The sequence below is a fragment of the Actinoalloteichus sp. AHMU CJ021 genome, from assembly GCF_002895405.1.
Taxonomy (GTDB): Bacteria; Actinomycetota; Actinomycetes; order Mycobacteriales; family Pseudonocardiaceae; genus Actinoalloteichus_B; species Actinoalloteichus_B caeruleus.
Genome location: NZ_CP025990.1, coordinates 6564798 through 6622468 on the forward strand (window position 1 = coordinate 6564798; position 57671 = coordinate 6622468).

Below are 57671 nucleotides of genomic sequence, written 5' to 3' on the forward strand. Positions count from 1 at the left end.
GGCCGCACCTCGGCCTCGGTGGCCCGTACCGACACCATCGCGCCGCCCTCGGGCAGGGCGTCCATCAGCCGTGCCCTGGTCGCGACGAGCGCGGCTGCGTCGCTGAGGGACAGCACCCCGGCGACGTGGACGGCGGCCAACTCCCCGACGGAATGCCCGAGGAGGACGTCCGGGCGGACGCCCCAGGAGTGGAGGAGGCGGAACAGCGCCACCTCGACGGCGAAGAGGGCGGGCTGGGTGTGACGCGTCCGGTCCAGGCCCTCCCCGGTGAGGACGATGTCGGCGAGCGGCCGGTCGAGGTGCCGGTCGAGGTGGGCGCACACCTCGTCGAAGGCGTCGGCGAACACCGGGTAGGTGTCGTACAGCTCCCGGCCCATCGCTGGGCGCTGTGCTCCCTGGCCGGCGAAGAGGAAGGCCGTTCCCCCGGTCGTCGGGGTCCCGAGGACCACGTCGGCGGGTTGGGCGCCGTCGGCGAGCGCGGCGAGCGCCGCGACCTGCCCACCGTGGTCCTCGGAGAGGACCACCGCACGGTGCTCGAGGTGGGTTCGGGTGGTGGCCAGGGAGTAGGCGATGTCCAGTCCTGACCCCTCGCTGACGTGGGCGGCGAGACGACCCGCCTGGGCGCGCAGCGCGTTCGCGGTGCGACCGGACACCAGCCACGGGGTCAGGGCAGGTGGCCGCACGTCGCCGGACGGTGCCCGGTGTGAGGCGGGGGCCTGTTCGAGCACCGTGTGCACGTTCGTACCGCTCACGCCGAACGAGGACACCGCGGCACGCCGGGGCTCGTCGGTGTCCGGCCAGTCGACCTGGTCGGTGAGCAGGGACACCGCTCCGCTCGACCAGTCCACCCGGGTGGACGGCTGGTCGACGTGGAGGGTGCGGGGCAGGACACCGTGCCGCATCGCCAGCACCATCTTGATGACACCGGCGACCCCGGCCGCCGCCTGGGTGTGGCCGAGGTTCGACTTGACCGAGCCCAGCCGCAGGGGCCGGTCCGCGGGCCGGTCCCGGCCATAGGTCGCGAGCAGTGCCTGCGCTTCGATCGGGTCGCCGAGGGTGGTTCCGGTTCCGTGGCCCTCGACGACGTCCACCTGGGACGCCTCGAGCTGGGCGGCTGCCAGGGCCTGCCGGATCACCCTGCTCTGGGAGGGGCCGTTCGGCGCGCTCAGCCCGTTCGACGCGCCGTCGGAGTTGATGGCGGACCCCCGGACCACGGCGAGGACCTCATGGTGGTGGGCGCGGGCGGTGGACAGGCGTTCCACGACGAGCACGCCGACCCCCTCCGACCACCCGGTGCCGTCCGCGCTGTCCGCGAATGCCTTGCAGCGGCCGTCGGCGGCGAGGCCCCGTTGCCGGCTGAACTCGACGAACGTCCCGGGTGTCGCCATGACCGCGACGCCGCCGACCAGTGCCCGCTCGCACTCACCCCCTCGGAGGGCCTGCGCGGCGAGGTGCAGGGCGGCCAGGGAGGACGAGCAGGCGGTGTCGACGGTCAACGCCGGGCCTTCCAGGCCGAGCGTGTAAGCGACACGGCCGGAGAGGACCGCTGTCGCGGTCCCGGTCATGAGGTAGCCGGCGACCTCGTCCGGCAGGTCGGCGACGCCGTTGCCATAGCCCTGGGGGGAGGCCCCGACGAACACGCCGGTTCGGCTGCCCCGCAGGCTCCCCGGGGGGATGCCGGCCCGTTCGAGGGCCTCCCAGGAGAGTTCGAGGAGCAGTCGCTGTTGCGGGTCCATGGCGACGGCCTCGCGCGGGGAGATCCCGAAGAAGGCGGCGTCGAAGCGGGTGGCGTCGTCGAGGAAACCGCCCCGCGTGCTGTACGAGGTGCCGGGGACGTCGGGGTCGGGTCCGAACAGGCCGTCGACATCCCACCCTCGGTCGGTCGGGAACTCCCCGATCGCGTCTCCCCCGCTGGTCAGCATCTCCCACAGCTGTTCGGGGGACCGCACGCCTCCGGGGAAGCGGCAGCTCATGCCGACGATCACCACGGGGTCGTCGGTCCCGCCGACCACGCCGGCCGGAACCTCGGCGGCACCGTCGGTGTCCGCGCCGAAGGTCTCCGCGAGGAGGTGGCGGGCCACGGCCGCCGGCGTGGGGTGGTCGAAGACGAGGGTCGTGGGCAGGCGGAGACCGGTGGCGGCGCTGACCCGGTCGCGCAGGTCGACGGCGGTGATCGAGTCCAGACCCAGGTCGCGGAACGCGCGGTCGGCGGGCAGTTCGTCCGCATCGGTGTAACCGAGGGCCCGACCGGCCTCCGCTCGAACCAGGTCGAGCACGGCGACCGCGCGTTCCCGCGCCGGCAGGCCTTCCAGTTCCGTCCGCAGCCGTGACGTGCCGCTCGTGTCGATCTCGCCGACGTCGAGGACGTGGCGGACCTCGGGGAGATCCCCGATCAGCGGGCTCGGCCGGGCGACGGTGAAGGCGGGGGCGAACCGCTCCCAGTCGACGTCCACCACGGTCACGGTGGTCTCCCGGTGCGCGACGACCTGCCGGAGTGCCTGGACGGCCAGGTCGGGGGACATCGGGGACAGGCCTCGCCTGCCCAGGGCCGCGCCGACCTCCCCGTCGCTCATCCCGCCGCCGTCCCACACACCCCACGCGACCGAGGTGGCGGGGAGCCCCGCGGATCGCCGCCGGGCCGCGAGCGCGTCCAGATAGGCACCCCCGGCGGCGTAGGCCCCCTGCCCGCCACTTCCCCAGACGGCGGAGATCGACGAGAAGAGGATGAAGGCGTCGAGGTCGTCGTCGGCGAAGGCGGCGTCCAGGTTCGCGGCACCGAGGACCTTCCCGGTGACGATCCGGGCGAACTCGTCCGGGCCGGTGTCATCGATCGTGGTCAGCTGACGGACACCGGCCGTGTGGAGGACGGCGGTGATCGTCTCGCCGGCCCCGCGCAGAGCGGAGAGCAGGTCGGTGAGCGCGGCCCGATCGGCGACGTCGCAGGTGGCGATGGTGGTGCGGGCGCCCAGCGCGGCGAGTTCCTCGACCAGGTCCGCCGCTCCGGGTGCGTCAGCGCCGCGCCGGCTGGTGAGGACGAGGTGGTCGGCGCCCTCCCGGGCGAGCCAGCGGGCGAGGTGGCCGCCGATGGCGCCGGTGGCGCCTGTGATCAGCACGGTGCCGCGTGGTGCCCAGGGCTCCCCCGGGCCGTCCAGCCTGGCGGCGCGTCCCAGCCTGCGCGCGAACACCCCCGAGGTCCGCACGGCCACCTGGTCCTCCGCGCCACCGAGGACCCCGCAGACGCGGGTGAGGGCGCGTTCGTCGCAGGTCCGGGGCAGGTCGATCAGGCCGCCCCAGGTCCTGGCCAGTTCGACACCGGCGACGCGACCGTATCCCCAGGTCATCGCTTGAGCTGGGACGGGTGCTTCGTCCGACCGTCCCACGGACACGGCCGCCCGGGTGAGGCACCAGACGGGCGCGGTCCTGCCGACCGCCTTCACCAGCGCGTCGGTGGCGGCGAGTCCGGCGGGCACGGGCACGGCGTCGTCGGCCGTGAGAGCGAGGAAGGAGAGGATTCCGTCGGGCCGTGGAGCGTCACCGAGCTGGGCCGCGAGGAGGGCGGAGTCGGTCCCGGTGACCACGAGTGGCACGACGGTGGCGCCACGCCGGGTGAGGGCGCCTGCCAGTGCTTCGGCCGTCTGGTCCCCGGACTGTTCCGGGCCGGTGACGATCCACCACGTTCCGGTCAACACCGGATCGGTGTCGACGGCGATGGGCCGCCAGACCTCCCGGTAGCGCCACGACCCGATGGTGTCGTCCACCCGGCGACGACGGCGCCACGAGGACAGGGCGGGCAGCGCGGCCTCGATCGGTGTGGTGTCCTCGACGGCGAGCAGGTCGGCGAGCGCGCTCCGGTCCTCGCGTTCGACGGCGTCCCAGAACCGGGCGTCAACGGGATCGCTGTCCGGAGTGCTGGCGGAGTCCGATGTGGTGGGCCAGAAGCGCCGGTGTTGGAAGGCGTAGGTGGGCAGCGGGACCCGACGTGCCCCGCAGCCCCCGTAGTAGGCGGCCCAGTCCACGGGCATGCCCGTCACCCACAACGACGCCAACGCCCCCACCACCGTCTCCGGCTCGGGGCGGTCCCGGCGCAACACCGGAACGAACACACCCTCGGGGGCACAGTCCTGCCCCATCGCCGAGAGCACCCCGTCCGGACCCAACTCCAGGAACCGGGACACCCCCAACTCCCGAGTCCGCTCCACGGCGGCACCGAACCGGACGGTCTCCCGGACCTGCCGCACCCAGTACTCCGGGTCACACCACCCAGTCCCGGCCAGTGCACCGGTCACCGTGGACACCACCGGCACCACCGGCTCCCGGAACACCACCGAGGCGAGCACCGCCCGGTACTCCGCCAGCATCGGGTCCATCAACTCGGAGTGGAAGGCATGGCTGACCCGCAACCACCGCACCCGGCGGTCACCCAACCGGTCCACCACCCCGGCCACCGCCGAGCGCTCACCGGAGAGCACCACCGCCGCCGGGCCGTTCACCGCCGCCAGCGACACCCCCGCCCCCACCAACGGGATGACCTCGTCCTCGGTGGCCTCCACCGCCACCATCGCCCCGCCCTCGGGTAGGGCCTGCATCAACCGGCCCCGTGCCGCCACCACCCGAGCGGCATCGGGCAGGTCCCACACCCCGGCCACGTGCGCCGCGGCCAGCTCCCCGATGGAATGACCCAGCAGGGAGTCCGGGACCACCCCCCAGGACTCGATCAACCGGAACAGGGCCACCTGCAGGGCGAACAACCCCGCCTGGGCGTACACCGTCTGATCCAGGACCCCAGCATCACCGTCGTCGTGGAAGACGGTGTTACGGATCGGGCGGTCGAGGTGCCGGTCGAGTTCGGCGCACACCGCGTCGAAGGCCTCGGCGAACACCGGGAACGCCTCGGTCAGTTCCCGGCCCATTCCGGGGCGTTGCGAGCCCTGACCGGTGAACAACACCGCAGTCAACCCGGCGGACGCGCTGCCCCGCACCGCACCCGACCCCAGGCCGGTGAGCTGCTCCCGGTCGAACACCACCGCACGATGCTCGAAGGACGTCCTGGTGGTGAGCGCGGCGCCGATGTCCACCGGCCGGGCGTCGGTGTCGGCGACGAACTCGAGGAGGCGTTCCTCCTGGGCCCGCAACGCCGCCGCGCTCCGCCCGGAGAGAACCCATGGCGACACCGGCGGGATGCCACCCGTGCCGCCAGGGAGCTCCTCGTCCGGTGCCTGCTCGAGGATCACATGGGCGTTGGTGCCGCTCATGCCGAACGAGGACACGCCAACGCGACGCGGTCTGCCCGTCACCGGCCACGTGGTCTCCTCGCCCAGCAGCGTGACGGCGCCCGCGCTCCAGTCGACGTGGGGGGTCGGGGTGTCGAGGTGCAGCGTTCTCGGCAGCATGCCGTGGTGCATCGCCTGCACCATCTTGATGACCCCGGCCATCCCCGCGGCGGCCTGGGTGTGCCCGATGTTGGACTTCACCGAACCCAGCAGCAGCGGCCGCTCCCGGTCCTGCCCGTAGGTGGCGAGCAGCGCCTGCGCCTCGATGGGATCGCCGAGGACCGTGCCGGTGCCGTGCGCCTCCACCGCGTCCACCTCGGACGGCGCGAGGCGGGCGTCGGCGAGAGCCCGCAGGATCACCCGTTGTTGCGCCGGGCCGTTGGGCGCGGTGAGCCCGTTGGACGCGCCGTCGGAGTTCACCGCCGACCCCCGGAGGACGGCGAGCACCGGATGGCCGTTCCGCCGCGCGTCCGCGAGCCGCTCGAGGAGGACGAACGCAGCGCCCTCGCCCCAGGAGGTGCCGTCGGCGGCCGCGGAGAACGGTTTGCAGCGTCCGTCGGCGGCGAGACCACCCTGGTCGTCGAATCCGAGGAACGCGGTGGGCGTGGACATCACACTCGCCCCGCCCGCGAGCGCGAGCCCGCACTCCTCCTTCCGGAGCGCGGCGGCGGCGAGGTGGAGCGCGACGAGGGAGGTGGAGCACGCGGTGTCGACGGAGACGGCGGCGCCTTCCAGCCCGAGGGAGTAGGCGATGCGGCCGGAGACGATGCTGGCGGCGTTGCCCGTCAGCGTGTGCCCCTCCGAGCCCTCCGGGGCCTGCCGGAGCACGCCAACGTAGTCCTGGCTGGCGGTGCCGGTGAACACGCCCGTGTTGGTGCCACGCAGCGACTCCGGGTCGATGCCGGCGCGCTCCAGGGTCTCCCAGGCAACCTCGAGCAGCAGCCGCTGCTGCGGGTCCATCGCGACGGCCTCACGCGGGGAGATCCCGAAGAAGGCGGCATCGAAATCGGCGACGTCGGTGAGGAAGCCCCCTTCACCGGAAGTGCTGAGTCCCGGTGGAACCGTCCACCCTCGGTCCTGGGGGAAGGGGGTGATCGCATCGGTCCCGGCGACCACCAGCCGCCACAGGTCCTCTGGCGTGCGGACGCCGCCAGGGAACCGGCAGGCCATCGCGACGATCGCGATCGGCTCGCGGTCACCGGCCTCCAGCTCCCGCACGCGTTGCCGGGTCTGGTGCAGTTCCGCGGAAACCCACTTCAGGTAGTCCCGCAGAGTTTCTTCGTTCGCCATTCAACCCCACCCGAGTCAGCCAGGACAGCACCTTCATCGCGGTTTCCCACGAGAGGCGGGATTGCCGGACACACCCGCCGGACAATGAATCCGGGAAACGCGACGACAAAATGCTCGTCGCGGTACCGGAACGTCCGGACCGAACCCCTATCGCGACCCTCTCCGAAGCTATTTGATGCCCCTGTGGGGCAACACCCCTAATGTCCGGCCCCCTCCCCCAGTCGGGCAGGGGGCCGGACCGGGGCTCAGGTGGCGCGGCCCAGCTCGTCGTTGATGAAGGACAGGATCTCGTCGTCGGACGCATCCTCCAGCTGGTCCACCACTCCGGGGCCGGTGACCTGCGGTGTCTCACCGGTCCACTTGGCGAGGAACGCCTGGAGCCGGACCGCGACCTTCGCCCGGGTGAGCTCGTCGGGTGCGGTGCCGGCCAGGCCGGCCTCCAGCTTGTCCAACTCGGCGAGCAGGCCGGCGGTGTCGTCGCCACCAGCCACCAGGTCGGTCTGCCGGAGGTACTCGACGACGGCCTCGGGGGTGGGGTAGTCGAACACCAACGTCGCCGGCAGGGACAACCCCGTGACCGCCGTCAACCGACCCCGCAACTCCACGCCAGGTGCAGGGCCACCAACGACGAGGAACACGCCGTGTCCACCGTCAACGTCGGACCCTCGAACCCGAACGTGTAAGCAACCCGCCCGGACAACACACTGCCGGCGTTCCCCATGCCGAGGAAGGCCTCAACGCCATCGGGGACCGTGCTCGACTCGGACACGTAGTCGTGGTACATGAGACCGGCGAAGACACCGGTCCTGCTGCCCTTGAGACCGGTGGGGTCGACACCAGCCCGTTCGAAGGCCTCCCACGAGGCCTCCAGCAGCAGCCGCTGCTGCGGGTCCATCGCCAAGGCCTCACGCGGCGAGATCCCGAAGAACGCCGGATCGAACTCGGCGGCGTCCGCGAGGAACCCGCCGAACCCGTCGACATCCCACCCCCTGTCCTGGGGGAAGGGGCCGATGGCGTCACCGCCAGCCGCGACCAGGTCCCACAGTTCGTCCGGGTTCGACACGCCCCCCGGGTAACGGCAGGACATCCCCACGATCGCGATCGGCTCGTCGGTCCCGACCCCCGTGGCCACCACGGTCTCCACCGCAGCCCGAGTCCCGACCAACTCACCCACCACGAACTCGGCCAACACCGCCGGGGTCGGGTAGTCGAACACCAGGGTCGCCGGCAACCGCAACCCCGTCACCGCGTTCAACCGGTTCCGCAGCTCCACCGCCGTCAACGAGTCGAAACCCAGATCGCTGAACGCGTGGTGCGGCTGGACGGCGTCGTTCGTGGCGTGTCCGAGCACCGCGACAACGTGCGTGCGGACGAGGTTCAACACGGTCGCGACCCGCTCGTCCGAGCCCAGCGACATGAGCTCGGCGACCAGTCCGGCGTCACCCGGTGCGGCTCTCCGGGTGGGTGTCCTCACGAGACCCCGCAACATGGGCGGCACACCCCGCGTCCGCAACCGGGGCAGGTCCAACACCACCGGCACCACCACAGACCGGTCCACACCCCAGGCCGCGTCGAACAACGCCAACCCCTGCTCCACCGTCAACGCCGGGAACCCCGCCCCGGCCATCCGCTGGGCATCCCCAGCCATCCCACCCTCAGCCCACAACCCCCACGCCAACGACTGACCCGCCAACCCCAGGCCACGCCGGTACTGGGCCAGACCATCCAGCCCTGCCGGCCACGCCACACACCCACGCCAGCAACCATTCCTCGCGTTCCACCACCGACAACCCCGACAACCGCCCGAGGAAGGACTCCTCGTCGGGCTGCCCCGGAGCCGGGGCGGCATCGGATTCCATCGCCTGCCTCGCCTCAGGAATCCGCTCGAACAGCCTGCTGTCCCGCACCGAGGTGAACGAGGCGCAGAACGCCTCCCACAGCACGTCGGCGATCACGACGGTCGTCTCGTCGTGGTCCAGCACCCGCCGCAGCGCCGTGATCGCCACCTCGGGGGCGATGGGCGAGAGGCCGCGCTTGCCCAGCCGCTCCTTGGCCGCGCCGTCCGAGGCCATGCCCACGCTGGCCCACGGACCCCAGGCGACGGCGGTCGCGGGCAGCCCGTGCGCCCGGCGCCACTCCGCCAGGGCGTCGAGGAACGCGTTGCCCGCGGCGTAGTTGCCCTGGCCAGCGCTGCCCACTGTCCCGGTGTCCGAGGAGAACAGGACGAAGGCCGAGAGGTCCAGTTCCCTGGTGAGCTCGTGCAGTGCGAGCGCCGCCCCCAGCTTCGGGCGGAGCACCGCCCCGAACCGCTCCGGCGTCAGCGAATCGAGGACGCCGTCATCCAGCACGCCGGCGACGTGCATGACCGCCGTGAGCGGGTACTCCTCGGGCACGGTGTCGAGCAGCTCGGCCAGTGCGTCCCGGTCGGCCACGTCGCAGGCCGCCACGGTCACCCGCGCGCCGAGTTCGACCAGCTCGTCACGCAGGGTGGCCGCGCCCCGCGCCGCGAGGCCGCGCCTGCTGGTGAGGACCAGGTGCTCGGCTCCGGCGTGGGCGAGCCAACGCGCGACCTCCGAGCCGAGCGCGCCCGTTCCGCCGGTGACCAGGATGGTTCCTCGTGGTCGCCACGACCGGACCGGCCTGCCTTTCGGGGCGGCCCGGGTCAGCCTGCGGGCGAGGACACCGGAGCCACGCACCGCGACCTGGTCCTCACCGGTCCGCCCGGCCAGGACACCGCACAGGCGGGCGAGTGCCAGGTCGTCGACGGTCTCCGGCAGGTCGACGAGTCCCCCCCAGGTCCGGGGATGCTCCAGCGCGGCCACCCTGCCGACACCCCACACCAGTGCCTGGACGGGCTTGCGCAGCAGGTCCGACCTGGTCGTCGAGACCGCACCCTGGCTGGCGCACCACAGTGGTGCCTGGATGCCGGCGTCCCCGAGCGCCTGGATCAGCAGGACCGTCAACTCGACCCCCACGGGCACTCCCGCTGCCCCGCCACGCTCGTCGAGGGCCACTGTCGAGAGGACGCCCCGGATCTCGTCGTCCGCGGCGAGCACACGCAGCAGCGCGGTGAGTTCCCCTCGGGTCGAGGCGCTCGCGACGCCGATCGTCTCCACTCGCGCGCCGTGCTCCCTGAGGCCGTCGACACAGGCCCTGACGGTCTCGTCGTCCGCCTGACCGTCGGACGACACCACCAGCCACGTCCCGGACACCGCCTCGTCCGGGTCCGCCGGCAACGGCTTCCACGTGACGTCGTAGCACAGGTCGTCGATGGCGGCGTCGGACCGCACACGCTGCCGCCAGGCCGAGAGCATCTCGACCGCAGCGCTCAGCGACGCCTGCCCCTCCGCACCGTCGACCTGGAGGGTGGCGGCGAGTTCGTCGATGTCCTCGCGTTCGATCGCCGCCCAGAACCGCGCTTCCTCCGTGGTCGCGCCGGAGGGAGCGCGCGTGGTCGGGTCAACCCAGTAGTCGCGGTGTTGGAAGGCGTAGGTCGGCAGCGGGACCGTGCCACAACTCCCATGCACCCCAGCCAGGGCCCGGCGGCGGCGCGCGTCCACCTCGCGGTGGGCCCGCTCCTCATCCCGTGGTCGGAGGTTGCCGGCGGCGGGCGACGCGTGGGCGAACCGGCCTGGACCGGGTCTGCGCCGGGGTGGAGGGGCGTGACCCGCGGTGATGCTCAGCGGTCCCCACCGAGGATGCCTACCCGACCACCCGGCTCCGCCTGGAGGAGCACCGAGACCTGGTCCCCGGGCGTGACGACTCCCACCTCTCCCCGTGCCTAGCGTCCCGTCGGGTCGGCGTCCGGTGCCGACCAGGAGGAGGGGCGATGACGGTGGCGACGACGCGGGACGTGGTGGCGGGGCGGGGATCGCCTCGATCTTCTGCCGGCTGCACGCCGGCAACGCCCGGCGCATGGACATCGGCGTCAACAACCGGTCGGTCCATTTCGTCGGCACGGGGTCGTCGGCGGACTTCTCCGCCGCCTCCTTGAGGAAGAAGACGATGTCCCGGGCCTGGATCTGCTGGTTGAAGTCGGACAACGCGGCGAGGAACCAGGCCTGCGAGCCCGCCTCCCTGCTCCGCGCGGAACCCAGCCGCTCCCCCCACAACGAGAGGAGGTGCTCGGAGAGGACGTCGTGACCAGCCGACTGCACGAGGTCCTCGCTCGCCATCGGCAACGCGCGGGAGTGATGGCAGACCCACGCCACCAGCCGCAGCGCCTCCACCTGGTCCCAGCGCAGCTCGAACTGCTGGTAACGCGCGAGGAACTGCGCCGTGTTCTGGGTGATGGCGTACCGCACGAGGCGGTGCCACGGGGACCGTGCCGCGCGGGCGTGCGGTCGGCGACGAACGGCACCGGTTCGCCGGGCGGTCCTCCTCGCCGACGACGGGGACATGGCCGCACCGGCCACTCTGGACGGCCGAGCCCGGGCTGGCTCGGAGCGCGGTCCAGGCTCGTGCGAGATTGGCGCCCCGGGAACGGGGATCGGGGCGAGGGCGCGACGAGGACCGCGCGCCACCTCGTACCTCCCCAGGACCCGCTCCCCGCAGCCCCGACCGACCAGGGAGAACCCATGACCACGACCGGCCCGTCCGCCGAACGCCCCTCCACCCGGCCCGCCCCGCCCATCGTCGAACAGGGCACCCACGACGAACTCCTCGCGGCGGGCGGCGCCTACGCCCGCCTCTACGCCGCGCAGTTCGAGCAGCCCGTCGTCGAGACCGGCTGAACCGGAGGCCCCGGCGTTCCGGGCCTGGTGCGCCGCACCAGGCCCGGAACGGTTTCCGCCCTCGAAACCGCCTGGACACCTCGGGCGCATCGCTCTTTCCGGCGGCGTTCGCGCCATCTCCTTGACCCCCCACCGCCGGTTTCGGTGGGATCGTCCGGTGCGAACACAGGTTGTGTACAAGATCACCTACCCCAACGGCAAGATCTACGTGGGTTCCGACGTGACCGGCACGGTGACCTACTTCGGAAGCGTCAACGACGAACTCGTGGCCGCCGACCACACACCGGAGCAGTTGCGCGATTTCACCGTGCGCAAGCAGGTCCTGTGGGAGTCGCCGACGGCGGAACCTACCGAGGTCCGGGCGCGGGAACGCCAGTACATCGAAACGCTCCAGTCGAACAACCCCGACATCGGCTACAACCGCACCCCGAAGTTCCGGGGATGAGGGCGGACCAAAGGCCGCCGGCGCCCGCCCCGAACCGCTGACGACGGGGCGCCGGCGCCCCGTCGACCCGCTCCCGACCGGCACCGCACCGGGAAACCCGGGCTTCCCGGTGCCCGCCACACCAGGAACGAACGGGGATGTCGGAGTCGCCCCGCGATTCCGGCGGAACGCCGGCCTCCGACCCCGCACGGCTGGGTCGGCAGGGCCGGCAGGGTGGTGCCGCCAGCACCACCAACCCGGTGGAAAGCGATCAGGACGTCTACTCCCGCACGCAGACCTGCGGGCCGAGCGATCGGAACCCCTCGTCACAGGGCGAGGAGTCGCCCCACACCGCCACGGTCAGCGGGATGATGAGCACCAGCAGGACGAGCGCCGGAACGCACCACAGCCACGTCCAACGGCGGAGGCAGGACCGCCGCTGGCAGTTGGGCGGCTCGAACAGGGTCATGCTGCCGCACGGGCAGATGACCCTCCTGCTCAACACCGGCACGAGGTGGGGGGAGCCTGGTCGGGAGAAATGCGGAGAGTTGCCACACCCGGACATGGGGGCTGGTGCCATGCGGCCATGCCAGGACTGTAGGAGTGCCAGCTCGAATCACGCTCACGCAGCACAGAGTTCACCCTTTGGGGCTAGCAGCAGTCGGTGAACGTGCCCACCCGAACGGCGGCTGGTCGACGACGGGGACCGATGCGTGAACTCGGCAGCCCCCCGGAAGCAACCAACATCACGAGCAGTCCCGCATGCGCGGGGAGACCGGCTGTCCGCACCGGCCGCCCCTGTGGACGAGGGAACCGCCCCGAGTGCGCGGGGAGGACGTCGAGGTGGTGGACCCGAACCAGCTTGGGCTCGGAACAGCCCCGCGTGCGCGGGGAGGACAGCGATTCGTTCAGCCGGATTTCCGACAGGAGCGGAACAGCCCCGCGTGCGCGGGGAGGACTCCGTACTGAGCGCCTTGACGGCGCGGATCTCAGGAACAGCCCCGCGTGCGCGGGGAGGACGATTCGGGCTGGGACAGCCTGGCTCCGGGGAACGGAACAGCCCCGCGTGCGCGGGGAGGACCGGCAGCTTCGACAGGACGTTGTTCCGGACCCAGGAACAGCCCCGCGTGCGCGGGGAGGACTCCCCTCCCGCTCCACCGGAGTTGCGCAGTGCCGGAACAGCCCCGCGTGCGCGGGGAGGACACTTCCTGACCTGCGGCGTTAGGAGCGCCCACACCGATTCTCATTCACTTTGTTCCGTCACCATACGGGATGCTCCGGTTCCCTGAGCGCCGCCGAACCGTCTCGACGAACCGGAAGCGCCTCGCAGGAGCACTCGTCATTGTCCGCATTGCCCCCTCCTCTCCCCTGCCTCCAACCCCGGGCGGACCCGTCTGCCGAAGACGGAGCACTGACGCCCATCCACCACCATGACCTTGACCTCAAGCAATGTGGAACTCCTAGCGTTGTGGCATGACTACTGGTTCGCCACTGGAAGGCCTGTCGGAGAAGGCCGAGGACCGAGTTCTCTGGCTCGGCACCGTGACCCCCAGCAACCGGCCAGCACTCCGCCCCGTCTGGTTCGTCTACCTGGAGGAGAAACTCGTCGTCTTCAGTGAGCCGCACGCCGCCAAGGTGCGCCACCTGTTCGCGAATCCGGAGGTCGTGATGACCTTCCACTCGGACCCCAGCGCCGGGCACATCCGTGTCGTCTCCGGCCGGGCCGAGGTGAGCCTCGACGGCCCGCCTCCGTCCTCGATCCCGGAATTCCTGGACAAGTACGAACACCTCTACCCCGCCACGGGCTACACCCGTCACACCTTCGACGCGGCGCTCAGCGCCCGCATCACCATCACGCCCACCCACTCCTGGGGTTGGTAGGTCAGACCGTGCGACCGGCGGGGTCGCCCAGGCAGGAACCGATCACTCGCTAGGCGCGTTGGTCGCGGCTGGGAGCTGGTGGCTGTTGGCGACACCGCCGCGACGGCCTCAGGCGACGTCGAACTCGTTGCCCTCGGGGTCCCGCATGGCGGCGGTGTAGAGCCCCATGTGCGGCCCATCCTTGATCCGCAGCAGCGTGGCACCAGCTGTGACCAGCCGTTCGACAGCAGCCTTGACCCGCTGCGCGCGGACTTCCAGTGGGACGTCACGGCCACCACTGACCTTCAGGTCGAGATGCCACCGGTTCTTGCCAACCTTCGGTTCGGGAACCTGCTGGAACCACACCCTCGGTCCGCGTCCAGTTGGGTCGACGATCGACTCCGGGCCATCCCCGGCGCCTGCCGGTAGCTCTGACTCGGGCACCCCCGTCGCCGCCCAGTACGCGCGCCAGGTGGCGTGCCCGGCAGGAGGGGGCTCGGGGACGTAGCCCAGGGCCTCGGCCCAGAACGTCACCATTCTCGGCGGATCGGAGCAGTCGATCGTCAGCTGCACCGTCATCTCCATGCGCGGAGCATCCCAGACCAGGCTGACAGGACACCGACTTCGCTGAGAGGTCCCAGGGGCGGCCAGGTCCCGGCGAAGGACGTCCGCTGCGATCGCGGCGCGCCCACGTCGTGCGTCGGCCCGCGATGTCGCCGCACGATCATCGCGCCCACATCCGACCCACGGCCGAGGTCTGGACCACCGCTGGAGGAGGCCGGACCTCCCGGACGTTGACCACGGCTCGGACCGGCGTTTTCCGGAGCGTGCGGCCCTGGGTTCGGCCAGGGGCCTTCGATCGGGGGCCATCCGCGAGGTTTCACCCCACGGCCAGGTCATCACCCCTTCTCCCCGGTCTCGTTGTGCTGGTACCCACTCCTGGAGGGCGGGGGATCGTGGCGCACGGACCGGGGTCCGTTCCGTCTCCAGTGGGGAGCGCGGTCGTGTGGTGCGAACTCCGCCGAGTGGCGGGCTGGTGAACGGTTCACCGGCGGGCCGCCGCCCGCCCTGCCACCAGCGGCTTCCGGGTGCTCGCGGCTGGTGCTTCCCATCCCCCTCCTCACGCGGCGAACGAGCCGGGCGCCGGTCGGCGCTTCCGCCCACGTGGGCGGTGCCGGTGCCGGGCCCCACCGCCCGGCCAGGCGGCGGGCGTCGTGCCAGCAACGGACCGGCCCGAGGAGGACGGTGTCCGATGTGGATTGAGTACCCGGATTTGGGCGTCCTGCACCGGCTTCGCGACCGGACGACGACCCGCGTCGCGGTGTGGTGCGGCAGGGTCTTCGACGCGGGCGAGGTTCGCGGGGTGCCGCACGGCACCGGCGGGAAACCCTGCGTCACCTGCTGGGAGCGGGAACTCCTGACCTGGATGAACCGTCGAGGTCCTGGAGAGGCGCCCTCACCAGAGGGATGAGCGACGAGGTCGTCAACGTTCGGGGCCGGGCGCAGGGCTGGCACAGGCCACGCCGAAGCGGGGCAGCGAGTGTCTCCGTCCGCCCGCCCCGGCGTGGTCGTGCCCTGGGCGGCTACTGCTCGGCGCCGGTGTAGAAGGCGAAGGTGCGATCCGAGGTCTGCCGGGCGTGGTCGGGATCGGCCCCGGCCTCGACGTCGGCGTCCGCCCAGGCGGCGGCGGTGCGCCGCATGAACTCGACCCCTTCCTCGCTGGCTCCCACCTTGGCCATCTCCTCGGGGGTGGCACGCGGGTCGCCGGCGAGGTGCAGCGCGAGGGAGAGGACGGAACCGTCCCAGCCAACACCGGTGGCGCTGGGGCCGAACGTGTTCCAGAAGTCGCCGCCCGCCTGGACGTGCTCGACGCGGAGGACCGCCTGGTCGCCCTCCTCGCGCAGGCTCACCTCGACGAAACTGCCAGCACCGGAGTCCTCCCAGGTCACCCGCAGTCGCTCCCTCGGCACGCAGACCTCGATCGTGCCCTCGATGCCCCTGCCCTCCAGGCGGTACCTGCCTCCTTCGCGCAGGTCACCGCTGACCGGCTCGAACCAGCGCGGCAGCCGTTCGGGGTTGACGCAGGCGTCCCACAGGTCGGGCAGCGTGGTGTCGTAGGCGCGGGTGAGGATCACCGAGTTCATCTCGGTGCCCCGCTTGACCGCGCGGTGGGTCCGGTTGATGTGGTCGAGAAGGTCCATCGCCGCTCTCCCCCTGTCCGCCGCCCCGCTGCCGCGGGTACGGCCTCGTCGTCGCCGAGGCGTTCCACCGGGTCCCACAGCTGGCCCGCCTGCTCGGCCATCCCCTCAGGGAGTACCCAACCGCGTCGCTCTCAGCAGGACGATGAGCGGCGGCGGACGCCGGCTCACCACCTGGCTCCAGGACCCGCGCACACATTACGGCAGCGACTTATATAAGTAAAACCTGAACTATGCCCACCTCCCCCTGCTGCGTCCCAGCCCGTGACCGAGCGGCGCCATACGGGCGACCCTCGTGGGGGCGCACCTACCACGACCAGCGGGTGGCCGAGACCTCGGCGAACCCGAACGACACCCGGGGCACCACGCCGTAGATCCCGTACTCGGGTTCGCCGGGCAGGTCGGGGTCGGTCACGACCCCGTCGTCAGCGACGGCGAGCCGCCACCCGAACCTCCCGGCCAGCGCGTCGCCGACCCGACGAAGCCCCCTGACCTCCCGAACCCGCTCCGCCCGCCCCTCCAGCACCAGCTCCAGCTCGTCAGAGCTGACGATCACACTGACCTGGGGGTTCACGGCGAGGTTCCTCCCCTTCCGGGAGCCCGGCCGGAGCGTGACGAACAGGGCGCCGTCGACCCAGACCGCGAAGACGGGCACGGCGTGCGGCCGACCGTCGGGCCGGGTGGTCACCAACCACACCGTGGAGGCCGCCGCCAGCCGCCGCTCCGCCTCGGACCAGGGCGTCAGCGGCGCCTGGGCGTCGAACGGGCTGGCATCAGAGGGACCGAACAGGGGCTCGGTCCGCGAGGGAGGTCCGCCGCCCTCCTCCCACGAGACGAGGTCGGCGGCATCATCGGCGGGAATGTCCGTTTCCATGCCGTCGCACTCTAGACCACAGAGTTCCCTCAAGGAACTTAGCTGGGTATGATGGGCGCATGCAGCGGACCCGTTTCGGCGACATGCCCTGCTCGATCGCACGGACCTGGAACGTCATCGGTGAGCCGTGGTCGCCACTGATCCTGCGCGACATCTACGTCGGCGTACGACGGTTCGACGACCTCCAGGCGTCCTTGGGCATCTCACGCAAGGTGCTCGCCGAACGCCTCGCCTGGCTCGTCGACCAGCAGGTCCTCGACCGCCACCCGTACACGAACAGGCCCACGCGCCACGAGTACGTGCTCACCCCTCGGGGCGCCGAACTCTGCGACGCGCTCCTCGTGCTGGCCGGGTGGGGAGACCGGTGGTTGGCCGGCGAGGACGGCCCTCCCGCGCTGTTCCGACACCGGAGCTGTGGCGAGGCGAGCAACGTGACGCTGCACTGTTCCCAATGCGACCAGCCAATGACCGCTGCCGACGTCGACGTGCTCGACGGCCCCGGAGCACCGGCACGGGAGGAGACACCGTGACAACCCCAGCACGCGCCACCCTCATCGGGCGGGACGCGCCACCCGGCTCCACACCGATCCCCTGGGAGGAGGCGCGCGACAGGTTCGCCACTGCGAGCACCTACTGGTGGAGCACGGCCAGCGGCGACCACCCCACCCTGCGCCCGGTGCTGTCCGTGTGGGTCGACGGCGCGCCGCACGTCTCGACCAGCCCCGCCACCCGCAAGAGCCGCCCCCTCGACACGAACCCGACGACCACGCTGGCCTGTCAGACCGACATCGCGGACACCGTGGTCGAGGGCACGACGAGCCGCGTCACCGACCGGGCCACGCTGCACGCGGTCGCCACCGCCTACGCCACCAAGTACGGCTGGTCCCCGAGCGTCCTGGGGGACGCGCTCGGCGGTGCGGAGGGGGCGCCGACCGCCGGCCAGCCGCCGTACGAGGTCTACCGGATCACGCCCCGCCGGGCGTACGCCTTCGGCACCGACGAGGACCACGGGGCCCGCTCCACCCGCTGGGTCTTCCCCGACCACTCCTGAGCCGACTCGTTGGGCGGCCTACCGCGCCGGGGCGGGGCCGAACCCCCGCCCCGGCGCCTCACCGTGCTACCCGGTGGTGGCACGCTGGGCTTCCGAAGGAGGCGGAGCTTGGCCGGCGGGTCAGGCCCCGCGCTCGTCCCGAGGCAGCTGGTAGGTCAGGTGGGTGGCGTTCGGCGTCACCGTGACCGTCGACTGCGACAGCAGGACGCGCTGGTCGATGTGGGCGAAGAGTGGCGTGCCCGAGCCCATCAACACCGGGGACAGGTGGATGCGGAGCTCGTCGACGAGGTTGAGCGCGAGCGCCTGAGCGCAGACGTCCCCGCCACCCATGATCACGGTCTCCCGCTCGCCGGCGACCTCCCGGGCGGCCGCGACGGCCGCTGCCACGCCCTCGGTCACGAAGGTGAAACCGGTCTGGTGGCGCGGGTTCGCCGGGGGCTCGTGGGTCACCACGAAGTTCGGGGGCGCCTGGGACTGGTCCTGCTCGTAGCCGTAGCCGAGGTCGTCCTTCCAGCCGGCGGCACCGTCGATCACGTCGAATGTCCGCCGACCCATCACGACGGCCCCGGTCGCCCCGAACGCGGCATCCAACAGTGCGGAGTCCTCCGGCGAGGGTTCCTCCGGCATGACCCAGCGATGGATCGGCTCACCGCCCTCCCCCAGGCCCTGGTCCGGACCGGCGTTCGGGCCGGTGACGAAACCGTCCAACGACATGGAGATGTCCACGACGACCTTGCTCACGAATGTCCTTCCTCAGTGGGTGGATCGGGGAGAACGAAACAGGACAACAGGGACTTGACGTCCGCGTGCGGACCGCTGACCACGGCGAGCTGCCGGCGCTCGGCGTCCTCGACCGCAAGGGAGCCGAACGTCAGGTCCGACAGGACGACCGGCGTGGCCGCCACGCGCGCGGCGGGCGGACGCGACGCGGGGGTAGCCCGGGCGATCTGGAACGCGCCTTCCTCGATCCGCGTGTCGAACACGTCCTCGCCCATCTCCAGCCGCACCGCGACCGCGCGTTCGCCGGCCAGGGACGCGTCGAAGGTGGTGCGCAGCGCCAACGCGAAGGAGGAGGGGCTGAGGACCTGGGCGGCGAGGTCCACCGGAGTGTGCGCGGCCCACCGCCCGAGGGCGATCAGCACCGGCTCGAGCGCGCGCCCCCAGGCAGTGAGTTCGTAGACCGCGACCGGCGTGGGCGGCGGGAGGCGCCGCCGGACCACCACCCCGACCTCGGCCAGCTCCCGTAGCCGGGTGCCCAGGATGTTCGTGCTCACGCCGGGCAGCGCGGCGGCGAGATCCGAGTACCGCCGTGGCCCGAACACCAACTCCCGCACGACCGGGAGCGCCCACCGCTCCCCCACCGCGTCCAGCGCCCGGGTGATCCCGCACGCGTCCCCGTACGTCCGCATGCTGGCACCATACAACTCCGCACTTGTTTTTCGAGAGCAGTGGTTCCGGGCATGTCGCTACCCAGCCCCCATGACCCCGGAACGGATGACGTCCGGTCAGGCCGGCTTACGCCAGCGCGAACGGCACCACCGCCGGCCACCACCGGCGACAGCACCCCCGGGAACCAAACCCACCCAACGAGGCCCCTAGAGGACCGGGACCAGCGAACGGGCGAAGTTGGCGGTGTGAACAGCCCCACATGCGCGGGGAGGACGTGCATGATCTCGGCGGCGCTGACGAGGTAGCCGGAACAGCCCCGCGTGCGCGGGGAGGACCTCGGGCAGGTGTGCGTGCGAGGCGATCTCGCCCGGAACAGCCCCGCGTGCGCGGGGAGGACGCGGATTCCACGCGGGAGTCAAGGGCCGCCCGGGGAACAGCCCCGCGTGCGCGGGGAGGACACTTCCTGACCTGCGATGTTAGGAGCACTCCCGGGGGTTTTCATTCACTTTTCTGGCCACGGCCGTACCGCCTCCTCCTGCTGGCGGTGCTCCAGCCCGCGCGCTGCTTCGGCGCGGAGCGCTTCCGCTGCGCGGGCCTCAGCATGAGTTGGACCCCCTCGTGATCCACCGGTGTCCACTCGTGGCCGTGCACCTCGAAGGCCAACCCCTGCTCGGTGTCCGCGTTGTAGACCATGATCGCTCGGCCGGTCTTCACCATCTCCTGGACGCGTCCCCACAACAGTGTGCGCACCCGAGCCGTGATGCCGCCGACGAAGACACCGGGGGAGATCTCCAGCAACCAGCGAGTGAGGTGGCCGCGCAAGCCCACCGGGCAGGCTGTCACCACGACCACGGTCACGACGTCTCCCGACCTGGTCGATGCCGTCGTCGTACTCGTCGTCCTGCCCGTAGGAGACCCCGGCCCGCACGTCCGGCCCGTCCTCGTTCCACAACATGACCACGTCGGGGAGTTGGAGGTCAGTGGCGTCCCCGAGCTGTCCGTCCGCCGGGTCGTGCAGCAGGGTGACGATGTCGCGGACACAGGTCCGGAGCAACTGGCCGTCCTTCAAGCGGTCCCGCACCGATCGACGGGTCACCGCGCCGATGTCATCGGGGTCGGTGGCCGCCACCTCGAAGGCGACGGGGATCGTGACCTCCGCCTTGTAGAGGTCGGCGATGTCGTAGACGAACGACCGCCGGTTACCGCTGTGGACGAAACCGAGTCCAGGAGCCAGTCCCAGCGACACGATGACCGCATGGACCACCCCGTAGAGGCTGGTGTGCGCGGCGGAGAGCGCCTGGTTGATCGGACTCCCGCCCGCGAAGTCGTGCGGGTCGTACTCCCTCCCGTCCCAGTCGATGCCGGTGCGGGCGGCGTACTCGCGGTACAGGCGACGGACCCGTGCCCCCTCCCGTCCTCGCAACTGCTGCATGGTCGAGGCGCTGACGTCCTCTCCGGGGAACCGCATCCCGTACATCCGGCGCGCGACCGACAGCCGTGACGTGCGATTGCTGACCAACGCCGCCTGCCGTTCGAGGAGCCGGGAGGAGTCGGTCAACGTCCGGCCGTGCGCGTAGTAGCGCACGCCGTGCTCCCCCACCCACACCACGGTTGATCCGCTCTCCGCGAGCAGGTTCACCGCGTGGTGGCTGATCGTGGTGCCGGGACCGAGCATGAGGACGCTCAGGGTCGCCGCTGGGATGTGGAAGGTCCCGCGCTCGTCCCGGGAGGTGATGGCGTTGGCGTCGTGGTGGACGACGCAGTGTTCGAGGTAGACGAAGGTGAGCCGGTCCGCAGCTCGCACCAGGTGCGAGATGGGGACCGGCCTTGCCCCGGGGATCTCCGTCACGTCGGCCTGACCCGGGCCAGGGTGAGTAGACCGCACCCATAGCCCTTGGCGGAGCCGACACCATGCGTCAGCGTCCGGCGGAACAGGGCGGGGTCGGCGACCCGCAACCTGCCCTCGTAGGTGGCGAGGGTGAGAGTGACCGTGGTTCCCTGGCGGTCGAACTTCCGACGGTCCCGGCCCCGGATCGCCACGTCGGGCTCGTCCCCCACGGCTGGCGGGATGGTGAAGCCCAGTCGTTCGACTCGTCCCAACAACCAGTCGGTCTGCTGGGTCACGGTGAGGTGCCCGTAACGTTTCGTGTCCGCATCCGACGTCCTGCGAACGCTCCGGGTCGGGTTCGCGGTGAGGCGGAAGGCCCATTCCTGGCCGGCGGCCATCTGGTCGAGAAGTGGGCCGTAGGGACGGGTGTCCCAGGTGCTGGTGGCGGGCCACCCGGTCTCCTCCACCAGGTGGGTGAGGTCGGGCCGGTGCGGGCTGACGATGTACAGCAGGGTCTGGTTCGGGGTCTGGTCGAGACGCCAGAGGACCCTGCCGTCCTCGGTCGGCTCGCGGTGCGCGGCGGGGAAGGCTTTCATCACGGCACCGTGCAGGCGGTGCGGTGATGCCAACAGGTGACGCGTGGCCCGCCGTGCAGGGTTCAACTCGAAACGGGTGAGGTGCATCAGGACGGGCTCCCGAGCAGTTCCATGGGGTCGTGTGGGTGTTCGTCCGGTGGTGGACGGTGGTCGGGGTTCGGGATGGTGACCGTGTCCCGGTGGACGCTGCGCCAGGAGTACTGGCGGTGCCGGGGGTCGAAGCTGATCGGGACATCCCGCACGACGTCGCTCCCGGGTGTGTCGGGTGGGCAGTCGAGGACGACGTCCACCGTCACCTCCCGGTCGCTGGCGCGCTTCCTGCGGACGGCCGGGGAGGCGAGCCACGGGACGGTGGCCAGCGCCGTCCTGATGTCGCCGTCGATGACGGCCTCCACGAGGCGGCCGGCGGGCGGGCAGGAGCGGCGGCCCAGGAACAGGGGTGCGGCCGGCCTGCGCAGCGCGGCACGCACCCTGTCCAGCAGTTCCGCGTCACCCTCCACGGCGACGCAGAACACCGCGTCGGCCAGGTAGAAGCGGGTGGACAGCGGCATCACCTGTGATCCGTCGAGGCTGCGGGCAGTCTGGAAGTCGCGTTCCAGTTGGCCTTCCTGATCGACCCTGACCCCCACCCTGAGGTGGGTGAACGCTCCGAGGTCGTCGGCGCGGCGGACCCCGCAGGCGGAGGCCAGCAGTCCGATGACCCCGCTGCGGCTGGGTGCGAGGTCGGTGTTGCGACGGGTGAACCGGCTGCTGGTCCCCCAGGACTGGAGCGGTGCGGCGAACCGCAGGACGAGGGCGGTCACGGTGCGAGCCGCTCGGCGACCAGCTGCCCGGCCCCCTTCACGGCGACGTCGAGGCTGACCCGCTCACCGATCTCGGCCAACGGCTCGACGCGCTCACCGACGCCGAAGCTCCACGCCCGCAGGGGTGTCTCGTCGAAGGCCGCGTGGATGTCGGTGGCGTGGGTGGCGATGCGACGGATCGAGCCGCTGATCCGCCCGCCCTGCTCCCGGGCGGTCACCGCCTCCTCGAAAGCACCGACGAGGTTGATGGGCTGCGTCTCGCGGGCGACGACGAGCACGGCGTCGGGAAGGGTGCGGTTGGCGAAGGTGTTCTGCTTGCCGGTGGGCATGCTGGAGACGAAGGCACGGACGAACGCCTCGACCGCCCGGCGGGTGGCCTCGACGTCCCCCAGGTTCTCCTGGAGCTGGTCCACGTCGATCGTGGCGTAGCGGTACAGCGTGGAGGAGTTGAACTCGATGGTGCCGATCATGCCGGCCCCCGCGTCCTCCTCTTCGTCCGCCTTCTTGTGGTCGTCGACGGCGGTGTAGTAGTCGTACTCGTTGGTGACCCCGTGGACACTGAGCGCGTGCGCGACCTGGGTGGCGGCCTCGACGTTGAGATCGGGGAGGTTCGCGACCATCCTGCCGAACAGGGCGACATCCACGGAGTGGGACCGGTCGGCGCGGGCCTTGGCCTCGGACTTGTCGATCTTGGTCTTGCCGTCGCCGGCCTCCCGTGCCGACTCCACCGCGAGGTCGGCGAGGTTGGTGATCTGCGCGCGGGCGAGGAAGACCAGGAACTCGGCCTCGTCCGGGGTGGCTTCGGTGGCCTTCTTCCGGGGTGCCTTCAGTTTGAAGCCGGCAGCTTCCAGCACGGACTTGGCGAGTTCCTGGGCGCGGTCGGCGTGCCCGGGGGAGCGTTCGCCGATGGTCTCTGCGACCAGGTCGACGATCCGCTTGGTGCGAACCCCCAGGTTCTCCTTGTCGAGCAGGGACTCGAAGGCGACCCGGGTGGCGCGCTTCCACGCCTGGCTGGACACCCGGGCGCGCCGGACACCCCCGTACATGGCGGTCTTCGGGCTTCCGGTGTCGTCGCGGTTGATGTTGCTCGGCGGAACGGTCTGGATGACGTGCAGGTCGATGATGGTGCGGCTCACGAAGCGTCCTCTGTCTTCTCGTTGTCGCTCGGCGGAGTGGTGTCGGATTCGGTGTTGGGCACCCGGTGGAACTCGCGGCCCCAGACGCGGCGGATGCGTTCGGGGGCGTCCTCGAAGCGTTGCCAGCGGACGAGCTGGTCGGCGAGCAGGCCGTAGTCAAGGGGGATCTCCGCTGCTCTCAGCAGCTTGACCAGGCCCCGCAGGTGGACGAGGAGTTCGTCGAGGTCGGTGCTGGTGACGAGCGTCGCAAACCTGCGGGCCGCCGGATCGATGGGCGAGATCTCCGCCTGGGGGTGCAGGGCTCGTGCCGCCCGGCCGACCCCCCAACCGGGTACGCACGCGTGCTTGCGCAGCGATTGCTGGTGCACCGCGAAGAGCGTCATCGCGTGGTGGGCGGCGGTTTCCCGCGCGCTGGGTTGGTCGCTGTGCCAGCCCTGCGTCATGAAGGGGGCGTAGGTGAGGTCCAGGATGTCGGGCATCACGCCTGGCGCTGTGTCCACGGCACGGCGCAGTCTCGCCAAACCGGCGACCGCGTGTGACCTGTCCTGGATGTACTCCTGTTGGAGTCGGCCCGTCTGCTCGTTCACCCACTTCCGAAGTGGAGGGGGCTCACTGTGGTTTCCTGTCATTCTTCGTCCTTCTCGGGCGGTTGCGCTGGGGATGCCATGGGCAGTGCTCGGTTCAACGCGAAGGTGAACCAGCGTTCGGCGACCGGGATGGTCAACCACTTGTCCTTGACGAGCCGTCCGGTCCACCCCGTGGGGGGTGCCTCGGCGATGAGGCGGCTGCCCACCGCCCGCATCTCCGCTCGGGCCGCGACGTGCCACTGCTCCTTGACATCAATCGGGTCATCCCCGGGGAGTCGAGCGGCGAGCCAGCGGCGGAAGGCGGGGTCCAGCGCGGCGTAGGCCAGTTCGAGGGCGGAATCCTTCGGCCCCAGTCGGTTGTTGGCGTTGGGCTCCTCGCGGGAACCGCAGGCCTTCGCGAGGTTCAGCGCGAGGTCGCCCACGGCGTAGGCGGCCTTCTCCGCGTCGCGGACGCAGCCGAGCACGACCTCCTTCAGGTGGGCCAGTTCTCGGTCGAGCAGCGCCGCGTGCAGTGAGATGGCGTCGTCGACGATCTCGGCCGTCGTGGAGCTCTGGCTGCCATAGGTCATACCGGTGGTGTGCAGGCGAAGCGGATAATCGCGGGGCAGCCGTCGGTCACTCGTCAGTCTGGCTATCTGGTCGAGCACGCCGGGGGCCAGGCGGTCGGAGGCCTCCGACCGCTGATTGCTGGTGACCGTCTGCGGCAGCATCGCGGTCAGCCCGCGCCAGATCACCCGTTCCGGGCTGTGCTCCAAGGGCATGAGCTCCGGCGGCTGGTGACCGCCGAGTCCCTGCCGACGAGGCGGCTCCTCGTATGCCGGCGCCCTCGGCCTCGACCGCTCCCGTCGGGAGAACGGGCCAGACCTGCGGGCATCGTGTGCTCCCGCGACACGTGCCGGGAGGACCAGCATCCGGCCCCTGCCTGGCCGCTGCCCGCCTGGTGCTCGTTCCCCCGCCGTCGGCCCACCCGCCGATCGGGCCCGGGGAGCCGGGCGGAGCACGGGCGTTCAGGCACCGGCGCTCCCGGCGTTCGCGGGTGTCGGACGCTCGGGTTCGTGGCCCTCGGCCGCCCGCTGGCGGACCGTGCTGTTCGGCGTGTTCGCGGGCGGCGCACCGGGCGGCGCCGTCCTGCCCGTGCGCTCCCCCAGCGCACGCCCACGCCCGCCCTGGCCGGGGCACGGGGAGCTGGCGGGTGTCACCCGAACCAGGGGCCGGCAGCGGTGGGTGGCAGCGCGCACCCGGCCGTGGCGGAGAACGGGCTGATCCGCAGGGCCGCCGCCACTGTCAGGAGCAGGGGTACCACTGCCAACAGGGGAGCACGGCGTCGCATGAGGCCTCCACGAGCTGCGGAAGAACTGCGTTGTCCGATGTGTCCGAACAACGAGGACACCTCACCCTAGGATTTCGTGAGTAATTTTCGCGAGCCTCCAGCGCAACGGAACATGACGGTGAGGTGACCGACGGTGATGCGTGCGCGGATCGGCGATCCGCCGTTCCCGGGTCGGCGGGAACGGCGGATGACGCGTGCCGAGCTGACGGCGTCCGGAGGGGATCCGACCGCTGGGTGGGCGGGGGAGGGGCCAGAACGCCGGGCGAGTGCGGCGGCGGGCATACTCGGGACGAGGAGGTTTGTGGTGCTGCGGGCCGAGAACGGCCCAGCCCCGGCCCCTCCCGGCAACCAGCGTCAGGTGATGCGCTCTCCGACAGCGCTTCCCGCCGCACGGCCCGGGCTGGGGAACGTGCTCCCTGACGAGCAGCGGCACCCGACGACGGCACCTCTGTCGTGATCAACACCCACGCGCCTGACGGGTCCGTGTTCCGTCGTGGTGCCTGACGGCGACCACCTACTACACACGGGTGGTAGTGAGTCGAATACTCTCCGCATTTCGATTACCGCTGCTACTTTTCGATCGGCTTGCCCTTGGGCACGAGTCGACCAGTCGCGACTCGTCCGGGGAGATCAGTGCGGGGGTCCTTGGGATGACGACACCATTCGGAGCTGGCGGCGCCCGCCTGGCACCCGTCGGGGCGGCGGTGACCAACCAGGTCGACCAGCTCAGAACGAGCGTGGCTTCGGGTTCGGTCCACATGGAACAGCGGAGCGCGGAGGCCGCCGCAGCCAGGCTTGACGACATCGCGGACTCAGTGGCTCGAATGCTCCGCGAGCTCGACCTGGTCGCGGACCCACTTCTCGGGGCTGGGCTCGTACACTCCACTCAGGGGCATCGCGTCGTCCTCTCCACTGGGCTGGTGCGGGCCCGGCGCCGGGCTCCGCCGTCGGTCCCTGGTAACGCCGGAGCGTGCCCGTGCTATTCCCCAACGCGGTCGTGGCGGTCGTGGGCGCGCCGGGGGCGGAGCCGAGGTGCTCTGGTCCGCGCGGCGCCGGGAGGGCGGATGGCGCGGGGCGGCGTCAGGGCTCGGCGGGCACCTCGACGCCGCGGGTGCCCCGCTCCCGGGCTGGGGTTCACTTCCCGCGAGGAGACGCCAGGGCCGAACGGGTGACGCGGTCGGCTCGTTCCGGGGTAGCTCCGCGTTCGTGTTGGGGTTCATCAGCGCGTGCAACGTCATCGCCTGGACGTCACGCACGATCCGCTGCATCGGGACGTCCTCGTAGATCGAGGAACCGCCGCTGGCCGAGGCGAGGACGTCGACGGCCTCCTTCGCCAGCCGGCACGTCGCGCCCATGTCGGCCCGCGCGCGAACCCGGTCGAGCAGGTCCCACTCCTGGTCGACGCCACTGGCGTCGACCAGGGACGTGAGCCGGCGAGCGTGGAACTCGGCCTGGTCGACCTTCATCGAGGCCTCGGCGACCTGCAGGTGCGTCAGCGGGGCGTCCCGCTGGCTCTCGTACGCGGTGTAGGTGATCTTGCGGGTGGGCAGCCGCCGGAGGAAGCCCTCCCGAGCCGCCCTCGCCAGACCCACCATCGTGCCGACGGACGACGCGGCGGCGACCGGGAGCAGCGGGTTCCGGTAGATCGCCGTCCCTCGCCAGACCCACCATCGTGCCGACGGACGACGCGGCGGCGACCGGGAGCAGCGGGTTCCGGTAGATCGCCGTGCCCGCGTTGCCCTCCGACGCGGTCCGGCCCTCGAGGACCACCGGCAGCGGGAGCACCCGCTCCTCGGGAACGAACACGTCCTGGGCCACGGTGCTGACACTGCCGGTCCCCTTCAGCCCCGAGGTGTGCCAGTCGTCGACGACCAACAGGTCCGACAGCGGGACGAGCGCGACGACGGGGTAGGGCTCACCGTCCTCGGGGACCAGTACGGCGATGATCTCCTGCCACTGGGCGTGCAGGGCACCGCTGATGAAACCCCACTTGCCGTTGACCCTGATGCCCCCTGCCCATGTCGAGGAATTCGCTGACCCGGCTACCGCAGACGCGACATCTCCTGTTCATGGCGAGAAGTCTAGGCAGGACCAGGAAATGGCACTTCTCTCGAAATGCCTTTTTCGGGGGCCGCCCTCGCGTCGTTCCGAGCACGGCGGAACGGGGGCGGTGACGGCACCGAGGCGAACGGTTCATGGTGCGTTCGGGGGCCGGCTGGGGGAGGCCCGCCCCGGTGGCGCGGCAGGACCTCGGGTCGTCCTCGTGCCCGGTGGTCGCGGGAACGGGCGCGGCGAACACCGGCCCGGGCCGCCGGCGGACCGGTCCTCGATATCCCGAGGGTCGGAACGCCCAGGAGGTCCGGGTCGCCGGTGATCGTTCGGCCCGAACTGGCCACCGAACCCGTGCCCCGGAGGAGGGGACGGACGGGCGCGACGCCCCAGCCCGTCCCCCGTCGGCCGACCGCACCGGACCGGCTTCGGGTGGGCGGTGCCCCCGGGTGGCGCTGCCCCCGCCGAGGTGATCGAGCTCGGCGTCCCGACGACCACGACCGGCCGCCGCCCGGTGTCACCCGCCAGGGACGCGCGACGGGGTCCCCGCGCCAGGGCACGCCCCACGCGGACAGCGGCCCGGGGTGGTCGGCGGACACCGCCGGCGGGAGCCGGAGCCGAGCGGGGGACCGGGTTCCCTCCGCACCCCCGGGGTGCGCCCCCGCGTCGTTCCCACCGGGCCCGTCGGCGCCGTCTGCCCTCCGGCTGGGGGACGGCTCGGCAGCGCCGACCGCCACACCGGGCTACCGGCCGGTGGCGCCGGGGGTGGGGAGGCGGTGCACCGCGGGGGTGTTCTGGTACGCGGCCAGCCGCCACTCCCCGTCCTGCCTCACCACCAGCCAGGAGGCCCGGATCGCCTGGTCGTCGGACACCTCGGACTCACCCTCGGCCAACACCCCGCCCCGGGTGAGGAGCAGCGCGGTGTCCTCGGTGAGGAACCGGAGGTCCACCGGCCTGCCGGTGACCTGGGTGCCCCGGTACTCGTTCGCGTAGGCGTCGACGAGGAAGGACCGGATCTCCTACCTGGGTGCCCCGGTACTCGTTCGCGTAGGCGTCGACGAGGAAGGACCGGATCTCCTCCCGCCCCTTCCGGTAGATGCCCGGCAGGATCATGGTGCCGTCCTCGGTGAACACGTCGGCGAACGCGTCCGCGTCGTGGTAGGCCCAGGCGGCGATGACGCGTTGGGTGAGCGCCGCGACGGCCGCCTGGTCGGCGGCGGAGGCGCGAGGGCTGCTCGAGCTCATGGTCGTCCCTTCGATCCGAGTGGTGGTCAGACGTACTGGGTGTTCGGCTCCAGGCCGCACAGGACCCGGCCGTACAGCTCCGCGTTCGTGTTGGGGTTCATCAGCGCGTGCAACGTCATCGCCTGGACGTCACGCACGATCCGACCCCGCCCGCCGCCACGGCCGGGGTGATCAGCGCCAGGCCGACCGGGGCCAGACCGTAGGAGAACAGGAAGTCCACCGAGGACACCCGGGCCAGCAGCCGGGGTTCGACCTCGCGCTGGATGGCGGTGAACCAGAGGACGTTGAAGAGTTCGATGCCCACCCCGGCGAGGACGTAGGCGACGACCACCGCCACCGGCGGCGCCTCCAGCATCATCGCCAGCGGGGCGAAGCCGTAGAGCCCGAGCCCGAACAGGGAGGCCCACCCGGGAGACCGTGGCCGCCACCTGGCGACGACCACCGCGAAGCCCAACGCGCCCAGCGTGAAGCCGGTGGTGGCCGCGACCAGCACGAACTCACCACCGTAGTGGTCGCGGCTGACCAGCGGCAGGATCACGCCGGTCGCGGAGTAGCCCGTGGCGATCACGGCCGAGAGCGCGGCGAGCCCGGCCAGGAACCACGGGTGCCGACGCGCCTCCCGCAGGCCGTCGAGGAACTCGCCGACGACGGAGGTGGACCGACGCGGTCCAACCGGGGCCGGTGGTGCGGGCGTGCCCCGGGGTGGCAGCAACGCGGCGCCCAACCACAGCAGCGCGGTGCCCAGGATGAGGACGGGCGTGTCCAGGAGGGCCGCCAGGACCGCGGTCAGCCCCGGTGCGGCGAGGGTGGTGCCACGCACCGCCAGGCTCATCGCCGCGTTCGCCCGCTGCCGCCGCTCCTCGACGACGATCTCCGCCGTCAACGCCTGGTACGCGGGCCGGCACGCGCCCTGTCCGCATCCGACGACGGCGGCCGCGATCGCGGTGACCGTGGTCGACCACCCGAGGCCCACCACGACCAGGGGCGTGGCGGCGGTCGCCGCCAACCCGGACCAGAGCACGGTGCCGCGCCGGGAGTGGCGGTCGGCGAGCACGCCTCCGACCGGGACCGCGGCGAGGAAACCGACCGTCCTCGCGGCCAGGACCACGCCGAGCTGCCCGACCCCGAGCGTGCCGTCCACGACGGCGAACCCGAGGAGGAACGGCAGCGCCCAGGTGGCCAGTCCCGACAGGGTCGCGCCGCACCAGAGCCGGAGGAACGCGGGGTCCCGGCGGAGCGGGCGGCCCTGGTCGGGCGGCGGCGTGGGGTGTACGGGCACGGGGGCGACCATCGGTCTGCTCCTCGACTGTTGCGCGGTCGACGTGCGGCGCGGTCGGCCCAGATGGCAGGGGACGTCGTGGTGTCACCGCCCGGCGACAGTCCGGCGCTCGCGGGGACCACCAGCATACTGAAAACGATTGTCGCTACCTGCGGGCGGGTGCTCCCGAGCCACGCCGATGGCGTCACCCGACGGGGCCCCCGGAGCGAGGCCCGGGGCAGGGCCTCGCCCTCCCTCCGCGGCGGCCACCGACCGGCGACAACCGGGGCCACCGACGGAGGCGAGCGGTCAGGACGGGGCGGAGAACGCCGACAATCCGAGAACGGGGTGCGCGCTCCACGGACGAGAGCGAGGATCCCGGGGTGAACCCTCCTCCCGGCCACCGGCCCGGGCACCCCGGAGGGACGAACGCCCCCTCGCGGCCCCGAGCTCAGGAACGGACGCACAACCGGCGCGCGAGCCCGTCCAACATCGCCAGCACCTCGGCACGCGCCTCCACGTCGTCGCCGCCAAGAGCGCGGTCGATGACGTCCTCGATCGGTGCCACCGGGCGGCTCCGACCCCACTCGCGGATGTTGGCCGAGGGCAGGACGAGCGTCCGCCTCCGGTCGGCCGGATCCACGGTGGTCTCCAACACCCCTTCGGCCCGGAACCGCGCCACCGCGCCCGAGACCTGGCTCTGGAGGAACCCGGTGCGCTCGGTGATGTCACCGGGGCGACGACCGGATTCCCGGAGCCCTGACCGGGCGATGGCTGGTCACGGCGGGTGTGGCACGAGGGGTCATCGGTCGGGCCGCCTCTCGGACTCCTTGTGCCCGACCGGGGACACACCAGGCGGGGGAGGGAGTCGTCGTCGGCGCTGGTGGCCACCGTGGGTCGCCACCGTCGACCCGCCCGAGCCGCGTGAGGACGCCCTGATGAGTTGGCGTGCCGAACTCCTCGACCAGCCTCCTGGGACCACAACGTCGGGCCCACGCTGGACGGTGCTTCCGGCATGAACAGGGCGAAGTCGGCGCGTCGTGTGAGGTCGCTGGCGAGGACGGGGTCCCCCACGTGGCGGCGCCACACCGGCGGGCCCTGGCTCTCGCCCCCTGGAGGTCGCTCGCCCTGACCACTGTCCACCGCCGGTCGCTGGCGAAGACGCACCGGTCTGCCCCGTGGGGTCGTGATGCCGCTAGGGAACACACACCAGGCGGCGGAGGGCTACCGGGCGATGGACGAGCGCAGGGCGATCAAGACGCTGCTCACCTTCTGATCCGTGGGAGGTGCCACCGAGCTGGCTCGTCGCGCACGTCGGCGGCGGGCGTCCGACCTGGTCGGCTGACGGACCCCGCTGCCGGTGGGCTCGAACGGGTGGGGATGTCGCCGTCGCGGGCCGCGCTGGTCGTGGTCGGCGGGCCGGCAGCGGGGGATGCCCGGGGTCAAGCGTCCTCCGACGCCCCGCCAGGACGGGGCGGGGCGGGGCGAGTCGCACCGTGCCCGCTCGGCGCCGGTGGGGTGGCGGGCGCGGTCCTCGTCGAGGGGCGGGCCGGATCCCGGTGGAGAGCCGGGGTTCGACGCGCCTCGAACCGCCCCGGTCGTGCGGCGACCTGTCCCCGGCCAGCGCGGGGCCCCGACAGCGTGAGCACCGGCCGGGGCCAGGCCCCGGCCGACCCGTCCACCGCCCACGCGGTCCCGCGTCGCACCGTTCCCACGACGGCCCCGCGCGTCGCGGGCGGGTAGGCGGCCGGCCACGTCGGACACCGGCCCGCTCCGGCCACGGCCGGTCACGCCGGGTGGCGCCGGCGAGCGCGGCGACGGGCAGCGGACCGTGGGAAGCGCGCACGTCGGAAGAGGACACGGTGGGAGCCGCCGACACATCCTGGGTGCGGGCGCCGACGCCACCACCCACGGCCCACGGGCAGCCGTCCCGGCGCCGCGTCTTCCCAGCAGTGTCCGTCGTGGACGAAAGGACGAAGCGGATGATCGGGCTAGCCGACGCGATCGCCGACCTGACGGCTGAGGCGGAGGAGGTCGACCGGCTCGTCGCCGATCTCGAACCGCCCCGGTGGGCGCTGGACACTCCCGCACCGGGATGGACCATCGCCGACCAGGTCGCCCACCTCACCTTCATCTTCCGGCTCGCGGAGACGGCGGCGGCCGAACCCGAGGCGTTCCGGGCGATGGTCTCGGGGGCGGAGGCGGACTTCGAGGGCGCGGTCAACGCCGCGTTACCCGCGTTCCTGGGGCCGCCCGCCGAGATGCTGCGGCACTGGCGCACGCAGCGGGACCGGACGATCACGGCCCTCGCCGCGGTACCGGCCGATTCGGTGGTGCCCTGGCTGGTCCGACCCATTCCCCCGTCCGTGCTGGCCTGCGCGGGCCTGATGGAACTGTTCGGGCACGGCCAGGACATCGCCGACGCGCTGGGCGTCCGCCGGGAGGCCACCGACCGGCTGCGCGGGCTGGTCGGTTTCGCCGTGCTCACCCGCGACTTCGGCTACCAGGCCAGGGGTATCGCACCGCCCACCGAACCCTTCCGCTTCGAGATCAGCGGGCCGTCCGGCGACCTCTGGGCCTTCGGCCCGGAGGACGCCGGGGAACGCGTCACCGGGCCCGCGCGGGACTTCTGCCTGTTGGTCACCCGCCGGCGGCACCACGCGGACCTCGCGGTGCGGGCGTCGGGAGCCGAGGCTCGGCGCTGGGTGGAGATCGCCCAGGCCTACCGGGGCCCCGCCGGTCCTGGCCGGAGGCCGGGGCAGTTCTGAACGGGGGACGTCGTCCGGCCTGGCTCGGTGCGCGTCGGGAACGGCGCCGGGCCGGCTGGACGGCGGCTGAGCGGTGACGGTCCCCACCGGACCGGGCGGCGTGCCCCGTCCCGAGGACGGGCGGTGGCGCATGCGAGGGCGACCGGGGTGCTGGCCGTCGTGGCTTTCGACGCGGGCCGGTCGCGGTGGTCACCGCCCTCGCGGGAGGCCCGGGGCAGCATGGTCACCGCGCAGCGCGTCCCGCTGCTGCTCGGCGGACGCGGCCTGACGCTCGGGCGTCTCGGGTCGCGGTCGCGGCGGGGTGAGGGGCTGGCGAGCCTGGTGGGGTACCCGCGCGGTTGGTGAGCGCCAGCGACGGGGCGGGGTGCTTCGGCGTGTCCGCCGGTGGCGGCCCCGTCGGCACTCGGGTGCGGGCCTCACCGACGCCGCGCCCCAGGGTGGTCCCGCCGGCGGCATGGGGACCACCCTGGGGCCGTGGTCCCGTTCCCGTGCCCGGTCAGTCCCCGGCGCGGGTGTCACCGGCGGGGAGGGCGCGGTAGCCGCCCCCGAAGAAGGTGAGTGCCCGGTCGCCCCGGCCGCGCCGGGCCGTCACCACCTCGCCGAGGAAGACCGTGTGATCTCCGGCGGTGACGGAGGTCGTCAGCTCGCACTCCAACCAGGCCAGTGCTCCGGCCAGCAGCGGCGCCCCGGTTCGGGGCCCGGGTTCGCAGGCGACGGTGTCGAACTGGGCGGCGCCCCTGGGGCGGTTCCGGTCGGCGAAGTAGCGGGCGGTGTCCTCCTGGTCGGCGGCCAGGACCGAGACCGCGAAACCCGAGGCGGCCGTGATCGCGTCGTGCATCGTGGCGCTTCGGCCCACGCAGCACAGGACGAGCGGGGGGCGGAGGGACACCGAACTGACCGCGTTGGCGGTCATCCCGTGGACCCGTTCCCCGGTGACGGTCAGGACGACCACCCCGGTGGCGAACCAGGACATCGTCTCGCGCAGGGCGGAGGGCTCGACGACGCCCCCCGTCCCGCGTCCGTCGTGCCGCCCGGGGGCGGCGGGCGTTTCGGGCCGGTCCCGCCCGGTCACGGTGTCCCTCGCCGAGGCTCGGGAATGGTCGGGCTGCTGCCGCCACCACCGTAGGAGTACGGGGCGAGCGCGCGGCGGAGCTCCTCGGGGACCCTGGCCGGCGCGGTCGCGGAGTTGGGGCCGCGCATGCAGGCGATGCGTTGCCGGCCCCGGGCGACGAGCACCTCACCGGCCGGGTCCACCAGGACGTAGTCGAAGGTGAACTGGATCTGGGTCTGGGTCAGCTCCTCGAGCCGCATGCGGATCGACAGCTCGGAGAACGCGGTGATCTCGGAGAAGAACTCGCAGTCCACGGTGAGCGTGAACAGCTTGAGGTCCTGGCTGAGCTCGTCCAGGACGCCGGGTGCCCGCTCCCGGAGGAACATCTCCCGGCACCGCCCCTGCCAGCGCAGGTAGTTGACGTAGTACACGTTGCCGACGAGGTTGGTCTCCTCGAAGCCGACGACGTGCCGGATCTCGTAGTAGCCGGTCATGTCACCCTCCTTCCACTAGCACGGGACCACCACCGGGGTGGGGCGGCGTCACGGTGGTCACCCAGGTGCGACCCGATGTCGCCGGAGACAGCACCGCCCAGGGTGCCCCGTCCGGGTCCCGGTGAGGTCGCCACGGGCCACCCGGTCTTGCGCCGCACTCCAGCGCGCCCACACCTGTTGTGCCCGCCACGTCGACTCCCCGCCTCACGCGAGCAGGTCCCGCACCTGAGCAGTGCCGCCCAGCAGCCCGGCCCATTCGGCGCGCCGCGCGGCGCGGGTTCCCGTCGCGGCCGCGCCCGCCGCCGGCCCCGCGGCGAAACGGTCAGGCCCGCGCCGTGCGAGGCGGACAGAGGGCGCCCTCGACCTCGGGCCGGCCGTCGGGCCGGTGCGGAAACCACCACCGGCCGTTCCGCGGCCCGGCTCATCACGCCCAGGGCGTTTCTCGCGCCCGCTCGGGCGCGGCGGGCCGTCGGGTCTGGTTCGACGACGACCGCGGCTGCCGCCAGGACCGGGTTCCAGTGAGCGTCCAGGTGGAGCCGACATGGGGCGTCCACGCCCCCCGCGTCCGGCCAGCGTACGGCCCGCAGCAAACAGGCCCTCCCACGCTCGACGATCACCCTCCGGGCGCGCAGTCGAGGTCGTAGGTGTAGCGTCGCCGTCCTGGAGCGCTCGCGGGCTTCCAGGACCACCTACTCGGGAGCTGGTCGACGGGCGCGGCCGGGTAGAGCCGCTCCACTCCCCGGGAGCAGGGTCGCGTCGGGTACGCAGCACTGGAGGGCGTGCATCGCCGCGTCCCGGGTGCCGGGGTCGGCCATCAGCAGCGGGGCTGGGACGAAGTCGCCGAACCAGGCGGTCGAGGCGTCGACGGAGAGCTCGGCCACGACGTGCCGGGCGGCGGCTCGCCGGTAGCGCAGCAGTCGGCGGAACCTGCCCCCCTGGAACAGCAGGTTCCCGTACATCTCGGTGGCGGGGTCGACGGGCACGGCGGTGAGCAGGTGGTCGGTGGGTTCGGTTCCGGGGTCGGGGAGCTCCCGGGTGCGGGGCACGCTCAGCCTGGCCCGGAAGTGGTCGGCGCCGAACCCGGTCTCCTCGCTGCGGAGGACGACGTCGACGGTGCCGTCCTCGACGAGCAGCGCGGCCAGCCGGATGGTGGTGGAGCCGCCGGGGCGCACGACCACGGGGCGGAGGAACTCCACGTCGGTGAGCACCGGTGCGTCGGGCCGTCCGGTGAGGACGGAGGCGACCTGGCTCATCGCCTCCATGCCCATCACGGCGGGGAACAGGAGGTCACCGTCGAGGAGGTGGTCGGCGAGGTAGGGGTCGGCACCCACCGACAGCCGGGCCTCGGTGACCAGTTCGACGCCCTCGTAGTGCACGAGGACGCGTTCGACGAACCGGAGCAGCGGGGGCTCCTGGCGGGGCGTTCCGAGCGTGGGCAGCCCGGCGGTGCGGCCCGCCACCACCAGGGCGGCGGGTCCCTCGGGGTCGGCCAGGATGCCCCGGAGCGCGGCGACGCCCTCCTCGGCTGGGATCGGGGTGATGCCCTCGCGCAGCAGCGACTCGATCACACCGAGGCGTTCTCCCATGCCGGCTCCGGACCAGACCGACCATTCCAGGGCCACCGTCCGCGTGTGGGGGTGGTCCCGGTGGAAGCGGAGGGTCAGCTCGGTCAGCCAGTCGTTGGCGGTCGCGTAGTGCGCCTCGCCGCGCAGGCCGGTGCGGCCGATGATGCTGCCGAAGGTCACCAACAGCCGGAGCCGGTTGGTGTCCACGGAGGACAGCACGGCGCGCAGCCCGTCGATCTTGGGGGCGAGGGTGCGTCGGAAGTGCCCCTCGGTGAGGCCGGTGAGGGCGGTGGGTTCGTTGCGGCCGGCGCCGTGCAGGACGGCGGTCACGGGCCCGAACTCGGCTTCGGCCCGGGCGATCGCCGCGGCGACCTGGTCGGGTCGGGTGACGTCGGCGCGCTCGTACCGGTAGCGGACTCCCTCCACCCCCAGGCGTTCGAGGTTCGCGGCCAGTTCGGGGTCCTCGCCCGGGTCGGAGCGGCCGAGGAGGAGGGCGGCCGCGCCGGTGTCGCGGGTGATCGCCAACGCGCACTCCGCCGTGATCCCCTTGCCGCCGCCGGTGACGACCAGCACGTCGGTGGCGTCCAGTGGTGCGGTCGTGGTCGCGGTGGGGGCGGTGGGGACGCGGGCGGTGAGGACGGGGACGGTGCGCACACCGTGGGCGTCGTAGCGGACCTCGGTGTAGGCGGTCGTCGCGGCGACCTCGCCGACGACGCGGTCCACCGTCCGGGCCAGGTCGTGCGGGTCGTCGGGTTCGACGTCGGGCAGCTCCACGACGGTGGTGGGAGTCCGAGCCTCGAGGTGGACGGTCTTGGCCAGGCCCGACGCTCCCAGGTCGCGCTGCACCACGACGAATCGGGTGCCGGGCGCGGCGGTCGCGGCGGCGCGCCCGGCCGCCAGGATGCGGCCCACCTGGTCCTCGCCGCCCTCGCCGGGGAGGGCCAGCAGGACGCCGTCGCCCAGCCCGGCGGCAGACAGGGCGGCGCGCAGCGGCTCGGCGAGGCGGTGGCCGGGCGGGGCGTGCACCGCCCAGTTCGTGGCGGTGGGAGCGGCGGGTGGGGCGGGCGCCGCCGGTCTCGGTTCAGGGACGTGCCGCAGCGCGAAGGCGCGCACCCAGGGGCCGACGCCGGCGGCTTCCCCCGTCTGGTGGTCGTCGTCGCGGCTGGTGGCCGCCAGGTCGTCGATGAGGTCGGCCAGTTCCCCGAGTCGGACGGTGGCGAAGTTGGGGGTGGCGGCCAGCGGTGGGCGCCGCAGTTCCCGGACGGCCTCGTTCACGATCTGCCCGACCGTGATCGAGCTGAGGTGCAGGTCGTCCAGCGGGTGGGTGGCCGCGTCGATCGTGTCCGGGGGCAGTTCGGCTCGGTCGGCGGCCAGCCGGCGCAGGACCTCCAGGGTGGGGGCGTCCGCCTGGCTGGGGACGTCCGCCGGGGTCGCGGTCGACGCGGTGGTGGTGGGGGCGGGTTCCGGCGCCACGGCTGGTGGGGGCCCGCCCGGTGACGGGCTGGCCGTCGTGCCGACCAGGCCGGTGTCGAGGTCGGGGGCGGTCTCGCAGGGGTTGGCCAGGAACGTCATCGACCCGTCGCGCGGTATCGGCCGGATGACCCGGTCCTCGAACAGGGCGGCCGCGCGCACGTCGACGCCCAGCGCGAAGGCGGCGGCGACCACGGAGAGCAGCGGGGCCAGGGAGGGGCTGTCGGTGTCGACGGCGAGCGCGGGGACCTCGGGGGCGATGTCGCCCAGCAGCCGGGTCAGCACCCGACCCGGGCCGACCTCGACGACCAGGTCCGCGCCCTGGGCGGCGGTGGCGGCCGCGCGGTCGAAGCGGACGGGGTGGGTGATCTGGTCCCGCAGCAGGTCACGCGGGTCGACGTCGCGGTCCAGTTCCTCGCCCGTCACGGAGGAGATGACGCGTCGGTGTGGTGGTGCGAAGTCGACGGTGGCGAGGTGGTCGGTCATGGCCTCGGCAGCGGGCGCGACCAGTGGGGAGTGGAAGGCGTGGGACACGGCGAGGCGGGTGGCGTCGATCCCGGCGGCGCGGGCGGCGTCGCACACCCGGTCCACGGCCGGGGCCGGCCCGGAGATGACGGTCTGCCGGGGACCGTTGTAGCCGGCGATCACCACGTCCCTGGCCTCGGCAGCCGCGTCCGGGTCGGTCGCCTCGTCCGTGGCGAGTCGGATGAGGCGACCGACCTCGGCGGGGCCGGCGGTGAGTCCGGCCATCCCGCCGCCGCCTCGGCTGGCGGCGGCCATCACCCGGCCCCGTGCCGAGGCCAGCGCGCTGACCTGGTGGTCGTCGAGCGCCCCGGCCCAGTGCAGCGCGGTCAGCTCGCCGAGGCTGTGCCCCACGGCGGTGTCGGCGTCGACGCCGAGCGCCCGGAGCACGGTGAGTGCGGCGAGCGAGCCGGCGACGATGCGGGGTTGGGCGTGCTCGGTGGCCGTCGCGTCCAGCTCCCCGGCGTCACCCGTGCGTTCCCGCGCCGTCTCGAACGGGGTCCGGGCGGCGGGGAAGCGGCGGCGCAGCGCTCCGGCGGCCGCCCGGCCCGATCCCTGGCCGGGGAACAGGTACACGATGTGCGGGGTGTCGCCCCGGTCGGCCAGGAACACCCCCTCCGCCGGTGACAGGAAGGGCACCTCGTCCCCGTCCAGCGCGGTGAGCAGGCGTTCCAGCCGACGGGCCGCCTCCTCCGGGGTGCCGGCGACGATCGCGGCCCGGGTTGGCCGGCCGGCGAGTTCGTCGGCCAGGACCGCGGCGAGGTCGGCCAGCTCGGCGTAGGCGAGCCGGTGGACGATCGTCACCAGCTCCGCGACCCGGGACCGCAACGAGGCCCGGTCCTCGGCGTCGAGCAGCAGCAGTTCGGCGTCCTGCCGGGAGGCCACGGCGGAACGGGTGCGGTCGTCGAGGGTGTGGCGTCGGGTGACTCCCGGGGGCTGGTCGACGGCGATGTGGGTGTTGATGCCGCCGAAGCCCATCGCGGAGACCCCGGTGCGGACGGGCTGGTCGACCGGCCAGGGCTCCGCCTGGTCGGGGACGTAGACGGCGGCGTCGGGGGCGCGGAGGCCCGGGTGCGGTGCGTGGTGGCCGGTGGCGGGCGGGATGACCTGGTGGTGCACCGCGAGGACGGCCTTGATGAGACCGGCGACCCCGGCGGCGGCCTTGGTGTGCCCGATGTTGGCCTTGACGCTGCTCAGCGCCGCGGGTCTCGCCTCGGGGGCGGCCTCCCGCCGCGCCGAGGACAGCGCGTCGATCTCGGTGGCGTCGCCCAACGCGGTGCCGGTCCCGTGCCCCTCGAAGTAGGAGACGGTTCCGAGGCCGTAGCCGGCGCGGTCGTAGGCCCGGGTGAGGGCCCGCCGGTGTCCGGTGGCCTCGGGGCGGGTGATGCCGCCCCGCCCGTCGGAGGAGATCCCCCACCCGGCGAGGGTGGCGTAGATCCGCCGGCCCTCGGCCAGCGCGTCGGCCTCCCGCATGAGGACGAGGAGACCGCAGCCCTCCCCCGGCCAGAACCCGTTGGAGTCGCGGTCGTAGACCTTCATCTCCGAGGTGGCCAGCGCCCCGGTCTTGGCGAATCCGATCACCTCGAACGGGTCGATGGACAGGTCGACGCCGCCGGCGAGGGCCACGTCGAGGTCGCCCTCGGCCAGTGCGGTGGCGGCGGTGGCCACCGACAGCAGGGAGGACGAACAGGCGCCGTCGACGGTGTAGCCGCCGCCGCCGAGGTCGAAGTGGTTGCAGATCCGGCCGGCGATGGTGTTGGAGAGGCCGCCGGCGAGGGAGTCCTCGTCGACCGGGGGGAAGGGGGCCTTGTACCGGGGTTCGAGGTCGAGCAGGAACCGGGAGATCTCCTGGTCGTCCCAGCCCCGGTCGGTGAGGGCGGCGGCGAGGGTGCGCCGGACGTAGGGCCAGCGCAGCCGCATCATGCCGGCGCGGGTGAACTCCCCGGTGAGGCTGTTGCCGATCACCACCCCGGTGGTGGCGGAGGGCAGTCCGGCGCCGTCGGGGTATCCGGCGTCACGGAGGGCGTGGGTGGCGACGTCCAGCGCCAACCAGTGGGTGAGGTCGGTGACCCGGTAGGTGCTGCCGGCGACCTTGTGGGCGACCCGGTCGAACTCGAAGTCGCGGAGGACCGCGGCCTTGGTGGCGTAGAAGCGGTCCGGTGCCGCCGGGTCCGGTGACCAGTAGTCCGCGCGGTTCATGCGTTCGTCCGGCAGCGGGCGGAAGGCCCGCCGGCCGGCGAGTACGTTCGCCCACAGGTCGTCCGGGGATTCGGCGTCCGGGTAGCGGAGGCCTATTCCGACGACTGCGATTCGCGCGCTGTTCATACACCCCACCGTCTCTGGATTCTCGGGCGACGGACTTCTCGCCGTGGTGGCGGGTCCGCCGTCGACCGCCGCCGGGCCGGTTCCGCGTGCCCGTGCACCCGACGTGCTCGCGCTGTCTCGCTCGTTGGAAATGGACAGCGGTGGTCATCCGGTTCGGGGCGGTGGTATTCGCACCCGTTCCGAGCCGATCGTCCGTCACGACCGTGTTCGGTGTCTTCTCTGACGGTGCGCGGTGTTCCTCGGTGGTTTCGGTCGCGGGTCGTCCGCCGGTTTTCCTCGGCCGCGGGGAACGCGGAATCGGGGGTGCTGGCGGAATGGTGCGCGGGGTGTGGCGGTTCCGGGGTGGCGGTTCCGGGGTGGCGGGATCGCGGAGCCGGTGCGGCGGGTGGGGCGCAGGTTGGGAGAGGACACGGGCGGGGCGCGAGGTGCAGGCTGGTCGGGGTCGGCGGAGCGGGGCCAGCGGCCCGGCGTCGCTCCGCCGCCGGGTGCCCCACGCGGCGGGTGGGGCGTGTCCGCCCGCCCGTTGTCCACCGTCCACCGTCCACCGTCCACCGTCGAGTCCGACCGCGCGGCGTCGCGTCGCCGGGTCCGCTAGGGGGTTGTCACGATGCCGACGTTCCTGGGCTCACTTCGTCGCCTGGTACTGGCGCCGTCGCTGGCCGATGTCTCCTTCGACGGCCGGGGTTTCCCCGGTCCACGCACGCCGGACACCCCCGCTCTGGAGGCGATCCCCCAGGCGGTGGTGTGCGGGTTCGAGTGGGGGATCGACGCGCGCGGCGTGGGGGAGGTGGAACGTCGTCTGCGGCTGGTGGAGCCGGCGATGCGCGGGTTCGCGGTGGAGGGCGCCACGATGGCGTTCACCGTGCTGGACGCGATGAGCGGTGGTGTCCGCACCCGGGACCTGTTGCGCGGTGAGGGGGCGCCGCACCTGTTCCTCGCCTACATCGGCATCGGGTTCGCGATGGCCCGCCTGCCGCGCGTCCTGTGGCGGCGGGTGCTCCCGGACCTGGCGGGCACCTCCCCGTACCACCCCACGATGAGCTGGTTGGCCGTCGACGGGTACGGCTTCGACCTGGCCTACTTCCGGACCCGCCACTGGGTGGGGGGTCAACGGGTGCCCGCCGCCTACGCATGGCAGGGCGACTCCGGGTACTTCCCCCGGGCCGCCGACCAGGGTGTCGGTCGGGCGTTGTGGTTCGTCCACGGTGCCCGGGTCGACGATGTCGCGGACGCGGTGGAGCGGTTCCCCGAGCGGCGGCGCGGCGACCTGTGGTCGGGCGTCGGCCTGGCGGCGGCCTTCGCGGGCGGGGGGACGGCGGAGGCGACCTCGGCGTTGCGGCGCCGTGCGGGCGCGTACCGCGCCGAGCTGGGACTGGGCGCGGTGTTCGCGGCGTCGGCGCGGAACCTCGCCGACCACGTGCCCGAGCACACCGCCCGGGTCGTCGAGGGCCTGGCGGGGTTGACGGTTCCCGAGGCGGTGCGCTTGGCGGAGTCGACGGCGACCCACACCTCGGACGGGGACGTGCCGCCGTACGAGGTGTGGCGGGGGCGGATCCGGCACGCGCTGGGCGGTTCGTGAGCCCTCCGGCGTCGGTCCGCCGCGTCGACCGGGGTGGGGTGGGGTGCCGGGGAGTGGGCGGGCGAGGGTTGCCCACCGCCCGGCGTCTCCCGCCTTTCCGGGGCGGGGAATATCGGTTGCTCCTGCCAGCGCGGCGCTGGTAGCGTCGAATTCACGTGCCGCGAAGGGAGTTTCACGGCGGTGGCCTCCTGAGCTGGCAGCGTCGAGACCTGTCGTCGTTTCCTGACCCACCGCCTCCACGGAGGCGAACCACCGTGCCACGCGTCGAATTCCCTTCGGACACCACCTGCCCGGTTTCCGGCGGCCCTGGGATCGGTCGCGCGTCGAATTCCGGTGGGAGCACCACCGGCCGCGCGGTGGGCGGCATTGACCAAGCGGTGTGGCAGGCGATCGATCGCATCCTGGACAACGTGGGCGAGATGGTGACCGTCGAGGACCTGGCCCGCGCCGCCAGGTACAGCAAGTTCCATTTCTCGCGCGCTTTCCAACGGGTCACCGGGATCTCGCCGGGCCGTTTTCTCGCCGCGGTCCGAATCCAGGAGGCGAAACGACTTCTGGGCACGACGTCGTTGTCGGTCGCCGAGATCAGCCACCGCGTCGGCTATGCCAGTGTGGGAGCTTTCGGGTCGAGGTTCGCCAGCACGGTCGGGGTGTCCCCCACGACCTTCCGGCGGATGGTGGGCCGGGTGTCCCACCGCACGGGCGCTGGCGTGTCCCGCGCGGTGGCGTCCGCTGCCCCGCCCCGGGTCGGGCCACGCGTGGAGCGTCGGCGGGCCGAGGAGCGGGTGGGCCGGGAGGGCCGGCGGTCCCGGGGGAAGGATCTGTCGATCCCGCGACCGGGGTCGTGAGGGGCGCGGGTGGCTGGCGCACCCGGCCGGGCGGCGCGGCGCCGGCCCGCCCGGTTCGGGCGGTGGCCCGAGGTGGCGCGACTGGCGGCGGGTCCCGGCCCGGCCGAGGACGCCCCGGCCGGGCCTGGCCGGGGCGTTGGGGTCACTCGGCTCGGTGCACCGTCATCGCCAGGCCACCGCGCACCCGCAACGACAGCATCGGTTCGGGGACGACCGCCCGTCCCGGGACCCCGGTGAGCCGCAGCTCCCGCATGAGCACGGCGAGGACGAAGACCGCCTCGAGCATGCCGAGGTTGCTGCCCACGCAGAAGCGGGGTCCCGCGCCGAAGGGCAGGTAGGCGTACCGCGGGCGGCCCTCCAGCTGGTCGGGGGCGAACCGTTCCGGGTCGAAGCGGTCCGGGTCCGGCCACCACGCGGGGTGCCGGTGCAGGGTGTACGGGCAGATGAGCACGTCGGCCCCCGCGGGCACGTGGTATCCCCCGACCTCGTCGTCCTCCTGGGCGATCCGGGGCAGGATCCACACCGGCGGGTAGAGGCGCATGGCCTCCTTGACGACCATCTGGGTGTAGGTGAGGCGGGTCAGGTCCTCGTGCCGGGGTGCCCGGTCGCCGAGCACCGCCCGGGCCTCCGCCCGCAGCCGCTCCGCGACCGGGGGGTGCCGGTCGATCAGGTGCAGGCTCCAGCCCAGCGTGCTCGCGGTCGTCTCGTGGCCGGCCAACAGCAGGGTGACGAGTTCGTCCCGCATCCGGGTCGCGCCGACCCGGGGATCGGGTTCGCGCCGGGTCGACTCGATGAGCCGGCTCAGGACGTCGTCGTCGGGGACCCCCTGGCGTCGGGGGCCTCGGGCGTCGCGGTCGGCGACCAGGCGGTCGACGATCCGCCGCAGCTCGGCGCGGGCGCGCCGGAACCGCTGTTGCCTGGGCAGCGGCGCCCACGTCGGCACGGTGCCCATCGTGACCATCTCGAACATCGCCTGGTCCTGGACGGCTTCGAAGGCGTGTCCCACCGTGTCGAAGGCGTTGAGGTCGACGTCGAGCAGGGTGCGACCGAGCACCCCGAGGGTCATGGTGTTCAGCTCGGCGACGAGGTCCACCGCCGGGCCGCCGACGCGGGCGCGGAGCCGGTCGACGAGGGTGGTGGCCTCCTCGGCCACCACCGGTGCCAGCCCGGTGATGCGGCGTTGCTGGAAGACGGGTTGGATCGTCCTGCGCTGGGTGCGCCACAGCTCGCCCTCGCTGGTGAGCAGGCCGTCACCCAGGGCGCGGCGGGCCTGCACGAGACCGATGCCCTTGTGGTAGTTGCCGGCGTTGTCGGCCAGGACGTGCTTGGCGTGGTCGGGGTGGTTGAAGAAGTACAGGGCCTTGGGGCCGATCGCCAGGCGGGAGGCGTCCCCGAAGCGGGCCGCCGCCGTGGACATCAGTCCGAGGCGGTCGGCGGCCAGCTTCCGGAGCATCGAGGGCGTCTCCCACCGGGACGGCCCGGGCGGCGTGCGCCGCCCGTGGTCGGTGGTCATCCTCGGCGCACCTCACTCGCCGTCCCGGGCGGCCCGTCGGCGCTGGGGGCCGCGCCCTCGGTGGAGGGCCCGGTGCCCTCCTGGCGCTCGGCGGGGGCGGGTGCCGCGCCCCCCGCGGGTTCGGCGGGTGTCGCCGCCCGGCGGGACGCCTCGAACTGGGCGCGGGACCGTTCGCTGTGGTGCAGGCCCCACAGGAAGGCCCCGCGCACCAGGCACACGATGGCGGTGGCGAAGAAGATCCCGTAGGCGATGTGCATGGCGGTCAGGACGCCGTAGGCCGCGGCGACGCCACCGCCGAAGGCGACCTGCGCCCAGGGCCGCGACGGGGTCGTGCCCGGGTCGGTGATCATGTAGTTGGTGAACAGGATGAACGCGACGCCGGTCATCGTCGCGAGCCCGCCGGGGATCGAGGTGCCCTCCAGCAGGCCCCGGATCACGGCCTGGAGCGCGAACCCGCCGACCCAGCCGGCGATCAACCACATCCGCCCGGTCAGCTTCGCGTTGATCATGGTCCCGCCGAGGACGATCAACGCGGGGATGAGCCAGTCCACCCATCCGGTGACGTGTTCGGTGAAGTGGTAGGGCGGCGCGATGCTGGCCCAGGGGAACAGCAGCAGGATCACGGTGATCCCGAAGTTGGACGGGTTCATGTAGTGGCGGAGCCTGCCCCGGACCGGCGCCCGCAACACCCACTTGGTGCCCACGGCGACCAGGACGCCGAACATCATCACGAAGACCTGGTCGTTGACGTAGATGAGCATGTTCAGGGCCAGGCTGGTGATGTGCGCCGGGTAGAGGAACTCCACCACGCCCCGGACCCCGCCGCCGAGGTACCGGGGTGCCCGGCCCTCGGAGTGCGCGGCGATGCGTTCCAGCACGAGTTCCACGGTGTAGCCGGTGGCCAGCGCGATGAACGGCCACAGCCAGGGTTGTTCGAAACCGAGCACGGTGTAGCCGAGGATGTTGAAGACCGTGATCGAGATGGCGAACCGGCGCAGCGCCGTGGTGACCTTGTTGTCGTGACGCGGCGGGGCCGCTGTCGTCGTCTTCTCCGCCATGTCCCTCAGTCCTCCCGCACGGTGGCGCCGAGCCTCAGCGTGTGCTGGCCGGTGTCGAGTCGCAGCTGCTCTTCCCGGACCGTGCCGCCCCGGTCGCGCCAGGCGATCTCGACGTCCAGCGGGGACGCGACGCCGTGACCCAGTCCGATGTGCACCTCGTGGCTGCGTTTGCCGGCGTGGCCGCTGCCGCCGTCGACCCGCGACACGAACCGGCGCCCGTCGGCCCTGGTGACGGTCACCTGGGCACCGACCACGGGCGAGCCGGGCGCGGCGAGCTCGCCGGGGGCCGGTTCCTCGTCGTGGACCAGCCGCAGGTTCAGGTAGTCGCCCGGGTTCGGGGCGGTGTTGCGGTAGAACAGCGGTTCGTCCCACTGCCGGGCGATGGCGAAGTCGAGCGTGCCGTCGCCGTTGGAGTCGCCGGTGGCGATCCCCCGGGTCGGAACGGGCACGGCGAGCCCGAGTTCCCGGGAGAGATCGACGTAGCGGCCGTGGTCGCCCTTGGCGAAGAAGGCCATGTGCTGGTCGCCGCCGATGTCGTCGCCCTCGCTGATCCTCGGCCAGGCCTTCGGGTTGCTGAGCAGGGTGTCGTTGGCCGCGGCCAGTTCCTGGAGCTGCGGCCAGCGGTTGGTCTTGCCCTTCACGAATCCGGTGGCCTGGGCGACCACGAGATCGCCGCTGTTGTTGAAGTCGGCCATCTTGGCGTCCCAGCCCCAACCCGACCAGGCGAGGTGGAGCTGCGCGCTGCGGTCGGTCCAGGGCGCGTTCCCCTCCTGGAGCCGTTCTCGCACCTCGTCCTTGTCCTCGGCGTCGCTGATGAACGCGAAGTGGCTTTCCTGGATGCCGAAGGAGGTGGTGATGTTGCTGACGAACATGTCGTACATGCCGTCGCCGTCGAGGTCCCCGAAGTCGACGCCCATGCCCTTGAACGAGTCCATGCCGATGACCTTGGACTTGGGGATCATCGCCTTGCGGTCGCCCTCGACGACGCTGAACCTGATCTCCCCGGGCACCGACCGGTTGTGGAGCAGCCGGTCGGGGCCGAAGTCGTTGCCGACGTAGAGTTCCGGCAGCAGGTCCCCGTCCATGTCGTTGGCGCCGGAGGCCAACGCCCAGCCGGTGCGGGCGTCGTCGTCGGGCACCACGTCGCTGACCAGCTCGAAGGTGACGGAGTGCTCGTCCTCGTCGGTCAGCCCGGTCCACCGCAGGAAGTAGTCCTCGCCTCCGTTGAACGCCCGGGACATCGAGTAGTTCATCTCCACTCCCCCGCTGACGGAGTCGTCGAGGACCGGGCCGTGGGGGAAGTAGTTGCCGACGAAGATGTCGAGGTGGCCGTCTCCGTCGAAGTCGTCCACGGCGACGGTGTTGGTGTTCCACTGCGGACCGTCGTACTCGCCGCCGGTGGCACCGGGGACCACCTCGGTGGCCCGGTAGGTCTCCGGGCCGAACGACGAGGCGCCGGGGTCGGCCAGGTACAGGATCGGCGTCCGCCCCCAGTAGTAGACGAGCAGGTCGAGCCGTCCGTCCTCGTCGAAGTCCCCTGGCACGCAGCCCATCGGGGCCATCACGTCGTTCATCGGGAGGTCGCCGGGGTCCAGGACGAAGGCGTCGTAGCGGTCCGACCCCTCGCCCGGTGTCGGGGTCACCACGACCTCGTCGAACCGGGGGTCGGTCAGGCACAGGTCGTTCGCCAGGCCGTCGCCGTCGAGGTCGTTCATGGCGATGGAGGCGCCCACCGAGGAGATCCAGGCGTCGATGTGGCTGTAGTCCTGGTTGACCGAGCGGATCGTCCGTCGCGGGAGCCCGCTGGGCAACTCGATGGACATCGGCTCGAACCCGTACTCGGCGGCCATCGCCTCGACCTCCTCCGCGGAGGAGGTGGGCAGTCGCACGGCGAGGAACGTACCGGCGATGAGCACCACGGCGGTCACGCCGGCGAGCTGCCTGCGTATCCAGCCAGCTGTCGTGAACATGTCGTCAGGACCTCCCATGAGAGACGAACTCGTCGGCGATGCGGCGTCGCCAGACCTCGAAGGCGGGCACGCCCCCGGGCCCCGTGGCCGTGGGGTCGGGACGTGCGGAACGGGACACCAGGGCGGCGGCCTCGGCATCGAGCCCGCAGAACACGTGGGTGGCGACCGAGGTGTGGGGCACGACGAGCCCGGCGCGCACGCGGGCCTCCGCCGCGAAGGACGAGCCCTGCGCGACGTCCGGGCGGTGCGGCCCGGCCCGGTCGGCGAGCCGGCGGAGCTCGTCCTCGTCCGCCCCGCCGAGGTAGGTGGCGGCCAGCCCCACCCCGCTGTACAGGTCCCCCCGCCGGCTGGCCGGGTAGGTGTCGACCAGGTCCGCGGCCCGTTGGGCCTCGGTTCCGGCGACGAACCACAGGGCCCGGCCGATGCCCTGGTCGATGGCCCGCTGGGCGTAGTCGGAGTCGAAGGGGGCGGGTAGCACCGGTTCGAGGTACCGCTCGGCCACGTAGCGGCGGGTGTGGAAGTAGGCCTGGTGGAAGCCGTAGCCGTCCAGCGCCAGCCACCGCAGGAGCGGGTCGGGCAGGTGCAACCTCGACCACCGGAAGCGGGGGACGCGGGCCATCGCCCACCCCACCCCGATGTAGGCCATGTAGACGTGGGCGTCGCCCCGCCCGGCGAGGAGGTCGGGGACGCGGCGGCCACTGGTGAGCGGCAGGGCGTCCAGGACCGCGCACCCCATCGCGGCTCCCTCGTACCCGAATCCCCGGAAGGAGCGGGGCAGTCCTTCCAACCGGTCCTCGGCGTCGCTCACCGCCCGGGCCTCGGCCGCGTAGGAGTACGCGGTGAGGAAGGTGCGGCCGACGGTTTCGATCAGGTCCCTGGCCTCCGTGCTCTTCTCGTGGAATCCGCGCGTCGACACCTCGGTCGCCGCCATTCCCGGAGTCAGCACGAGACTCCTGATCCTTCGGATGAGCCGAACCACCGCACTTCCCTTCCACGAATTCCACAGATCGGGCGGTGAACCTGGCGCCCGGAGAAGACCATCACAGACGGCACCAGGCCGAACCACTCCTCACGTGCGGAAACGTCCGGCGTTCTGGCCTTCGCCCTTCGCGGGCCGACGCGCCGAGCACGCCGTGAGATGCGCGGAGCGCCGGTCCGATCGGAGCATCGTGCCACCGAGGACGCGAATATCCGGGCTGGTGAGCGGATTCGCCGGCAGCGGACGGGAACTCTTTTCCGGCGATTCAGGCCGTTCCGGAAAGGACGCGGAATCGGACGTTCTCGCGCGCGCCGGTCGGGCGAGCCGGGTCGTGAACCCCGGCCCGGTGCGGAAGACGACGCGGCCCCACACGAGGAGGCGGGATGCCACCGGACGGTACCGACGAGGAACGGACGAGGATGACGATCGAGGCGTTCGCGGACACGATCGTGCCGGGGGCCAAGCGGTCGCCCGGGGACGCCGCGATCGCGGGGGTCTCCGAGGGCGGCGGGGCCGTGGAGTCGGGCGCGTTCGCCCTGCTGACCGATCCGGCCAGCGGCTTCGCCGAGGCGCTCGGGCCGCTGGCCGCGATGCTCAACGGGCACGCCAGGACGCTCGCCGAGGGGCGGGGGGCACCGCCCGAGGAGACGCTCCCCGAGTTCGTGGCGTTGCCCTACGAGGAGCGGGCCGCCCTCGTCCTCCGGCTGACGGCGCCGGACAACCCCGAGCGGGACGGCTGGGTCGCCCTGGCGATGTTCAGCAACATGGCGTTCGACACCGCGGCGCACCTGCACACCGCGGACGCCTTCGCCGAGGGCCACCCCGGCCTGCTCACCATCGGTTACGCGCCGGCCGACGACGATGGACTCTGGCGCTTCGCCGACTACTCCTACGGCCGGGTTCTGGCCGAGACCCATCCGGACACGACGGCCTCAGGGAGCCCGGCATGAACGCCACCGAACGCACCGACGTCGTCGTGGTGGGCAGCGGGTTCGGGGGTGCCATCACCGCCTACCACCTGGCGGCCGGCGGCGCCCGGGTGGTGCTGCTGGAACGCGGGCCGTGGCTGTCCAGCGAGGACTTCGACCACGACTTCAAGCTGGGCTCGTCGTACACGCGTGTCTTCGACTTCGTGGTGGGCGACGGGATGAGCCTGCTCGGGGGGAACTGCGTCGGGGGTGGCAGCGTCGTCTACTTCGCGGCGATGCCCCGGGCGCCCCGGTTCGTCTTCGACCGGCAGGGTTCCCTCGGGCGGCGGATGTGGCCGGCCTCGATCACGCGCGACAGCCTCGACCCCTGGTACGACCGGGTGTCCGAGTCCTTGCCCGTCACCCGGCAGAGCTGGGACGACGTGAGCTACGCCGGCGGGCTGTTCGCCGCCGCCTGCGCGCACGCCGGGCGGTCGGCCAACCCGGTCCCGGTGGCCATCGACACCGGCCGCTGCACCAACTGCAACTGGATGATGGCGGGCTGCCGCTTCGACGCCAAGCGGTCGCTGCTGCTCAACTACCTGCCCTCCGCGGTGGATCACGGGGCCGAGATCCGACCGTTGCACGAGGTGCAGCGGATCTCCCGCGTGGACGGGGGCCGGTACCGGGTGCACTACGAGACGGTCGACGCGGAGGACTACCGGATCACCACTGGCGGCGGCACGATCGACGCCTCGATCGTGGTGCTGGCCGCGGGCGCGGGCGCCACCCCGGTCATCCTCCAACGGTCGGAGGCGGAGCTGGGGGCGATGCCGCACGCGGTGGGACGCTACTTCTCCGGCAACGGTGAACGGCTGAACACCGCGATCGTCGACGAGGACCGGGTCTCCGAGCTGTTCGGGCTGTCCCGGCCGGACGGCCGGGCCTACGAGGCGAACCAGATCGGCAAGGGACCGGTGGTGGCGAGTTGGGACCACCTCGACGGCGACCTGCCCGAGTACTCCCGCTTCTCCCTTGAGCAGCTGTACTTCCCGCCGGGGCTGGGCACGATCCTCGCGCAGGCCCCGGACGCGGCGGGGGGCCCGACCTGGTTCGGCCGGGAGAAGAAGGAGGTGCTGCGCCGTTGGCGGTCGTGGCTGACGATCTTCTCCATGACCGAGGACGACAACGAGGGCGTCTTCGGCGCACCGCCGCCCCGGGGCAACGCCTACCGCATCTCCCAGCAGATGCTCGGCCGGGGAACGATCAGCTACCGGCCGACTGCGAACACGCTGCGGGGGTGGGCCGAGTCCGACGCGGAGGTCAGGCGCGTCATGGAACGTGACGGGTTGTCGAAGGTCATGCCGTGGACCAACGACGTCGTCGGCGCCTACACGGTGCACCCGCTGGCCTCGTGCCGGATCGGCGACGACCCGGCGACCTCCGCCCTCGATGACCGGCACGAACTGCGCGGTCATCCCGGCATCTTCGTCACCGACGGCTCCGCGGTGCCCGGGGCGTTGACGGTGAACCCCGCGCTCACCATCGCCGCCCTGGCCGAGCGGGCCGTGCCCGCGATCGTGGACGCGGCTCGCGAACGGGGGGTCGACGTCCGGTACGGAGCTCCCGCTCCCTCGGGCACGACCTCGTCCGCCGGAGCGGGCGGCCCGACCGGGGCGCGACCGAGGTGACCGGTCCGCTGGTGCGGGCGGCGGTGCGGAGGTCGTTGGGGCGAACCCGCCACGTCACCCCGGTGCTCCCCTCCGCCGCGACCGGGGTCGTCGCCGAGGTGTACCGGGAGCTCGAGCGGGACTTCGGAGTGCTGGCTCCCCCGATCGCGGTGCTGTCACCGGCCCCGCACCTGCTCGCCGCGTCCTGGTCGCTGCTCCGCGAGACGCTGGTCGTCGACGGTGCGGTGGACCGGCCGGTGAAGGAGGCGGTCGCGGCGGCGGTGTCGGCGTCCAACTCCTGCCCCTACTGCGTCGAGGTGCACGGTTCCGCCCTGCGCGGGCTGGGGTCGGGTGCGGCGGCGACGGCGATCGTGGCGGGGCGGAGCGGCGAGGTCGGTGATCCTCGGCTCCGCGCCGTCGTCGAGTGGGCGGGGGCGGGTGGACCGGGCGCCGGTGCGCCGCCGCCCCCCGAACCCTTCCCCGTCGGGCACCGCGCGGAACTGGTCGGCGTCGCGGTCACCTTCCAGTTCCTGAACCGGCTGGTGAACGTGTTCCTGGAGGAGTCACCCACCCCCGCCGGGGTACCGGCCGGGGTGCGCGGCGGCGTGCGGAGCCTGCTGGCCCGCCATCTCGGGGCCGCCGCCGGCCGCGGGGTCGGGCCGGGGGCTTCGGAGCGGGGCGGGGAACGCGAGGAGCCGCCACCGGACCTGGGGTGGGCGGCGGCGCACCCGGGGATCGGTGGCGCGGCGGCGCGGATCGCGCGGGCCGCCGACCGCGCCGCCGGCGGGAGCGGGCTGTCCGAGCGGGCGAGGAGCCGGGTGCTGGACGCGGTGGCCGTCTGGGAGGACGTGGGTCGTGGTCCCGGCCGGGACTGGGTCGAGGACCTGTGCGCTGGTCTCGCCGCGCCGGACCGGGCGGCGGCCCGGCTCGCGTTGCTCACCGCCTTCCGCTCCTACCAGGTGGACGACCGGGTGGTGGCCGACTTCCGAGGCCACCACCTCGGCGACGCGGCGCTGGTGGACCTGGTGGGCTGGTCGGCGTTCACGGCGGCCCGCCGCGTCGGCCGGTGGATGGCGGGCGGCGGCTGACCGAACGCCGCCGGGGCCGGGACGGCGGGGTGGCGGCCGGGCTCCGGCTCCCCCCGGTGGGGGCGGCACCGGGCCGGGCCGCCCCCTTGACGCGCACCGGCCACCGCACCGGTCGCGGCCGGTGCGCGAGGGGAGGCCGCCGGCGGCGGGGTGAGCACGCCGAGTCGTGGGGTGTGGCACGAACCGCTTCGCGGCGGCTCCCGCGCTCGCCGCCCAGCCGCGCGGTCGGCTTCGCCGTGCCGGGCGCGAGACCAGCTACCGCCCCCGGCCGTGGCAGCCGGACGGGGCACCCGCGCCCGTATTCCCGGGCGTGGACTCCCAAAGTGCCGCATCGCGCGACTGCGCTCTCACGAAGGCCGTGACCGGCGGGTTCCCGCCGTACCGTCGGTCACGGGCCCGGGCGACCGGGCTCCGCCCCCCGGGGATCGCACCCGCGACCGGCCGGTCGAGGTTCCCCCTTCTCCAGGTACCGGTTCGGGTTCGGATCGCCCTTCCCCTGACCGAGGAGGCCCTTCCATGACGACGCACCTGGCACACCCCCCACCGACCCGTTCGGCCGGCGTGATCGAGATCCTGAACACCAGCAGGCACGAGATCGCGCTGGTGCTGTACGGGATCGTGGTCCTCGCGCACTGGCTGGAGCACGTCGCGCAGGCCGCGCAGATCTACCTGTTCGACTGGCCGGTCCCCGAGGCCGGTGGGGCGCTCGGTCTCGCGTTCCCCTGGCTCGTGGAGTCCGAGCTGCTGCACTACGGGTTCGCCCTGGTCATGATCGTCGCGTTCTTCGTGCTCCGGCACGGGTTCGGCGGTCGCGCCCGGACCTGGTGGGGCATCGCGCTGGGGATCCAGTTCTGGCACCACATCGAACACCTGTTGCTGCTCCTGCAGGCGTGGAGCGGGGTCCACCTGCTGAGCAGGCCGGTGCCCACCAGCATCATCCAGCTCGTGATGCCCCGGGTGGAACTGCACCTGCTCTACAACGCGATCGTCTTCGTCCCGATGGTGGTGGCGATGGTGCTGCACCGACGCGGCGAGGACGCCGGGGAACCCCAGGTGCGGTGCTCCTGCGCCCGCGTTCCCTCGGGCGGATGATCAGGTCCACGGCCGCCGTGCTCCTGGCCTGGACGGTCGCCTCGGTGCTGCTCGCGTTGCCAGCCGAGGCGGCCGTCCCGGTGGTCGGGGGACACTCGCACGGGGAGGGGACGGGAAGCCCGTCCGGCAGCCTGCTGGTGCGGCTGGGATTCCTCGTCGCGCTCCTCGTCGCCACCGGCGCCACCCTGCTGCGTCCCCTGCTCGGGGAGCTGAGCCGCCGGGCGACCGCCGCGCTCACCGGGGCCGCGTCGTTCGGCGGGCTGTTCGGGTTGCTGCTCGCCGACCTGCCGTGGTTGGCCGACGGCGCCGCCTTCCTGGTGTTGGTGGCGCTGGGGACGCCGGTGGCGGTGGCGTGCTCGCGGTCCCGCCTGTCCTTCCTGCGCGGCGCGGCGCCCCTCGTGGTCGGTGCGGGGACGGTGGTCGCGGTGGTCGCGCTCCTCACGCGGGCCGTCGGGGTGGTGTCACCGCCGCAGTCGGCGACGTACCTGGCCATCGTGGCGGCGTTCGCCAGCCTCTCCTGGAGCATGTTGTGGAGCGGTCGGCGGCCCGGCGCGACGACGGTGGCGGTGCGCTCCGCCGCCGTCCTGTCGAGTCTCGCGCTCATCGTGGGCGCGGCCGTGGTGGTCACCGCCGGGCACCTCGTCGTTCCCCGCAGCGGGGAACCGCTCCTGGCCCGCGCGGTGGTCGGCGACGAGCGGGTCGAGGTCCTCGTCGTCCCGCACCGGCCCGGCCCGAACCTCGTGTACGTCGGGTCGGACCGCGCCGCCGTCGGGACCTCACCGTCCACGATGGAGCCGGTCGAGCGACGGCCCGGAGCCGGGGGCGGGTGGGCGGTGGTGGACCTCGACGAGGGTCCCGCTCGGCTCTACCTGAGCCTCGGTGGACGGACGGCCTCGGTGCCCGTCGACACCGGTGCTGAACCCTGGGAGGGCCGCGACATCCGGGATCCGGGTGGCCCCGAGTACGCCAGCGCGGTGCTGGCGCACCTCGTCGCCGGCGGCCGGGACGAGGTTCCCTGGCCGGACGGGGGTCTGCTGGCCGAGGACGAGTCCGTGCTGCGGGGCATGGTGGGCCACCTCGCGGGTGGCCGGGTGCACGTCGTGTCCGACGCCTCCCCGCGGTCGCTGGCGGCACGCCGGGTCATCGTCGAGGCCGCCGCCGATCACCGCGTGCGGTTGGTGCCGCTGGCGTCCGACGCCGACCACACCCTGGTGGTCGCCGGGTGGATGGGTGCCGAGCGGGCGTTGCGGGCCGGGGCGTCGTCGGGGCGCGCGCACCACCTCGCCCCGTGGTTGGTCACCCCGGAGTTGCTGTCGGAGGAGGCACGGCCCCGGTTCCCGTTGCGGGGAGGGGAGGAATCGGAACGGCGTGGCCGGTACGGCGCCATGTTGGACGTCGCGTTCCCGGGTGCCAGCCCCAGCTCCAGTGGTTTCCGGTCCTGGGCGACCAGCTACCCGTCGCCGTCCGTGCCGCCGCCTCCGACGGTGCTGTACCGGTGGCGGGCGGATGCCCGCCACCCCGCGCTCCCGCCGGCACTGCCCCCGAGGGACCGTCTCGTCCCGGTGTCGGGGCCGCTGGACGCCGGATGACGCCGACCGGGTGGGGCTCGGTCACCGGGGGCCCGCGGCTGGCACCCCCACCCGGGTGGTCCTGCCGGCTCCGGGTCGGCCTCCACCCGCCGGGGTGGCGCGGAGCTCGTTGGGGTGGGTCGGCCGATCTGGTGGCGGACCGGACCGCACCCGCCCCTCGGCGTCCCCGTCCGGGCGCCGTCGCGGGATGCCGGTGCCCGGGACGCGCCGGGCTCCCCCGAGCCCGTCCCGCCGGTTGGGAACCACGGGGTGTGACGTGTTTCGCACCAGCGGTGGGGAGGGCAGGTCGCGGCGTCCGCCCGTCGTGGACGGTTGGCGGGATACCCGGGTGCGCCCGAGCTCGCCCGCGCACCTGGGCGATCCGACGCGGGGTGTCGGCAGGGTGTCCGACCGCACGGGCGGCGAGGACCAACGGTGACCACCCGTTTCCGTCGGTTTCCGTTGGCGCCCGGCGGTGTGCTGACCCGCGCGCCACCACGGCGGGCGGTTGTCATTCGGTTAACGGAAGGAGCGGGGGCAGCCGAAAGCCCTACCCGGCGCGAGACCAACTGCCGCAGAAAACCGCCCGTTCGAGTTAAGCGCTGCCCGGCTATCCGGCGGCCTCCGCGCAGTTCTGGGCACGTCCGACCATTCATCACGTCCCAGCTCCGATGTCCCTTTCGCTGGCCGCCCAGCTCCGAATACGGCGTGCCGACGCGGGATGCGCTCCAACCGTTCCGGTTGGGGAGGGCACGGGCGGCCGGGACTGGTAATGTGACGCGTACCGGTCACCGCCTCGGCCGATTCCACGGCGGCCCACCCGGTTGCCAGCGCGTCCTCACTCCTTTCCGCGACGAACGGGCGGTATCGACCCCGGTACCCCACAGAGGTTTCCCCACCCATGGAACTCGACCGGCTCGACCGGATGGCGGCAATTCGCCGCATCGGCGGCGGGCATGACACGCCACGCCCCGACACGGCGTCGGACACCGGTCGGCTGGCGGATCTCGACGGTCGACGGGGACGGTCCCCGGCCGTGGCATCCGGGGCGACGCGCGGCGCGCCGGGCATCCCCGCCGGAACGGCCAGGCGGGCCCCACCAGGCAGAGCGCGCTCATCGCGCCCGCACCGCCAGCGGCCCGAGCCCGCGAGGAGCGGCGCCTTGCGCCGTTGGCGCCGGGGACCCCGGGGCGGGGGTCGACGGCGGGTGGGGAACGGGGTGGCGCCCACCTCGCCCCGGTGCATCCGCGACTCCCGGCCGTCTTTCCTCCGATTCCGTCGGAACGCGTCAAGGGATTGTCCACACCCGCGGCATTCGCGTCCCGGCTTCCTCACCTCCTCGGGGCTCTTCCCCCGGGGCGTCCTCCCGATACGAGGGGGACGTGGCGATGCCACTCGCCCCTCTCGCGGCGATACGAGGAATACCCGAGTGGCGGTGGATGCTTCCAGGCCCGTCGGGTACCGGGCCCGCCGTTCGGGGCCGGTGCGGAGGGCGCCCGAGGCAAACGCGACGCGCTTCTCGTACCGGTTGTGGCTGTCGCAGTTTCGTGAGGTTAGGATCAGGGAAAAAGTCCCAGAACTCCTTCGGCCAGGTGCGAACCGCGTCGTCACCGTTCGGGCATCGCAGGGCCCGACGCCGGGAAAGAACCGAATACCGGGTCCAGGAGGACGAACACGGGCCGCTTCGCCGCGAAGACCGAAGCGACGAGGCCGGAAGCGCGGACCCTGGATGGCGGTGCGCGTTCGGATCGCACCGGAACTCTGCTGGACGCCTCGGTCCGTCGACCGGTGTCCGTTATGTCGAACGATCGCCAAAGACGGGGAATAACCGACTTACCGCGAGGCCGCAGCAGAAAGGAAGTACCGGAGCGTGCTGCTCGAGAACAAGATCGCCGTGGTCTACGGTGCCGGAAGCGCGCTGGGTGGTGCGGTGGCCCGGGCGTTCGCCCGCGAGCGCGCGTACGTCTTCCTCGCCGAGCGGGACATGGCCGCCCTCGAACCCGTGGCGAGTCGCATCGCGGAGGCGGGCGGCGTCGCCGAGGTCGCCGCGGTGGACCCGCTCGATCCCCGCGCCGTCCGCGCCCACATCGACGAGGTGACCTCCTGGGCGGGTGGTCCGCACATCCTGTTCAACGCGGTGCCCCTTCCCCGCACCACCAGCACCGCCCTGGTGGACGCGTCGGTGACCGAACTGGTCGATGCGCTCAACCGGCAGGTGGCGGCCCAGCTGATCACCGCGCAGGCCGCCGCCAGGCAGATGACGAGGAGCGGGTCGGGGGTGATCCTCACCGTGTCGGGAACCGCGTGGACGGGTGGCGGCGGCACGACGGGGCAGGACGGGGCGGGGCTCGGCGACACCGTCGTCGAGGCGATGTCGGACCGGCTCGCCCGGGAGCTCGGCGATCGGGGAGTCCGGGTCGTCTGCCTGCGATCCGGAATGCTGGCGGCGCCTCCCGCCGCGACCGGCGCCTCGGGGGCCCGCGCGAGGTCACCCCTGGACGTCGACCTCGCGGCGGCGGCCGAGACGATCCTCCTCGCCGCCGCCGGGCGGGGTTGACCCGCCACCCCGGCCGTCCGGCCGGTGGCCACCGCATGGGAACGGTTTCGGCCGCGCCCGGCGTGACCCGGACTTCCGAGTGCTCGGGGTGGCTGTGGCCGGCGGCGCCGTCCCGTCACGCGTCCACGCTCGTCCCCGGCGGGCGTGGGCGCCCCCGCACTCCGGTGCCACCCGACCCCGCCCAGCCCGGTGCCGACCGGCTGGCACCGCCGACCCGGCGGACGCGACACCGGCAGTCGGGCGGGTCCCGTCCGCACCGGCGCGGCGACCGTGGGCCGAGGTCTGGTTCCGCCAGCCGGCCGGTTCGGTCCCGTCCGGTCACGAGCACCGAGACCGGCGACCGTCGGATCGTGCGCCGGCGAGGTGCGGCACGCCGGCCGGCCACGGGGGTGGCGGCGGACCGGTCGGGTCGGGTGCCCCGGGTCAGTGCGGCGGCGGTCGTGCGCGGGCGCCGAGCCGCACCAGGCCGGGTCCGCCTCGCGGGCACCTCCCCGGGGCCACGCACTCGCGGTGACCCTCCCAGCCGGGATGGTCCGACGGCCCCCGTGGCGATCCCTCCGCCGTCGAGGCGGGTGAACCGCTCTCGCGGGCGAACGCGAGGCGGCGGGCAGGACGGGCGGGCCCGCCTCGGCGTCGGGTGCCGGGGCCCTGCCCGGCACGGCCGACCACCGCGGTGGTCGGCCGGTGGTGCTCAGCCCACGCAGTTGGTCAGCTCGTCCGGAACC

General features: G+C 72.8%; 45 protein-coding genes, 2 pseudogenes and 1 CRISPR repeat array (2 of these 48 cut by a window edge). Of the genes and pseudogenes, 16 read left to right on the forward strand and 31 right to left on the reverse strand.

Annotated features, from left to right (window positions below; all coding sequences use genetic code 11):
• The 4 genes and pseudogenes from C1701_RS26160 to C1701_RS26175 form a co-directional block, all read right to left on the reverse strand.
• On the reverse strand, positions 1-6542 hold the 5' portion of the coding sequence (locus tag C1701_RS26160; RefSeq protein ID WP_443098176.1) for a type I polyketide synthase. Its footprint begins 3370 nt before the window's first position; 6542 of the gene's 9912 nt are visible here — the first part of the coding sequence; the start codon lies at positions 6540-6542; its stop codon lies beyond the left edge, outside the window.
• Positions 6543-6805: 263 nt separating this feature from the next.
• Positions 6806-7147 carry an acyl carrier protein gene (locus C1701_RS26165; protein ID WP_337661998.1) on the reverse strand — a complete coding sequence of 114 codons (342 nt, stop codon included), beginning with the start codon at positions 7145-7147 and terminating at the stop codon, positions 6806-6808.
• 17 nt (positions 7148-7164) lie between these two features.
• Positions 7165-7911, reverse strand: a pseudogene (locus C1701_RS26170) (beta-ketoacyl synthase N-terminal-like domain-containing protein); the annotation flags it as partial.
• A gap of 304 nt (positions 7912-8215) precedes the next feature.
• Positions 8216-10864: an SDR family NAD(P)-dependent oxidoreductase gene (locus C1701_RS26175; protein ID WP_103056854.1), complete on the reverse strand. Its 2649-nt coding sequence runs from the start codon at positions 10862-10864 to the stop codon at positions 8216-8218.
• A gap of 273 nt (positions 10865-11137) precedes the next feature.
• Between C1701_RS26175 and C1701_RS28000 the strand changes: the two genes are divergently transcribed.
• Both C1701_RS28000 and C1701_RS26180 read left to right on the forward strand, forming a co-directional pair.
• A complete protein-coding gene (locus tag C1701_RS28000) occupies positions 11138-11293 on the forward strand; it encodes a hypothetical protein (protein WP_337662000.1) in 156 nt (51 codons plus the stop codon).
• Between the two features lie 172 nt (positions 11294-11465).
• Positions 11466-11738 (forward strand): hypothetical protein, encoded by a 273-nt coding sequence (locus C1701_RS26180; RefSeq protein ID WP_337662001.1) that lies wholly within the window; start codon positions 11466-11468, stop codon positions 11736-11738.
• 259 nt (positions 11739-11997) lie between these two features.
• Here C1701_RS26180 and C1701_RS28005 read toward each other — a convergent pair whose 3' ends face one another.
• Complete coding sequence (locus C1701_RS28005) at positions 11998-12297, reverse strand: hypothetical protein (RefSeq protein ID WP_337662002.1); 300 nt, start codon at positions 12295-12297, stop codon at positions 11998-12000.
• A gap of 229 nt (positions 12298-12526) precedes the next feature.
• Positions 12527-12920: direct repeats of the CRISPR family, unit length 28 nt; unit sequence GGAACAGCCCCGCGTGCGCGGGGAGGAC.
• Positions 12921-13190: 270 nt separating this feature from the next.
• On the opposite strand from C1701_RS28005, the gene C1701_RS26190 reads away from it, so the two are divergent.
• The gene (locus tag C1701_RS26190) at positions 13191-13598 is read left to right on the forward strand and encodes a pyridoxamine 5'-phosphate oxidase family protein (protein WP_337662003.1); all 408 of its coding nucleotides are present in this window, start codon (positions 13191-13193) and stop codon (positions 13596-13598) included.
• A 108-nt stretch (positions 13599-13706) separates the two neighbouring features.
• Here C1701_RS26190 and C1701_RS26195 read toward each other — a convergent pair whose 3' ends face one another.
• Complete coding sequence (locus C1701_RS26195; protein ID WP_103056855.1) at positions 13707-14162, reverse strand: VOC family protein; 456 nt, start codon at positions 14160-14162, stop codon at positions 13707-13709.
• Between the two features lie 667 nt (positions 14163-14829).
• On the opposite strand from C1701_RS26195, the gene C1701_RS28010 reads away from it, so the two are divergent.
• On the forward strand, positions 14830-15048 hold the full coding sequence (locus tag C1701_RS28010) for a hypothetical protein (protein WP_337662004.1): 219 nt from the start codon (positions 14830-14832) through the stop codon (positions 15046-15048).
• A 112-nt stretch (positions 15049-15160) separates the two neighbouring features.
• On the opposite strand, the gene C1701_RS26200 is transcribed toward C1701_RS28010, so the two are convergent.
• Together C1701_RS26200 and C1701_RS26205 are read right to left on the reverse strand one after the other, a co-directional pair.
• Positions 15161-15778, reverse strand: a complete 618-nt coding sequence (locus C1701_RS26200) for an SRPBCC domain-containing protein (protein WP_026420165.1) — start codon at positions 15776-15778, stop codon at positions 15161-15163.
• A gap of 304 nt (positions 15779-16082) precedes the next feature.
• The gene (locus tag C1701_RS26205; RefSeq protein WP_103056856.1) at positions 16083-16649 is read right to left on the reverse strand and encodes a pyridoxamine 5'-phosphate oxidase family protein; all 567 of its coding nucleotides are present in this window, start codon (positions 16647-16649) and stop codon (positions 16083-16085) included.
• 59 nt (positions 16650-16708) lie between these two features.
• Between C1701_RS26205 and C1701_RS26210 the strand changes: the two genes are divergently transcribed.
• The gene (locus tag C1701_RS26210; protein WP_030107127.1) at positions 16709-17179 is read left to right on the forward strand and encodes a winged helix-turn-helix transcriptional regulator; all 471 of its coding nucleotides are present in this window, start codon (positions 16709-16711) and stop codon (positions 17177-17179) included.
• Entirely contained in the window at positions 17176-17700 is a 525-nt protein-coding gene (locus C1701_RS26215; protein ID WP_051314272.1) for a hypothetical protein, read from the forward strand. The genes C1701_RS26210 and C1701_RS26215 overlap by 4 nt, the downstream gene beginning before the upstream one ends.
• Before the next feature lie 120 nt (positions 17701-17820).
• On the opposite strand, the gene C1701_RS26220 is transcribed toward C1701_RS26215, so the two are convergent.
• The 15 genes and pseudogenes from C1701_RS26220 to C1701_RS26285 all read right to left on the reverse strand — a co-directional run bounded on the left by C1701_RS26220 (position 17821) and on the right by C1701_RS26285 (position 30693).
• A complete protein-coding gene (locus tag C1701_RS26220; RefSeq protein WP_103056857.1) occupies positions 17821-18441 on the reverse strand; it encodes a dihydrofolate reductase family protein in 621 nt (206 codons plus the stop codon).
• Positions 18438-19109: a winged helix-turn-helix transcriptional regulator gene (locus C1701_RS26225; protein ID WP_103056858.1), complete on the reverse strand. Its 672-nt coding sequence runs from the start codon at positions 19107-19109 to the stop codon at positions 18438-18440. Before C1701_RS26225 ends, C1701_RS26220 begins: the two co-directional genes overlap by 4 nt.
• A 478-nt stretch (positions 19110-19587) precedes the next feature.
• On the reverse strand, positions 19588-20130 hold the full coding sequence (cas2e, locus tag C1701_RS26230; RefSeq protein ID WP_337662319.1) for a type I-E CRISPR-associated endoribonuclease Cas2e: 543 nt from the start codon (positions 20128-20130) through the stop codon (positions 19588-19590).
• Positions 20131-20161: 31 nt separating this feature from the next.
• Positions 20162-20974, reverse strand: a pseudogene (gene cas1e / locus C1701_RS26235) (type I-E CRISPR-associated endonuclease Cas1e); the annotation flags it as partial.
• Positions 20935-21600, reverse strand: a complete 666-nt coding sequence (gene cas6e, locus C1701_RS26240) for a type I-E CRISPR-associated protein Cas6/Cse3/CasE (RefSeq protein WP_103056859.1) — start codon at positions 21598-21600, stop codon at positions 20935-20937. The gene cas6e and the pseudogene cas1e, both read right to left, overlap by 40 nt.
• Positions 21600-22316, reverse strand: a complete 717-nt coding sequence (gene cas5e / locus C1701_RS26245; RefSeq protein ID WP_103056860.1) for a type I-E CRISPR-associated protein Cas5/CasD — start codon at positions 22314-22316, stop codon at positions 21600-21602. Before cas5e ends, cas6e begins: the two co-directional genes overlap by 1 nt.
• A complete protein-coding gene (gene cas7e, locus C1701_RS26250) occupies positions 22313-23452 on the reverse strand; it encodes a type I-E CRISPR-associated protein Cas7/Cse4/CasC (RefSeq protein ID WP_103056861.1) in 1140 nt (379 codons plus the stop codon). Before cas7e ends, cas5e begins: the two co-directional genes overlap by 4 nt.
• Complete coding sequence (gene casB / locus C1701_RS26255; RefSeq protein WP_103056862.1) at positions 23449-24081, reverse strand: type I-E CRISPR-associated protein Cse2/CasB; 633 nt, start codon at positions 24079-24081, stop codon at positions 23449-23451. Before casB ends, cas7e begins: the two co-directional genes overlap by 4 nt.
• A complete protein-coding gene (locus tag C1701_RS26260; protein WP_337662005.1) occupies positions 24078-24800 on the reverse strand; it encodes a type I-E CRISPR-associated protein Cse1/CasA in 723 nt (240 codons plus the stop codon). The genes casB and C1701_RS26260 overlap by 4 nt, the downstream gene beginning before the upstream one ends.
• A 434-nt stretch (positions 24801-25234) precedes the next feature.
• Positions 25235-25369 (reverse strand): hypothetical protein, encoded by a 135-nt coding sequence (locus tag C1701_RS28015; protein ID WP_337662006.1) that lies wholly within the window; start codon positions 25367-25369, stop codon positions 25235-25237.
• An 812-nt stretch (positions 25370-26181) separates the two neighbouring features.
• The gene (locus tag C1701_RS26265; RefSeq protein ID WP_337662007.1) at positions 26182-26964 is read right to left on the reverse strand and encodes a hypothetical protein; all 783 of its coding nucleotides are present in this window, start codon (positions 26962-26964) and stop codon (positions 26182-26184) included.
• Between the two features lie 1197 nt (positions 26965-28161).
• Positions 28162-28290 (reverse strand): hypothetical protein, encoded by a 129-nt coding sequence (locus C1701_RS28285; protein ID WP_443098138.1) that lies wholly within the window; start codon positions 28288-28290, stop codon positions 28162-28164.
• A gap of 7 nt (positions 28291-28297) precedes the next feature.
• Positions 28298-28663, reverse strand: a complete 366-nt coding sequence (locus C1701_RS28290; protein ID WP_443098139.1) for an SgcJ/EcaC family oxidoreductase — start codon at positions 28661-28663, stop codon at positions 28298-28300.
• Positions 28664-28778: 115 nt separating this feature from the next.
• A complete protein-coding gene (locus C1701_RS26280; RefSeq protein WP_337662008.1) occupies positions 28779-29954 on the reverse strand; it encodes an MFS transporter in 1176 nt (391 codons plus the stop codon).
• Positions 29955-30372: 418 nt separating this feature from the next.
• Positions 30373-30693, reverse strand: coding sequence for a MarR family transcriptional regulator (locus tag C1701_RS26285; protein ID WP_337662321.1), 321 nt, complete (start codon positions 30691-30693; stop codon positions 30373-30375).
• 1210 nt (positions 30694-31903) lie between these two features.
• Here C1701_RS26285 and C1701_RS26295 point away from each other — a divergent pair.
• Positions 31904-32689, forward strand: coding sequence for a TIGR03084 family metal-binding protein (locus tag C1701_RS26295; protein WP_026420258.1), 786 nt, complete (start codon positions 31904-31906; stop codon positions 32687-32689).
• 123 nt (positions 32690-32812) lie between these two features.
• Positions 32813-33034 (forward strand): hypothetical protein, encoded by a 222-nt coding sequence (locus C1701_RS26300; RefSeq protein WP_103056863.1) that lies wholly within the window; start codon positions 32813-32815, stop codon positions 33032-33034.
• Positions 33035-33185: 151 nt separating this feature from the next.
• On the opposite strand, the gene C1701_RS26305 is transcribed toward C1701_RS26300, so the two are convergent.
• The 3 genes from C1701_RS26305 to C1701_RS26315 form a co-directional block, all read right to left on the reverse strand.
• The gene (locus C1701_RS26305) at positions 33186-33662 is read right to left on the reverse strand and encodes a flavin reductase family protein (RefSeq protein WP_081715685.1); all 477 of its coding nucleotides are present in this window, start codon (positions 33660-33662) and stop codon (positions 33186-33188) included.
• A 95-nt stretch (positions 33663-33757) separates the two neighbouring features.
• A complete protein-coding gene (locus tag C1701_RS26310; protein WP_103056864.1) occupies positions 33758-34234 on the reverse strand; it encodes an acyl-CoA thioesterase in 477 nt (158 codons plus the stop codon).
• A 689-nt stretch (positions 34235-34923) separates the two neighbouring features.
• The gene (locus C1701_RS26315; protein WP_337662009.1) at positions 34924-40116 is read right to left on the reverse strand and encodes a type I polyketide synthase; all 5193 of its coding nucleotides are present in this window, start codon (positions 40114-40116) and stop codon (positions 34924-34926) included.
• Positions 40117-40723: 607 nt separating this feature from the next.
• Between C1701_RS26315 and C1701_RS26320 the strand changes: the two genes are divergently transcribed.
• Complete coding sequence (locus C1701_RS26320) at positions 40724-41695, forward strand: DUF1702 family protein (protein ID WP_026420255.1); 972 nt, start codon at positions 40724-40726, stop codon at positions 41693-41695.
• Positions 41696-42051: 356 nt separating this feature from the next.
• Complete coding sequence (locus C1701_RS26325) at positions 42052-42543, forward strand: helix-turn-helix transcriptional regulator (protein WP_308208831.1); 492 nt, start codon at positions 42052-42054, stop codon at positions 42541-42543.
• 142 nt (positions 42544-42685) lie between these two features.
• Here C1701_RS26325 and C1701_RS26330 read toward each other — a convergent pair whose 3' ends face one another.
• Genes C1701_RS26330 through C1701_RS26345 form a run of 4 tightly spaced genes read right to left on the reverse strand, consistent with a single transcriptional unit; the run spans position 42686 to position 48030 of the window.
• Positions 42686-44056 (reverse strand): cytochrome P450, encoded by a 1371-nt coding sequence (locus C1701_RS26330; RefSeq protein WP_026420254.1) that lies wholly within the window; start codon positions 44054-44056, stop codon positions 42686-42688.
• The gene (locus tag C1701_RS26335) at positions 44053-45114 is read right to left on the reverse strand and encodes an enediyne biosynthesis protein (protein WP_211237598.1); all 1062 of its coding nucleotides are present in this window, start codon (positions 45112-45114) and stop codon (positions 44053-44055) included. Before C1701_RS26335 ends, C1701_RS26330 begins: the two co-directional genes overlap by 4 nt.
• 5 nt (positions 45115-45119) lie before the next feature.
• A complete protein-coding gene (locus C1701_RS26340) occupies positions 45120-47084 on the reverse strand; it encodes a CRTAC1 family protein (protein ID WP_026420253.1) in 1965 nt (654 codons plus the stop codon).
• A 4-nt stretch (positions 47085-47088) separates the two neighbouring features.
• Positions 47089-48030, reverse strand: coding sequence for a DUF1702 family protein (locus C1701_RS26345; RefSeq protein ID WP_211257295.1), 942 nt, complete (start codon positions 48028-48030; stop codon positions 47089-47091).
• A gap of 416 nt (positions 48031-48446) precedes the next feature.
• Here C1701_RS26345 and C1701_RS26350 point away from each other — a divergent pair, with 416 nt between their 5' ends.
• From C1701_RS26350 to C1701_RS26375, 6 genes are all read left to right on the forward strand, one after another.
• A complete protein-coding gene (locus C1701_RS26350) occupies positions 48447-49013 on the forward strand; it encodes a DUF5987 family protein (protein WP_030107376.1) in 567 nt (188 codons plus the stop codon).
• A complete protein-coding gene (locus tag C1701_RS26355; RefSeq protein ID WP_051314290.1) occupies positions 49010-50662 on the forward strand; it encodes an FAD-dependent oxidoreductase in 1653 nt (550 codons plus the stop codon). The genes C1701_RS26350 and C1701_RS26355 overlap by 4 nt, the downstream gene beginning before the upstream one ends.
• A complete protein-coding gene (locus tag C1701_RS26360; protein WP_103056865.1) occupies positions 50659-51729 on the forward strand; it encodes a carboxymuconolactone decarboxylase family protein in 1071 nt (356 codons plus the stop codon). Before C1701_RS26355 ends, C1701_RS26360 begins: the two co-directional genes overlap by 4 nt.
• Positions 51730-52245: 516 nt before the next feature.
• Complete coding sequence (locus C1701_RS26365) at positions 52246-52821, forward strand: hypothetical protein (protein ID WP_030107024.1); 576 nt, start codon at positions 52246-52248, stop codon at positions 52819-52821.
• Positions 52818-54410 (forward strand): DUF6239 family natural product biosynthesis protein, encoded by a 1593-nt coding sequence (locus tag C1701_RS26370; protein ID WP_337662010.1) that lies wholly within the window; start codon positions 52818-52820, stop codon positions 54408-54410. The genes C1701_RS26365 and C1701_RS26370 overlap by 4 nt, the downstream gene beginning before the upstream one ends.
• Positions 54411-56259: 1849 nt before the next feature.
• Positions 56260-56946, forward strand: coding sequence for an SDR family NAD(P)-dependent oxidoreductase (locus C1701_RS26375; RefSeq protein WP_051314289.1), 687 nt, complete (start codon positions 56260-56262; stop codon positions 56944-56946).
• 691 nt (positions 56947-57637) lie between these two features.
• On the opposite strand, the gene C1701_RS26380 is transcribed toward C1701_RS26375, so the two are convergent.
• Positions 57638-57671 carry the 3' end of an alpha/beta fold hydrolase gene (locus C1701_RS26380; RefSeq protein WP_211237596.1) on the reverse strand. 1019 nt of this gene lie beyond the right edge of the window, so 34 of the gene's 1053 nt are visible here — the last part of the coding sequence; the start codon falls outside the window, past its right edge; it ends in the stop codon at positions 57638-57640.

Excerpts from the sequence above, each read along its gene's own strand:
- C1701_RS28000 (WP_337662000.1), top strand. The coding sequence starts at position 11,138 with ATGACCACGACCGGCCCGTCCGCCGAACGCCCCTCCACCCGGCCCGCC.
- C1701_RS26195 (WP_103056855.1), bottom strand. The coding sequence starts at position 14,162 with ATGGAGATGACGGTGCAGCTGACGATCGACTGCTCCGATCCGCCGAGA.
- casB (WP_103056862.1), bottom strand. The coding sequence starts at position 24,081 with ATGACAGGAAACCACAGTGAGCCCCCTCCACTTCGGAAGTGGGTGAAC.
- C1701_RS26315 (WP_337662009.1), bottom strand. The coding sequence starts at position 40,116 with ATGAACAGCGCGCGAATCGCAGTCGTCGGAATAGGCCTCCGCTACCCG.
- C1701_RS26190 (WP_337662003.1), top strand. The coding sequence starts at position 13,191 with ATGACTACTGGTTCGCCACTGGAAGGCCTGTCGGAGAAGGCCGAGGAC.
- C1701_RS26305 (WP_081715685.1), bottom strand. The coding sequence starts at position 33,662 with ATGTCCTGGTTCGCCACCGGGGTGGTCGTCCTGACCGTCACCGGGGAA.
- C1701_RS28010 (WP_337662004.1), top strand. The coding sequence starts at position 14,830 with ATGTGGATTGAGTACCCGGATTTGGGCGTCCTGCACCGGCTTCGCGAC.
- C1701_RS26355 (WP_051314290.1), top strand. The coding sequence starts at position 49,010 with ATGAACGCCACCGAACGCACCGACGTCGTCGTGGTGGGCAGCGGGTTC.
- C1701_RS26310 (WP_103056864.1), bottom strand. The coding sequence starts at position 34,234 with ATGACCGGCTACTACGAGATCCGGCACGTCGTCGGCTTCGAGGAGACC.
- C1701_RS26260 (WP_337662005.1), bottom strand. The coding sequence starts at position 24,800 with ATGCCCTTGGAGCACAGCCCGGAACGGGTGATCTGGCGCGGGCTGACC.
- C1701_RS26225 (WP_103056858.1), bottom strand. The coding sequence starts at position 19,109 with ATGCGGACGTACGGGGACGCGTGCGGGATCACCCGGGCGCTGGACGCG.
- C1701_RS26295 (WP_026420258.1), top strand. The coding sequence starts at position 31,904 with ATGATCGGGCTAGCCGACGCGATCGCCGACCTGACGGCTGAGGCGGAG.
- C1701_RS26335 (WP_211237598.1), bottom strand. The coding sequence starts at position 45,114 with ATGGCGGAGAAGACGACGACAGCGGCCCCGCCGCGTCACGACAACAAG.
- C1701_RS26200 (WP_026420165.1), bottom strand. The coding sequence starts at position 15,778 with ATGGACCTTCTCGACCACATCAACCGGACCCACCGCGCGGTCAAGCGG.
- C1701_RS28015 (WP_337662006.1), bottom strand. The coding sequence starts at position 25,369 with ATGCGACGCCGTGCTCCCCTGTTGGCAGTGGTACCCCTGCTCCTGACA.
- C1701_RS26370 (WP_337662010.1), top strand. The coding sequence starts at position 52,818 with ATGATCAGGTCCACGGCCGCCGTGCTCCTGGCCTGGACGGTCGCCTCG.
- C1701_RS26210 (WP_030107127.1), top strand. The coding sequence starts at position 16,709 with ATGCAGCGGACCCGTTTCGGCGACATGCCCTGCTCGATCGCACGGACC.
- C1701_RS28005 (WP_337662002.1), bottom strand. The coding sequence starts at position 12,297 with ATGGCACCAGCCCCCATGTCCGGGTGTGGCAACTCTCCGCATTTCTCC.
- C1701_RS28290 (WP_443098139.1), bottom strand. The coding sequence starts at position 28,663 with ATGAGCTCGAGCAGCCCTCGCGCCTCCGCCGCCGACCAGGCGGCCGTC.
- C1701_RS26350 (WP_030107376.1), top strand. The coding sequence starts at position 48,447 with ATGCCACCGGACGGTACCGACGAGGAACGGACGAGGATGACGATCGAG.
- C1701_RS26265 (WP_337662007.1), bottom strand. The coding sequence starts at position 26,964 with ATGGTGGGTCTGGCGAGGGCGGCTCGGGAGGGCTTCCTCCGGCGGCTG.
- C1701_RS26365 (WP_030107024.1), top strand. The coding sequence starts at position 52,246 with ATGACGACGCACCTGGCACACCCCCCACCGACCCGTTCGGCCGGCGTG.
- C1701_RS26340 (WP_026420253.1), bottom strand. The coding sequence starts at position 47,084 with ATGTTCACGACAGCTGGCTGGATACGCAGGCAGCTCGCCGGCGTGACC.
- cas6e (WP_103056859.1), bottom strand. The coding sequence starts at position 21,600 with ATGCACCTCACCCGTTTCGAGTTGAACCCTGCACGGCGGGCCACGCGT.
- C1701_RS26330 (WP_026420254.1), bottom strand. The coding sequence starts at position 44,056 with ATGACCACCGACCACGGGCGGCGCACGCCGCCCGGGCCGTCCCGGTGG.
- C1701_RS26205 (WP_103056856.1), bottom strand. The coding sequence starts at position 16,649 with ATGGAAACGGACATTCCCGCCGATGATGCCGCCGACCTCGTCTCGTGG.
- C1701_RS26320 (WP_026420255.1), top strand. The coding sequence starts at position 40,724 with ATGCCGACGTTCCTGGGCTCACTTCGTCGCCTGGTACTGGCGCCGTCG.
- C1701_RS26280 (WP_337662008.1), bottom strand. The coding sequence starts at position 29,954 with ATGGTCGCCCCCGTGCCCGTACACCCCACGCCGCCGCCCGACCAGGGC.